Annotated in this window: 55 protein-coding genes, 2 pseudogenes and 1 CRISPR repeat array (1 of these 58 cut by a window edge); of the genes and pseudogenes, 38 read left to right on the plus strand and 19 right to left on the minus strand. The window is 37.1% G+C overall.

Annotated features, from left to right (window positions below):
* From ACSQ6I_RS16710 to ACSQ6I_RS16730, 5 genes and pseudogenes are all read left to right on the plus strand, one after another.
* Nucleotides 1-1,091, plus strand: partial view of a YifB family Mg chelatase-like AAA ATPase gene (locus ACSQ6I_RS16710; RefSeq protein WP_438891416.1) — the 3' portion only. Its footprint begins 439 nt before the window's first position; 1,091 of the gene's 1,530 nt are visible here — the last part of the coding sequence; its start codon lies off the left edge, out of view; its stop codon occupies nucleotides 1,089-1,091.
* A gap of 135 nt (nucleotides 1,092-1,226) precedes the next feature.
* Nucleotides 1,227-1,555 (plus strand): annotated as a pseudogene (locus ACSQ6I_RS16715) (HAD family hydrolase); the annotation flags it as partial.
* On the plus strand, nucleotides 1,552-2,190 hold the full coding sequence (ruvA, locus tag ACSQ6I_RS16720; RefSeq protein WP_015216408.1) for a Holliday junction branch migration protein RuvA: 639 nt from the start codon (nucleotides 1,552-1,554) through the stop codon (nucleotides 2,188-2,190). The pseudogene ACSQ6I_RS16715 and the gene ruvA, both read left to right, overlap by 4 nt.
* A gap of 122 nt (nucleotides 2,191-2,312) precedes the next feature.
* Nucleotides 2,313-3,482 (plus strand): 8-amino-7-oxononanoate synthase, encoded by a 1,170-nt coding sequence (gene bioF, locus ACSQ6I_RS16725; RefSeq protein WP_438891417.1) that lies wholly within the window; start codon nucleotides 2,313-2,315, stop codon nucleotides 3,480-3,482.
* 316 nt (nucleotides 3,483-3,798) lie between these two features.
* Nucleotides 3,799-3,990, plus strand: a complete 192-nt coding sequence (locus ACSQ6I_RS16730) for a hypothetical protein (protein WP_438891418.1) — start codon at nucleotides 3,799-3,801, stop codon at nucleotides 3,988-3,990.
* Between the two features lie 2 nt (nucleotides 3,991-3,992).
* On the opposite strand, the gene ACSQ6I_RS16735 is transcribed toward ACSQ6I_RS16730, so the two are convergent.
* Nucleotides 3,993-4,856 (minus strand): isocitrate lyase/PEP mutase family protein, encoded by an 864-nt coding sequence (locus tag ACSQ6I_RS16735; RefSeq protein ID WP_438891419.1) that lies wholly within the window; start codon nucleotides 4,854-4,856, stop codon nucleotides 3,993-3,995.
* A 282-nt stretch (nucleotides 4,857-5,138) separates the two neighbouring features.
* Here ACSQ6I_RS16735 and ACSQ6I_RS16740 point away from each other — a divergent pair, with 282 nt between their 5' ends.
* The 4 genes from ACSQ6I_RS16740 (at nucleotide 5,139) to hisS (ending at nucleotide 9,602) form a co-directional block, all read left to right on the plus strand.
* On the plus strand, nucleotides 5,139-6,191 hold the full coding sequence (locus tag ACSQ6I_RS16740; RefSeq protein WP_438891420.1) for a nitrilase-related carbon-nitrogen hydrolase: 1,053 nt from the start codon (nucleotides 5,139-5,141) through the stop codon (nucleotides 6,189-6,191).
* A gap of 36 nt (nucleotides 6,192-6,227) precedes the next feature.
* The gene (locus ACSQ6I_RS16745) at nucleotides 6,228-7,649 is read left to right on the plus strand and encodes an aldehyde dehydrogenase family protein (RefSeq protein WP_438891421.1); all 1,422 of its coding nucleotides are present in this window, start codon (nucleotides 6,228-6,230) and stop codon (nucleotides 7,647-7,649) included.
* A gap of 81 nt (nucleotides 7,650-7,730) precedes the next feature.
* Complete coding sequence (locus ACSQ6I_RS16750) at nucleotides 7,731-8,177, plus strand: DUF3598 family protein (protein WP_438891422.1); 447 nt, start codon at nucleotides 7,731-7,733, stop codon at nucleotides 8,175-8,177.
* Between the two features lie 39 nt (nucleotides 8,178-8,216).
* On the plus strand, nucleotides 8,217-9,602 hold the full coding sequence (gene hisS, locus ACSQ6I_RS16755) for a histidine--tRNA ligase (RefSeq protein ID WP_438891423.1): 1,386 nt from the start codon (nucleotides 8,217-8,219) through the stop codon (nucleotides 9,600-9,602).
* A 49-nt stretch (nucleotides 9,603-9,651) separates the two neighbouring features.
* On the opposite strand, the gene ACSQ6I_RS16760 is transcribed toward hisS, so the two are convergent.
* A complete protein-coding gene (locus ACSQ6I_RS16760; RefSeq protein WP_438891424.1) occupies nucleotides 9,652-10,431 on the minus strand; it encodes an SDR family NAD(P)-dependent oxidoreductase in 780 nt (259 codons plus the stop codon).
* 545 nt (nucleotides 10,432-10,976) lie between these two features.
* On the opposite strand from ACSQ6I_RS16760, the gene ACSQ6I_RS16765 reads away from it, so the two are divergent.
* Entirely contained in the window at nucleotides 10,977-11,375 is a 399-nt protein-coding gene (locus tag ACSQ6I_RS16765) for a nuclear transport factor 2 family protein (RefSeq protein WP_438891425.1), read from the plus strand.
* A 127-nt stretch (nucleotides 11,376-11,502) separates the two neighbouring features.
* Here ACSQ6I_RS16765 and ACSQ6I_RS16770 read toward each other — a convergent pair whose 3' ends face one another.
* The gene (locus ACSQ6I_RS16770; RefSeq protein ID WP_438891426.1) at nucleotides 11,503-11,967 is read right to left on the minus strand and encodes a hypothetical protein; all 465 of its coding nucleotides are present in this window, start codon (nucleotides 11,965-11,967) and stop codon (nucleotides 11,503-11,505) included.
* Nucleotides 11,968-12,285: 318 nt separating this feature from the next.
* A CRISPR array of direct repeats spans nucleotides 12,286-14,912; the repeat unit is 37 nt; unit sequence GTTTCAATCCCTAATAGGGATTAATAAAAATTGCAAT.
* A gap of 250 nt (nucleotides 14,913-15,162) precedes the next feature.
* Nucleotides 15,163-15,270: pseudogene (locus tag ACSQ6I_RS16775) on the minus strand (cytochrome d ubiquinol oxidase subunit II); the annotation flags it as partial.
* Nucleotides 15,271-15,476: 206 nt separating this feature from the next.
* Between ACSQ6I_RS16775 and ACSQ6I_RS16780 the strand changes: the two are divergent.
* The 5 genes from ACSQ6I_RS16780 (at nucleotide 15,477) to ACSQ6I_RS16800 (ending at nucleotide 20,633) form a co-directional block, all read left to right on the plus strand.
* Nucleotides 15,477-17,552 carry a YfbK domain-containing protein gene (locus ACSQ6I_RS16780; RefSeq protein ID WP_438891427.1) on the plus strand — a complete coding sequence of 692 codons (2,076 nt, stop codon included), beginning with the start codon at nucleotides 15,477-15,479 and terminating at the stop codon, nucleotides 17,550-17,552.
* Nucleotides 17,553-17,744: 192 nt separating this feature from the next.
* A complete protein-coding gene (locus ACSQ6I_RS16785) occupies nucleotides 17,745-18,383 on the plus strand; it encodes a histidine phosphatase family protein (protein ID WP_438891428.1) in 639 nt (212 codons plus the stop codon).
* Nucleotides 18,384-18,491: 108 nt separating this feature from the next.
* On the plus strand, nucleotides 18,492-18,620 hold the full coding sequence (locus tag ACSQ6I_RS16790; protein WP_438891429.1) for a hypothetical protein: 129 nt from the start codon (nucleotides 18,492-18,494) through the stop codon (nucleotides 18,618-18,620).
* A gap of 179 nt (nucleotides 18,621-18,799) precedes the next feature.
* On the plus strand, nucleotides 18,800-19,609 hold the full coding sequence (locus ACSQ6I_RS16795) for a prohibitin family protein (RefSeq protein ID WP_438891430.1): 810 nt from the start codon (nucleotides 18,800-18,802) through the stop codon (nucleotides 19,607-19,609).
* A 70-nt stretch (nucleotides 19,610-19,679) separates the two neighbouring features.
* The gene (locus ACSQ6I_RS16800) at nucleotides 19,680-20,633 is read left to right on the plus strand and encodes an MDR/zinc-dependent alcohol dehydrogenase-like family protein (protein ID WP_438891431.1); all 954 of its coding nucleotides are present in this window, start codon (nucleotides 19,680-19,682) and stop codon (nucleotides 20,631-20,633) included.
* Between the two features lie 17 nt (nucleotides 20,634-20,650).
* Here ACSQ6I_RS16800 and ACSQ6I_RS16805 read toward each other — a convergent pair whose 3' ends face one another.
* The 6 genes from ACSQ6I_RS16805 to petP form a co-directional block, all read right to left on the minus strand.
* Nucleotides 20,651-21,199 (minus strand): protoglobin domain-containing protein, encoded by a 549-nt coding sequence (locus ACSQ6I_RS16805; RefSeq protein ID WP_438891432.1) that lies wholly within the window; start codon nucleotides 21,197-21,199, stop codon nucleotides 20,651-20,653.
* A 431-nt stretch (nucleotides 21,200-21,630) separates the two neighbouring features.
* On the minus strand, nucleotides 21,631-22,128 hold the full coding sequence (locus ACSQ6I_RS16810; protein ID WP_438891433.1) for a GUN4 domain-containing protein: 498 nt from the start codon (nucleotides 22,126-22,128) through the stop codon (nucleotides 21,631-21,633).
* A 91-nt stretch (nucleotides 22,129-22,219) separates the two neighbouring features.
* Nucleotides 22,220-22,489, minus strand: a complete 270-nt coding sequence (locus tag ACSQ6I_RS16815; RefSeq protein ID WP_438891434.1) for a hypothetical protein — start codon at nucleotides 22,487-22,489, stop codon at nucleotides 22,220-22,222.
* Nucleotides 22,490-22,574: 85 nt separating this feature from the next.
* Entirely contained in the window at nucleotides 22,575-23,618 is a 1,044-nt protein-coding gene (chlG, locus tag ACSQ6I_RS16820) for a chlorophyll synthase ChlG (RefSeq protein ID WP_438891435.1), read from the minus strand.
* An 86-nt stretch (nucleotides 23,619-23,704) separates the two neighbouring features.
* Nucleotides 23,705-24,805 carry a Get3/ArsA fold putative tail anchor-mediating ATPase NosAFP gene (locus ACSQ6I_RS16825; protein WP_438891436.1) on the minus strand — a complete coding sequence of 367 codons (1,101 nt, stop codon included), beginning with the start codon at nucleotides 24,803-24,805 and terminating at the stop codon, nucleotides 23,705-23,707.
* Nucleotides 24,806-24,892: 87 nt separating this feature from the next.
* On the minus strand, nucleotides 24,893-25,084 hold the full coding sequence (gene petP, locus ACSQ6I_RS16830) for a cytochrome b6f subunit PetP (protein ID WP_438891437.1): 192 nt from the start codon (nucleotides 25,082-25,084) through the stop codon (nucleotides 24,893-24,895).
* Nucleotides 25,085-25,370: 286 nt separating this feature from the next.
* Between petP and ACSQ6I_RS16835 the strand changes: the two genes are divergently transcribed.
* The 18 genes from ACSQ6I_RS16835 (at nucleotide 25,371) to ACSQ6I_RS16920 (ending at nucleotide 44,740) form a co-directional block, all read left to right on the plus strand.
* Nucleotides 25,371-26,105, plus strand: coding sequence for a Uma2 family endonuclease (locus ACSQ6I_RS16835; protein ID WP_438891438.1), 735 nt, complete (start codon nucleotides 25,371-25,373; stop codon nucleotides 26,103-26,105).
* 65 nt (nucleotides 26,106-26,170) lie between these two features.
* Entirely contained in the window at nucleotides 26,171-26,977 is an 807-nt protein-coding gene (locus ACSQ6I_RS16840) for an ABC transporter permease (protein ID WP_438891439.1), read from the plus strand.
* A complete protein-coding gene (locus tag ACSQ6I_RS16845) occupies nucleotides 26,978-27,721 on the plus strand; it encodes an ABC transporter ATP-binding protein (protein WP_438891440.1) in 744 nt (247 codons plus the stop codon).
* An 890-nt stretch (nucleotides 27,722-28,611) separates the two neighbouring features.
* The gene (locus tag ACSQ6I_RS16850; protein ID WP_438891441.1) at nucleotides 28,612-30,471 is read left to right on the plus strand and encodes a glycosyltransferase; all 1,860 of its coding nucleotides are present in this window, start codon (nucleotides 28,612-28,614) and stop codon (nucleotides 30,469-30,471) included.
* Between the two features lie 13 nt (nucleotides 30,472-30,484).
* Nucleotides 30,485-31,594, plus strand: coding sequence for a UDP-galactopyranose mutase (gene glf / locus ACSQ6I_RS16855; protein WP_438891442.1), 1,110 nt, complete (start codon nucleotides 30,485-30,487; stop codon nucleotides 31,592-31,594).
* A gap of 43 nt (nucleotides 31,595-31,637) precedes the next feature.
* Nucleotides 31,638-32,543, plus strand: coding sequence for a class I SAM-dependent methyltransferase (locus ACSQ6I_RS16860; protein ID WP_438891443.1), 906 nt, complete (start codon nucleotides 31,638-31,640; stop codon nucleotides 32,541-32,543).
* A gap of 3 nt (nucleotides 32,544-32,546) precedes the next feature.
* A complete protein-coding gene (locus tag ACSQ6I_RS16865) occupies nucleotides 32,547-33,857 on the plus strand; it encodes a glycosyltransferase family 2 protein (RefSeq protein WP_438891444.1) in 1,311 nt (436 codons plus the stop codon).
* Between the two features lie 36 nt (nucleotides 33,858-33,893).
* The gene (locus ACSQ6I_RS16870; protein ID WP_438891445.1) at nucleotides 33,894-34,892 is read left to right on the plus strand and encodes a glycosyltransferase family 2 protein; all 999 of its coding nucleotides are present in this window, start codon (nucleotides 33,894-33,896) and stop codon (nucleotides 34,890-34,892) included.
* A 386-nt stretch (nucleotides 34,893-35,278) separates the two neighbouring features.
* Nucleotides 35,279-36,085, plus strand: coding sequence for an ABC transporter permease (locus ACSQ6I_RS16875; RefSeq protein WP_438891446.1), 807 nt, complete (start codon nucleotides 35,279-35,281; stop codon nucleotides 36,083-36,085).
* Nucleotides 36,086-36,835 (plus strand): ABC transporter ATP-binding protein, encoded by a 750-nt coding sequence (locus ACSQ6I_RS16880; protein WP_438891447.1) that lies wholly within the window; start codon nucleotides 36,086-36,088, stop codon nucleotides 36,833-36,835.
* 3 nt (nucleotides 36,836-36,838) lie between these two features.
* Nucleotides 36,839-37,513, plus strand: a complete 675-nt coding sequence (locus tag ACSQ6I_RS16885) for a hypothetical protein (protein WP_438891448.1) — start codon at nucleotides 36,839-36,841, stop codon at nucleotides 37,511-37,513.
* A complete protein-coding gene (locus ACSQ6I_RS16890; RefSeq protein ID WP_438891449.1) occupies nucleotides 37,514-38,860 on the plus strand; it encodes an HAD-IA family hydrolase in 1,347 nt (448 codons plus the stop codon). It begins immediately after the preceding gene.
* 167 nt (nucleotides 38,861-39,027) lie between these two features.
* Nucleotides 39,028-40,860 carry a hypothetical protein gene (locus tag ACSQ6I_RS16895; protein WP_438891450.1) on the plus strand — a complete coding sequence of 611 codons (1,833 nt, stop codon included), beginning with the start codon at nucleotides 39,028-39,030 and terminating at the stop codon, nucleotides 40,858-40,860.
* 26 nt (nucleotides 40,861-40,886) lie between these two features.
* Entirely contained in the window at nucleotides 40,887-42,629 is a 1,743-nt protein-coding gene (locus ACSQ6I_RS16900; RefSeq protein WP_438891451.1) for a hypothetical protein, read from the plus strand.
* Nucleotides 42,630-42,631: 2 nt separating this feature from the next.
* On the plus strand, nucleotides 42,632-43,723 hold the full coding sequence (locus ACSQ6I_RS16905) for a glycosyltransferase family 4 protein (protein ID WP_438891452.1): 1,092 nt from the start codon (nucleotides 42,632-42,634) through the stop codon (nucleotides 43,721-43,723).
* Between the two features lie 115 nt (nucleotides 43,724-43,838).
* Nucleotides 43,839-44,069 (plus strand): AbrB/MazE/SpoVT family DNA-binding domain-containing protein, encoded by a 231-nt coding sequence (locus ACSQ6I_RS16910; protein ID WP_438891453.1) that lies wholly within the window; start codon nucleotides 43,839-43,841, stop codon nucleotides 44,067-44,069.
* Nucleotides 44,066-44,479, plus strand: coding sequence for a type II toxin-antitoxin system VapC family toxin (locus ACSQ6I_RS16915; protein ID WP_438891454.1), 414 nt, complete (start codon nucleotides 44,066-44,068; stop codon nucleotides 44,477-44,479). Before ACSQ6I_RS16910 ends, ACSQ6I_RS16915 begins: the two co-directional genes overlap by 4 nt.
* A 156-nt stretch (nucleotides 44,480-44,635) precedes the next feature.
* Nucleotides 44,636-44,740 (plus strand): hypothetical protein, encoded by a 105-nt coding sequence (locus tag ACSQ6I_RS16920; RefSeq protein WP_438891484.1) that lies wholly within the window; start codon nucleotides 44,636-44,638, stop codon nucleotides 44,738-44,740.
* A 274-nt stretch (nucleotides 44,741-45,014) separates the two neighbouring features.
* On the opposite strand, the gene pyk is transcribed toward ACSQ6I_RS16920, so the two are convergent.
* Nucleotides 45,015-46,784: a pyruvate kinase gene (pyk, locus tag ACSQ6I_RS16925; RefSeq protein WP_438891455.1), complete on the minus strand. Its 1,770-nt coding sequence runs from the start codon at nucleotides 46,782-46,784 to the stop codon at nucleotides 45,015-45,017.
* A 360-nt stretch (nucleotides 46,785-47,144) separates the two neighbouring features.
* Between pyk and crtR the strand changes: the two genes are divergently transcribed.
* Entirely contained in the window at nucleotides 47,145-48,035 is an 891-nt protein-coding gene (crtR, locus tag ACSQ6I_RS16930; RefSeq protein ID WP_438891456.1) for a beta-carotene hydroxylase, read from the plus strand.
* 107 nt (nucleotides 48,036-48,142) lie between these two features.
* Here the strand turns inward: crtR and ACSQ6I_RS16935 are convergent, their stop codons facing one another.
* From ACSQ6I_RS16935 to ACSQ6I_RS16970, 8 genes are all read right to left on the minus strand, one after another.
* Nucleotides 48,143-48,466 carry a type II toxin-antitoxin system RelE/ParE family toxin gene (locus ACSQ6I_RS16935; RefSeq protein ID WP_438891457.1) on the minus strand — a complete coding sequence of 108 codons (324 nt, stop codon included), beginning with the start codon at nucleotides 48,464-48,466 and terminating at the stop codon, nucleotides 48,143-48,145.
* A complete protein-coding gene (locus tag ACSQ6I_RS16940) occupies nucleotides 48,463-48,693 on the minus strand; it encodes an addiction module protein (RefSeq protein WP_438891458.1) in 231 nt (76 codons plus the stop codon). Before ACSQ6I_RS16940 ends, ACSQ6I_RS16935 begins: the two co-directional genes overlap by 4 nt.
* A gap of 519 nt (nucleotides 48,694-49,212) precedes the next feature.
* Entirely contained in the window at nucleotides 49,213-49,374 is a 162-nt protein-coding gene (locus ACSQ6I_RS16945; protein WP_438891459.1) for a hypothetical protein, read from the minus strand.
* Between the two features lie 270 nt (nucleotides 49,375-49,644).
* Nucleotides 49,645-50,703, minus strand: coding sequence for a hypothetical protein (locus tag ACSQ6I_RS16950; protein WP_438891460.1), 1,059 nt, complete (start codon nucleotides 50,701-50,703; stop codon nucleotides 49,645-49,647).
* 433 nt (nucleotides 50,704-51,136) lie between these two features.
* Nucleotides 51,137-51,424 (minus strand): hypothetical protein, encoded by a 288-nt coding sequence (locus tag ACSQ6I_RS16955; protein WP_438891461.1) that lies wholly within the window; start codon nucleotides 51,422-51,424, stop codon nucleotides 51,137-51,139.
* Nucleotides 51,425-51,464: 40 nt separating this feature from the next.
* A complete protein-coding gene (gene aroH, locus ACSQ6I_RS16960; protein ID WP_438891462.1) occupies nucleotides 51,465-51,878 on the minus strand; it encodes a chorismate mutase in 414 nt (137 codons plus the stop codon).
* A gap of 194 nt (nucleotides 51,879-52,072) precedes the next feature.
* On the minus strand, nucleotides 52,073-52,894 hold the full coding sequence (gene sppA, locus ACSQ6I_RS16965) for a signal peptide peptidase SppA (protein WP_015216880.1): 822 nt from the start codon (nucleotides 52,892-52,894) through the stop codon (nucleotides 52,073-52,075).
* A 440-nt stretch (nucleotides 52,895-53,334) separates the two neighbouring features.
* Nucleotides 53,335-53,631 (minus strand): hypothetical protein, encoded by a 297-nt coding sequence (locus tag ACSQ6I_RS16970; RefSeq protein WP_438891463.1) that lies wholly within the window; start codon nucleotides 53,629-53,631, stop codon nucleotides 53,335-53,337.
* Nucleotides 53,632-54,011: 380 nt separating this feature from the next.
* Here ACSQ6I_RS16970 and ACSQ6I_RS16975 point away from each other — a divergent pair, with 380 nt between their 5' ends.
* The 4 genes from ACSQ6I_RS16975 (at nucleotide 54,012) to plsY (ending at nucleotide 57,599) form a co-directional block, all read left to right on the plus strand.
* Nucleotides 54,012-54,809 carry an MlaE family lipid ABC transporter permease subunit gene (locus tag ACSQ6I_RS16975; protein ID WP_438891464.1) on the plus strand — a complete coding sequence of 266 codons (798 nt, stop codon included), beginning with the start codon at nucleotides 54,012-54,014 and terminating at the stop codon, nucleotides 54,807-54,809.
* Nucleotides 54,810-54,974: 165 nt separating this feature from the next.
* Complete coding sequence (locus tag ACSQ6I_RS16980; RefSeq protein WP_438891485.1) at nucleotides 54,975-55,391, plus strand: DUF3119 family protein; 417 nt, start codon at nucleotides 54,975-54,977, stop codon at nucleotides 55,389-55,391.
* Nucleotides 55,392-55,454: 63 nt separating this feature from the next.
* Nucleotides 55,455-56,741 (plus strand): DUF3086 domain-containing protein, encoded by a 1,287-nt coding sequence (locus ACSQ6I_RS16985; RefSeq protein ID WP_438891465.1) that lies wholly within the window; start codon nucleotides 55,455-55,457, stop codon nucleotides 56,739-56,741.
* 177 nt (nucleotides 56,742-56,918) lie between these two features.
* Nucleotides 56,919-57,599: a glycerol-3-phosphate 1-O-acyltransferase PlsY gene (gene plsY, locus ACSQ6I_RS16990; RefSeq protein WP_438891466.1), complete on the plus strand. Its 681-nt coding sequence runs from the start codon at nucleotides 56,919-56,921 to the stop codon at nucleotides 57,597-57,599.
* Nucleotides 57,600-57,671: the final 72 nt, after the last annotated feature.

A 57,671-nucleotide genomic window follows, 5' to 3' on the forward strand; every position in this document is an offset into this window, starting at 1 on the left:
CTGTGGTGGCAGGATTAGCTGTTTATAGTTGCCAACATATTTCTGATGTGGTGGATTTGTTAAATAATCCAGAACGTTACAAACCTGTAAAATTGGCTGCCAGGGAAGAAGGGCTACAGGCGGTATACACTGGGGCAGATTTGCATGATGTGAAGGGTCAGGCTCATGCGCGTCGGGCTTTGGAAATCGCTGCGGCGGGAGGACACAATTTGATTTTTGTGGGGCCGCCTGGTAGTGGCAAGACGATGTTAGCACGTCGCTTACCGGGTATTTTACCACCGTTGGAGTTTTCTGAGTCTTTAGAAGTGACTCGGATTCATTCTGTGGCTGGGTTGTTGAAAAATCGTGGTTCTTTGGTGCGCGATCGCCCTTTTCGTAGTCCTCACCATTCGGCATCTGGTCCATCTCTAGTTGGTGGTGGCACTTTTCCCCGTCCTGGAGAGATATCTTTATCGCACCGAGGGATATTGTTTTTGGACGAATTAACAGAATTTAAAAGAGATGTATTAGAGTTTCTGCGTCAACCTTTGGAAGATGGTTTTGTGACGATTTCCCGCGCTAAACAATCGGTAACATTTCCGGCACAATTTACTTTGGTGGCAAGTACTAATCCCTGTCCTTGCGGTTACTATGGTGATACGATTCAACAATGCACTTGTTCACCTAGACAACGGGAGCAATATTGGGCAAAGTTATCTGGGCCTTTGATGGATAGAATAGATTTGCAAGTGGCTGTAAATCGTTTGAAACCGGAGGAAATTACCCAACAACCAACGGGAGAAGAATCGAAATCTGTAGCATTAAGAGTACAGAAGGCACGAGAACAGGCAATCATGCGGTTTCAATCTGAAGCAAATCTGCGTTGTAATGCCCAAATGCAAAGTCGTCATTTACAAACATGGTGCAAGTTAGATGATGCTAGTCGCAATTTACTGGAAGCAGCTATTAGAAAATTGGGTTTATCGGCTAGGGCAAGCGATCGCATTCTCAAAGTAGCACGCACGATTGCAGATTTGGCAGGAGATGATGATCTCAAACCGCAACACGTAGCAGAAGCAATTCAATATCGGACAATTGATAGGATGCAGTAATTTTGATCCAAGCAAATGCTCTTGTTTTTTACAGCACTTCCTGCTGTTATGAGGTACGATTTTTCATCGCCAACCCTGTAGGGGCGGGGAAACCCCGCCCTCAAGTGTATTGCATTCAACAGAGAACCGGTGTAACTTCAGACAGATTTGCAGAAAAGTAAATTAAATATAAAGTTAATTAATAGTGGCATTATAGACCTTGACATTTTACCCCTGACCAGCGATAAAGGTCAAGCAATGCAATTTTTACGACAAAGGTGGAAATTTGCAGCCAAGCAAACTGTTGTTTGTAGCGATTTAGGTAATGATATTGCTTTATTCGCTGTAAGTAACGAACGGGGAATCTTGTCGGGAATGCTCACAAAGAGTTACTCCCATGACACAATCAACACCGTTACTTCGCACAAAGCTGTTGTGCTGGGGGGATTATGGAAGGCTTTAAATATTTTGGGTTTCTAGAATGATTAGCTATCTTAAAGGTATCGTCGCTGGTGTCCAAACAATTAGCGCTAATCGCGTCATTTTGACGTTAGAGGTAAATGGGTTGGGTTACGATTTGCAAATTCCGCAGCGTCTAGCCAACCAATTAACAAGTACTGGAGATGTGGTACAAATATTTACCCATTACCAGATTCGGGAAGAAGTTCCTTTACTCTATGGTTTTTCTTCGCCATCGGAACGGGATTTATTTCGGCACTTGCTATCTGTGAGCGGTATTGGTGCAGCTTTAGCGATCGCACTTTTGGACACTTTGGAATTACCAGAGTTAGTCCAAGCGATTATTGCTGCTAACACTCAAATACTAATTCAAACTCCTGGAGTGGGTAAGAAAACCGCTGAAAGGTTATGTTTAGAACTCAAAAGCAAGTTGATTGAATGGCGCAAATCAGCAGGCTTCTTCGTGGCTACAGGTGGTCCTGCACCAGGAATCCTCGAAGAAGTGCAAATGACTCTCTTCGCTTTGGGATATACTGCCCATGAAGTCAGTCACGCTCTGCACGTAGTCAGCGAAAATATTGGTTTACCCAAAGATGCCTATGTGGAAGATTGGATCAAACAAGCGATCGCCCATCTTAGCAGTACTGAAGCTGGGGTGTAGGAGTCAGAAGAGTACCGAGTACTGAGTACCGAGTATCGAGTAGTTTTAGCTTTGAATTAGATTCTGGACTTCGTTTATTTTTAATCTGCTGTAATGGTGTAATGTACATCAAGTTCTGAGTAATGAATCAAAATCCTTACGCTTGGATAGAGGAATCTCTAGCAACAATTCATCGGGCTGACTGGTATCGTTCAGTACAAACAATTAACAGTCGTCCCGGTGCAGAAGTGCTATTATCTGGGCAAGAGGTGATTAATTTTGCCAGTAACGACTACTTGGGACTAGCAGCAGATCAACGCTTACAAAAAGCTGCAATTACTGCTATTCAAAAATTGGGAACTGGCAGCACAGGTTCTCGCTTACTCAGCGGACATCGAGAATTACACAGAGATTTAGAACAAGAAATAGCATCTACCAAACAAACACAAGATGCAGTAGTATTTAGTTCTGGATATTTAGCTAATATAGGTGCAATTACTGCATTAGTCGGTAAACGAGATTTAATCTTATCAGATGAATATAATCACTCCAGTTTAAAAAATGGAGCAATTCTCAGCGGTGCAACTATTCTTGAATACCCACATAATGGTAATGCAGTACTAATAGAGAAATTACAGCAACAACGTCAAAACCATCGCCGCTGCTTACTGATTACAGATAGCGTCTTCAGCATGGATGGTGATTTATGTCCTTTACCAGAATTATTAGATATAGCTGAAGAATTTAATTGTATGCTGTTATTAGATGAAGCCCACGCTACCGGAGTCATGGGTAAAACCGGGGCTGGTTGTGTGGAACATTTCGGTTGTACAGGTAGAGAATTAATTCAAATTGGGACTTTAAGTAAAGCCTTGGGTAGTTTAGGCGGATATGTAGCTGGAAGTAACACCCTCATAGACTTTTTGCGGAATCGCGCCCCCAGTTGGATTTATACCACAGCCCTGTCACCCGCAGACACAGCCGCAGCATTAGCAGCATTCAAAATAGTCCAACAAGAACCCCAACGCCGTGAGCAATTATGGCAAAATATAAATTATTTGAAACAACTAATTTCTGATAATTTACCTAATTTAAAAATATTACCTTCCGAATCACCAATATTATGTTTTCAATTATCTGATGCAGCCACAGCAATAAAAGCGGGAAAGCATCTGAAAGAAGCTGGTATTTTTGCTCCGGCAATTCGTCCTCCTACAGTCCCCACCAGCCGGATTAGAATAACCATGATGGCGACACATAAAAAACAGCATATTGAAAAATTGGTGGAAGTTTTACAGGGGATGCAACTATAGGACTAATCCCTGAAGTTCATAAGAACCATCACAGAAAATTATTATAAGAACACTTTTTGAGTATACAGGTATAATACCAGAAAAAATGTGTATGTCAATATCAATTGCTCAAAAGACCAAAATTCGTCAAATTATTGACAATATTCTCAATAACATTGATAATCAACCAGACTTATTGCGAAGAAAGGGGTAAATTACTTTTTTCGCAAACTCCAGATTTAAAAAACTTATATTTGCTAAAACAATTAAATCCTCGACTTCTTCACGAATAATTGAGGATTGCTATACTTGTTAAAAGATAAAAGTAATGTAGGCAATGAGTGAAACTCAAACCCAGTTACCAACAGATACGTGGATTTATGCTTCTTGGCAAGAGTATGAACAAAGATTCACTAACTTATTCAACGAGAAAGCAAAAAGCTACTATTACAAAGGACACATGAGGCTGGAGATGTCACCAGTTAGCTTTGATCATGGTCAAGACCATGTGATAATTATATTTCAGTAGCCTTATTCTTTATACTGTTTTTCAATTTGCAGATATTTAGGAACACCCATGAGTTCTTGAAAATCTTGAAAATTCATCAAACCGGGAAAATTAACAGTAGTTTCTTGTGCTTTGAGATGACGAAAACAAGTACTCATGACTTCAGTTACAGCCATAAGTGCAGTGAGAGGGAAAAAGATAATTTTAAAACCTAATTTTTGTAATTCTGCTGGAGAAATTTCCGGTGTTTTTCCACCTTCTACAATATTAGCAACTAACGGCACATCAGGGAAAGCTGCGGCTATGGTTTGTAATTCTGCCACAGATTGGGGTGCTTCCACAAACAAGACATCTGCACCGGCATTGATGTATGATTTTCCTCGTTGAATAGCTTCCTCTAAGCCCAAAGGTGCGCGGGCATCAGTTCTAGCTATAATTACCAAACCGCTATCACCACGCGCTTCCACAGCAGCACGAATTTTACCCGCGTGTTCAGTCATGGGTATGACCTGTTTACCTTCAAAATGACCACACTTTTTCGGCCATTCTTGATCTTCCAAAATTACCCCAGCTAAACCTAACTGTACGGCATCTTTTACAGTCCGCATCACATTTAAGGCGTTACCATAACCCGTATCACAATCGGCAATTAAAGGTATATTAATTGACTGACAAATCCGCCCGACACTGTAAAGCATTTCCGTAGCGGTGAGAAACCCATAGTCAGGTAAACCCAATGTAGAAGCAGCAATACCAAAACCACTTGTAGCAGCAACTTCAAAACCGGCTTTTTCTACAAGTTTTGCACTCAAACAGTCATAAACACCAGGAATAATGATAATTTCAGGTTGTGCTAGTAATTCCCGCAGTTTTTCGGCAGCAGACATATAAGTAACAATAAGTGTACTCTTTTGAGAATACAACCAGTTTGATACAATGAGGAAATTTTCAAACTATAGATTATTTTTTTCGGTTATATCTAGGAATAAAGCTGGGTGTGACAATCAATGGCTTTTGTAGAGTGTGTCAGATATTGAAAATCTGTTGATTATTTAATGAATAATCGGGTCTGTCTCACTCTACTAATATAACAGTTACGTAAGTCCTGATATCGTGCAATTGCAGCAGTTAAATTCAAACTAAATTTGTTTAAATTCACATTTAAGTATATGACAAATAATATAAATGATCTGGAATCATTCCGTGCATTAGCATTGCAAGTTACCTGTCATGCAGTCAATCAGGCAAGCGATCGCACTGAAGCCTGTTCTATGATCCAAAATACCATTAAACGCTTAGAACAACAAATCGCTGCCAGTATTGCTTTTATCGGTTTTGACTGTCGTTTAATTGTCCTTCCTGAATATTTCCTTACAGGCTTTCCCTTGGGAGAATCTCTAGAAGCATGGGCAGAAAAAGCTTGTTTAGAAATGGCAGGGGCTGAATATGAAGCACTTGGTAAAATTGCCCAAAAACATAAAATCTTTTTAGCTGGTAATGCTTATGAACTAGATCCCAATTTTCCAGGTTTATACTTTCAAACCTGCTTTGTAATTGATCCTTCCGGCTCAATTATTTTACGCTATCGACGGCTAAATTCTATGTTTGCACCCACACCTCATGATGTTTGGGATAAATATCTTGATTGCTATGGATTAGAGGGAGTTTTCCCCGTTGCAAAAACCGAAATTGGCAATTTAGCAGCTTTAGCATCTGAAGAAATATTATATCCAGAAGTTGCCCGTTGTTTAACAATGCGTGGTGCAGAAATATTACTACATTCCACATCAGAAGTTTATAGCAAAAACCTGACACCAAAAGATGCAGCTAAAATCACTCGTGCTGTCGAAAATATGGTTTACGTCGTCTCAGCCAATACAGCAGGTATAATTAATAGTCCCATTCCTGCGGCTTCTGTCGATGGTGGGTCTAAAATTATTGATCATCGAGGCATCGTATTAGCAGAAACAGGTGCAGGGGAAAGCATGGCAGCCTTTGCTGAGATTAATATAGCAGCATTGAGGAGCGATCGCACTAGGCCAGGTTTAAATAATCTCCTCTCCCGTCAGCGATTTGAACTTTATGCTCAAACTTATCATCAGTCACACTTCTACCCACCTAATACCATGCTAGATGGCAAAATAGACCGCAAACATTTCATTCAAACACAAAAAGATACCATTGAACGCCTCACTAAATTAGGGATAATTCGTAATTCGTAATTCGTAATTAAGATAATACCTTTTGACAAATGAAAAATGACAAAACCAATTGAAGTCCGCAACCCTCGCACAGGGAAATTTGATTACGTCATTATCCCACCACCACCCAAACTGCTATCCCAGCAATGTCACCGACTCCGCAGAGGGCAAATTCATTGGCAGGAACTCGGTATTGAAGGTAGAATTGATGCACTCAAGCAATGGAAACAAGCCATATTATCTGAGCGCAAACAGTTAACAGATGCCTTGGTAAATGATACAGGTAGATTATCAACAACCGTACTAGAAATAGACTCTTTTCTCTCAAGTATTGATAGGTGGTGTAATTTAGCTCCCCAGTTACTACAAGAAACCTCCAAAAATACAGCTATTCCCTTTATTGCTTTACAACAAACAGCTGTTCCTTATCCTCTGGTAGCTGTAATTAGTCCCTGGAATTTTCCCTTATTGTTATCTACAATTGATACAATTCCAGCTTTACTAGCAGGTTGTGCTGTCATAGTTAAACCCAGCGAAATTGCTCCCCGTTTCGTTGCACCATTGATGACTGCACTAAATACAGTTCCTAAATTACGCGATGTTTTAAACTTTGTAGAAGGAGCAGGACAAACAGGAGCAGCTTTAATTGAAGAAGTAGATTTAGTATGCTTTACAGGCAGTGTTGAAACAGGGCGTTTAATCGCACAAGCCGCAGCGAGAAACTTTATTCCAGCTTTCTTAGAATTAGGAGGAAAAGATCCAGCTATAGTTTTAGAATCAGCCAATCTAGACTTAGCAACTTCAGCAATTTTATGGGGTTCTGTCATCAATTCAGGACAGTCATGTTTATCAATTGAAAGAATTTATGTTGCTGAATCTATCTTTGAAAAATTTTATCATCAATTAGTAACTAAAGCCTCACGTCTACAACTAGCCTATCCAACAGTTGAAAGCGGTGAAATCGGTCCCATCATTTCCGAAAACCAAGCTGCAATTATTAATGAACATCTACAAGATGCCCTATTACAAGGAGCAGTAATTCACTGTGGTGGTAAAGTAGAAGAATTAGGTGGTGGTTGGTGGTGTCGTCCCACAGTTATGACCGAAGTTGATCATGCCATGAAAGTGATGACTGAAGAAACATTCGGTCCCATTATGCCAGTCATGCCTTTTTCCACAGTAGAAGAAGCAGTAGATTTAGCAAACGACTCTATTTATGGACTTAGTGCGGCTGTATTTGCTCAATCAGAAGAATTAGCAATTGAAGTTGCCCAAAAAATAGACGCAGGTGCTATTAGTATTAATGATGCAGGTTTAACATCTATGATGCACGAAGGAGAGAAAAACGCCTTTAAATTTTCTGGTTTAGGAGGTTCTCGCATGGGTGCAGCAGCATTAAAACGCTTCATGAGAAAAAAAGCCTTTCTAATTAAAACCAACACCAATAAAGACCCGTGGTGGTTTAATGAAGGAGAATAGGGAAATGGGAAATGGGTAAAAGTTGTTCCCAATTACCAATTACCAATTACCAATTACCAATCACCAATTACCAAACCAATTATGTCTAATATTCGTTTAGAAATGCCAGTTTTAGCCCGTCATGAAGGTGAATGGGTGGGAACTTATACCTTGGTTGATACAACAGGAAAAATTCTGGACAGTCATCAATCTCATTTAAGTTGCCAATTTCCTGAAAATAGCGATTATTCTTACTATCAAATTAATCGTTATACCTGGGAAGATGGTAAACAAGAAGAGCATAAATTTCCAGGGACATATCAAGATAAAAAACTCTGGTTTGATACCGAACGTATTCAAGGTAAAGCTTGGGAAGTTGATGATTCAACCGTTATTTTGTGGTTTGGTTATAAACAGTTTCCAGATATGTACCTATATGAAATGATTCAAATCAGTCCTGATAACAACTATCGCGCTCGTACTTGGCAATGGTTTAAAAAAAATCAAATTTACCAACGCACTCTTATTCAAGAAGAAAGGTTAAAATAATAATTCTGTGATTAAATTCCCACTTGACAAGGTATAGGCATGGCAAAAAGCGACAAAATCAACTTTTCTACCCCTAGCGGTTTTCCCGAATTTCTACCCAGCGAAAAGCGTTTAGAAGTATATTTATTAGATATAATACGTCGTGTATTTGAAAGCTATGGCTTTACACCCATTGAAACCCCAGCAGTTGAAAGGTTAGAAGTGCTGCAAGCCAAGGGAAATCAAGGTGATAATATAATATATGGTATTGAACCTATTTTACCACCAAATCGCCAAGCAGAAAAGGATAAATCTGGTGAAACTGGTTCGGAAGCAAGAGCTTTAAAATTTGATCAAACTGTTCCCTTTGCTGCTTATATTGCCCGTCACTTAAATGAATTAACCTTTCCCTTTGCACGTTATCAAATGGATATGGTTTTTCGAGGAGAACGGGCAAAAGATGGACGTTTTCGGCAGTTTCGGCAATGTGATATTGATGTCGTTGCTCGTGGTACACTCAGTTTGCTATATGATGCCCAAATGCCAGCAATTATCACCGAAATATTTGAGGCAATTAATATTGGTGATTTTGTAATTCGCATTAATAACCGGAAAATTCTTACAGGTTTCTTTCAATCTGTAGGAGTTGCAGAAAACCAAATTAAAGCTTGTATTGGTATTATTGATAATTTGGAAAAGATTGGAGAAGCCAAAGTTGAATTAGAGTTAGAAAAAGAAGGTATTTCTACAGAACAAACAGAGAAAATTATTGAGTTTATTAAAATTGATAATAGCGTTGTTGGTACTTTAGATCAACTCAAATACCTAGCTAGAAGATCAGAATCAGAGCAATTCAATTTAGGAGTTAGTGAATTAGAAACGGTAATTAATGGAGTTAGAGATTTAGGAGTTGCTGACAAACGTTTCTGTATTGATTTATCTATTGCTCGTGGTTTAAATTATTATACGGGAACTGTTTACGAAACTACTTTAATAGGACATGAAGCATTAGGTAGTATTTGTTCTGGAGGCAGATATGAGGAATTAGTGGGGATGTTTTTAGGCGAAAAAATGCCTGGAGTGGGGATTTCCATTGGTTTAACTCGGTTAATTAGTCGGTTGTTAAAAGCGGGTATTCTCAATACTTTATCTGCAACACCTACCCAGGTAGTGGTAGTGAATATGCAAGAAGATTTAATGCCTGTTTATTTAAAGGTATCACAGCAATTAAGACAAGCAGGAATTAATGTTGTGACTAATTTTGAAAAACGTCCTTTGAGTAAACAATTTCAAGCCGCAGATAAACAGGGTATTCAATTTTGTGTAATTATTGGTTCCAATGAGGCCGCAGCCGAAAAAGTATCATTGAAGGATTTGAAAAGCGGTGAACAAGTAGAGGTGGCTTTGGCAGATTTAGCTGAAGAAGTTAAACGTAGACTGGGATAATTTTTCGTTTCTAAACTCTGTGGAGGAATTCCTAATTTGATTTGATATTTTAGCTGCTACGATGAATGTTCCAAAACAAAGAAAGCCCCAGTCCACCATCTATATAAATGTGTTGACCTGTGATAAATCGGCTTTGCTCTGAACAAAGAAAAGCTACTAATGGTGCCACATCTTCTGGTTGACCCCATCTTCCCATTGGGGTGGCATTTGGTGGTAGTTGGTCGATGTAGGGAAGTGTCTCTAAAACCTCATCCCATACCTGAGTTTTTATGTAGCCGGGTGCAACAATGTTAACAGTAATTCCTTTTGGAGCTAGTGCTAAAGCGTAGTGTTTGGCAAGTACTTCTAAAGCTGCTTTTGCTGGAGCTAACATAGCATATACTTTGCCAGGATCATGAACACCATGTCCAGACATGACTACTACCCGACCTTCACCATCATTCATGTAACTCAATGCCTTTTCCATACACCTAAGAAAAACTTTTGGGTAAAGTTCCTGTGCCTCATTATACTGTTCAAAAGTAAATTCCCCAGGAAGTTTAGCCCCAATCAGATATCCAGCCAAGTGGACAAAGGCAGTCAATTGGCTGTTAAATTGTTCTTCTACTACTCTAAAAAAGGTATCAACTGTTTCGGTTTTTTTGATGTCACCAGCTACGGTGACAACTTTGATGTTATGTTTTTCTAACTCTTTCTTTGCTAAGTCTGCGGCATGATGGTTGGAACTATATCCAAGAATGAGATTAAAGCCTTCTCTGGCTAGTTGACGGGAAATAGCTAAACCTATGCCACGAGTACCTCCAGCCACCAATGCAACTTTCATTAGCATGACCTAAATTTTGTTATTTAAGGATTTACAAAAATTTTATCAGTTAACAAGGTATGGCTATCCTATTTGAGTTGAGAATCGCTCTCGCTATCCCAATCAAATTCTGTTTTACTAACTTTTTAAATACCTGGTAGAAAAATTCTGCCATGCGGGGTGAGACACCTGATGGGGATAACACTGCACTCAATATTAGCAATATGAGAACTATAATCGTTAGTGAATTGATTCCTTTGGCTAGGTATCAATTAATTAGGGCGATCGCATAACTACAACGGAACTGCGATCGCTTCTTTTAACTCTCCAACACCTGATCTACCTCTCTACAAGCCTTGTACCAGCGTTGTTCCCAGTCGCCATTAATGATAATATAGAGTCTATCGCGTGATTCTAAAGCTTGAATACAGCGCATACGGTCTACGATTACCTTCCTCCTCAATCCACCGGGGACATTTCCCAAACAGGACATCGCATACCAACCATATATTTGTAAAAAAATGTAAATTACCTGGAGAATTGCATCTGAATTTAAAAGGGATAATTAATAGATGACTACTAAATCAGAAAACACTTTAAAAATAGCTCAACAAGCATTTGAGCATTTTATAAATGGTCTAGAAACAGGTAATTGGCAGAATTTTCTAGATATGCTCACAGACGATTTTAGTTTTTGGTTCCCAATGGGGAAATTTCACGGATTAAATGTAGGTAAAGAACGAGCAAAAGAGTTTTTTGAATATGTTTCTGAAGCTTTTAAACCTGGATTAAAGCTTACGTCTGTAGATAACATTACTAGCAACGAAAAAACTGTTATTTTTGAATTTAGAGATGAAGGCAAATTGCTAGGAGAACCTTATAAAAATCGCGTTGCAGTTGCTTTTGATGTCAGAGAAAACAAAATTTGTGGTTATAGAGAATATTTTGGTAGTGATGGAAAATCCTATTAGTTTTTAATACACAATTAAATTTATAGCTATTTTAAAAAAATCTTTTTCCCCTCCACGAAACAATGAAGAGGGTTTAGGGGCGGGGTAAAAATAAGATAAATTCTATATTAGAGTAATTTATTTAAAATTAATTGCCCTCAGTATTTAAACTATTAATTTCTCTACATTTGACTTCAGCCGCTTGATAAGCTGTCAAATATTCTTGATCACCTAACATTAAATCACCATAATATTCATAAGGTGATTGACCATAAACTGGCAGAGGATCATCCTCTGGATAATCTTCTTTTGATTCGTCAATTATGGCTTTTAGTTTTTTGAGAGTTAGACTCTGTGCGGGAAAATACCAAAGGGTTTTATGGTTTTTTTGTAAATAAGGAAAAGTGGGATCGATAATCACTTCATCTAATTCAATCCAACCATGTTCAACAGGTTTATAAGGTTGACCAGTAAACACTAAAAAACCTTGAACATATTTTGATCCTTCAGTTGCCAAAGCAGCTTTATAAGCATTTTCAAAAGGTTTTTTAGCTTTACTTTTGATGCTTTCAGCAACTTGCAGAGATAGTGATTCATCTAATAATTTATTCATGGGTGAAATTAGCCTCCTCTAATTACTGTCAATTCTATCATCTCTTAATGTCTGCACTTGTAAACCGATTTTCACAATTTTTTAAGTAGGATAGAAAGATAAAAAAATCTTATCAGTATGATATAAGTTCAGGTTTTACCCTTTTGCAGTATATGTAAGGCTGCAAAGAATGATGATATCAATTGAATGGTTAAGTCTTTATCTGTGTTTATCTGCGTTTATCTGCGGTCAATTATTCTTGATATTTTATTCCATGCGACTTCATATCAATTTGGGATCAGAATCATTTTATTTTCTAAATCATTAGTAAATGTGAGAGTTTCAATCCCTAATAGGGATTAATGAAAATTGCAATCCTCCTAGGTCAAAACAGAGAGACATTACTTGGTTTCAATCCCTAATAGGGATTAATGAAAATTGCAATATTAGCCAAGTTAAAGCGATCGCACAATATACAGCGTTTCAATCCCTAATAGGGATTAATAAAAATTGCAATTGGATGATCCTAAACAGATCCTATTATGTTGGTCACTAGCTGTTTCAATCCCTAATAGGGATTAATAAAAATTGCAATACTTCTACAACAGGGTCGTAATCAATCCGAAGTGGTTTCAATCCCTAATAGGGATTAATAAAAATTGCAATTTGTAGGCTATGCAGGGTGTAGTTTTCATTGTTCTATTCCATGGTTTCAATCCCTAATAGGGATTAATAAAAATTGCAATTTCAATACGTTCACTTACTCCACAAACTGATTCATGTTTCAATCCCTAATAGGGATTAATAAAAATTGCAATGCTAACCAACAAGAGGAATCACTATTGATTATTGTTTCAATCCCTAATAGGGATTAATAAAAATTGCAATATGCGGCTCTTACAAGATTAGAATTACTGGAAGATGTTTCAATCCCTAATAGGGATTAATAAAAATTGCAATTTGGCTTGATGCCCAGTGCTTTGGCGATTTGCTTACAGTGTTTCAATCCCTAATAGGGATTAATAAAAATTGCAATCAAAAGAAAAATTTATTGGTTGCACAAATGGCCTCTTTTTTGTTTCAATCCCTAATAGGGATTAATAAAAATTGCAATATGTAACAGCAGAGAAAACCGCTTATGTTCAAGTTTCAATCCCTAATAGGGATTAATAAAAATTGCAATAAGCAAGCCAGAAAGTTTTACGAACTTGCATTAGGTGTTTCAATCCCTAATAGGGATTAATAAAAATTGCAATTTCTGTAGGTGAGATGATGAGCATGATTACTCTTTGTTTCAATCCCTAATAGGGATTAATAAAAATTGCAATAGTTGATATTAGGTTTGTTAATATGTCGCCAATAACAAAAGTTTCAATCCCTAATAGGGATTAATAAAAATTGCAATCAAATTCAACAGCTAATTACCCCTGTAATTTCTAGTTTCAATCCCTAATAGGGATTAATAAAAATTGCAATTGTTGCTACTGGCCCATTACCTTCTGATAAAGCGTTTCAATCCCTAATAGGGATTAATAAAAATTGCAATGTACAAGTACCCGATGCCAAGATTAGGTTCTCTGCTTCAATCCCTAATAGGGATTAATAAAAATTGCAATATTACTTAAGAACTACTTTAAAGAATTGGAGCAAGGTTTCAATCCCTAATAGGGATTAATAAAAATTGCAATATAGCCTAAGAATTTTTCTTTGCCCGGAACGCCTTACGTTTCAATCCCTAATAGGGATTAATAAAAATTGCAATTAATATCACCCTCAAGATTTTCCGGAATTGTAGCAATTTGAGGTTTCAATCCCTAATAGGGATTAATAAAAATTGCAATAATATCACCCTCAAGATTTTCCGGAATTGTAGCAATTTGAGGTTTCAATCCCTAATAGGGATTAATAAAAATTGCAATATAACTTCAGAATTGAGCCAATAAGTTCCATTCCAAAATGTTTCAATCCCTAATAGGGATTAATAAAAATTGCAATTTGCAGCCCAACCACTAATATTTTTACCAATATTCTGCGTAATAGAGTTTCAATCCCTAATAGGGATTAATAAAAATTGCAATATCAGGATAAGAAAGACCATCTACCCTATGTGCGCGGTTTCAATCCCTAATAGGGATTAATAAAAATTGCAATAACTTCGTACCATTAGGCGCAAAAGGGACAACGGTGTTTCAATCCCTAATAGGGATTAATAAAAATTGCAATTTCTCCAGTGATTCTCACTCTAAAGTACCTGTAAAAGTTTCAATCCCTAATAGGGATTAATAAAAATTGCAATTGCAGATATATTTTTATTCAATCAACAGCCCTTTTATGTTTCAATCCCTAATAGGGATTAATAAAAATTGCAATCAGCGATGGAGTAAAAAACTTTTCTTCTCGCCTGCCATTTGTTTCAATCCCTAATAGGGATTAATAAAAATTGCAATTGGGCGACTATTTTGGGGTCAATGTCGCTCAATGTTGCGTTGGTTTCAATCCCTAATAGGGATTAATAAAAATTGCAATTTGGAGGGATTAAACCATGTCCTGACGGCTAATGGTAACGTTTTGTTTCAATCCCTAATAGGGATTAATAAAAATTGCAATTATCGAGTAAGGGCTGGTTTATTCTTGCAGGGATATGTTTCAATCCCTAATAGGGATTAATAAAAATTGCAATTGGTAGACAACCTTGTGATTGCACTGGACAAGATGTTTCAATCCCTAATAGGGATTAATAAAAATTGCAATTGGCAAATATGAATCCTGATCAACGCCAAGTGCTTGGTTTCAATCCCTAATAGGGATTAATAAAAATTGCAATTCGCCGTAATTTATTCAGGTAAAACGATTTCATTGTTTCAATCCCTAATAGGGATTAATAAAAATTGCAATGGCAGGCTATGTGGGAGGCACTACTGCCATTGATGTTTCAATCCCTAATAGGGATTAATAAAAATTGCAATAGCGGCATCCTGGAAGCCTGTCTGTATTTGGTTTTCAAGGTACGGTTGCGCGATTGGTCTCATCATAGTCCATTTCAGAAATTGTGTCAAGAATGAAAATCGCTGAAACCCAGTCTGGGTAAGGTGCGCGGATGGTTGACTAACATGAATAGCCGCAAAACCAAGCCTATCAAGAGATACAGACATTTTTTCAGTTTCTTGATTTTTTACACCTACCCAGCCGCGCTAAAAGGCTGGTTGTCAACTATTCTTAATACTCTCCACCAGTCACCTTACTCCGGAAGACAATGTACTGATACAGATTGTAAAACAACATTACCGGAATCAGGAAACCGATAAAAATAATCATGATTACCAAGAAGAAGATTAAAAATGAATTGGGTTTTGCATGAACCCTGACATTCCCCCAGTAGTAAAGTGGAGATATTGTTAGGAATGCTGTGTATGTGAAGTATTGTATCCCCTACAGTTACCAAAACTGTAACGGTGATCAAATCTCACCCTGCTCAGGACTATTCTAGGTAAGTACAACAGGGCAACTATCTTGAGTGTGAGGATTTAGCAATGTCTTACCCGATTCCGTCCAAAATGTGGCAGCGCGTCAGTATTTTAACATTCTTATTATTACTACCAACAGTAGGAATTGCCGTTTTAAATCAGTCTCTGACAAAAGCAATTCCCACCAATCAGACCACCTCAGCCAACTCCATTCTACCCAGTCACCTAGACTATCAAGCACTCCAGGCATTAGTCAACAATTATAGTTGTGTCGTTTCCGTTTCCAACTTTGGCACTCTTCCCGTCACCCGCACAGAATTTGCTACAGTCTTGAATACTTGTTCAGAGCGAATCAATGAACTAATAGCAAATAACCCCACCACAGTTGCCCAAACAGACCTGCAAACTCTACAACGCTTGCAAAAAGAATTTGCACCAGAGTTAGCAACCCTCAACAATCCCAAAGAAGAAGATAAATTAGAAGCTCGTAGCAATATCGCTCCCACTCAACCTACCAGAGAACGCACTGAAGCTCAATCTATTGGTAAGACTAAACCATCAGGCGTAGTCATGGCACCACCCCTTAACGATAGTAGATTTAGTTCACCTGTCATTAATGAGTCCCTTGACCGTCCAATTAGCCCTAAACGTACAGTTGGGGGCAGTATTAATGGTATGATTGCCCCCGAACCTGAAATCAATTGGCAATTCAATACAGAGAACTATAACCGAATTGATGATAATCCCTTTCATCGGGTTAGTAATGATCCCCTTTCTACGTTTTCCATAGATGTAGATACGGCATCCTACAGTAATATGCGACGGTTTATTACCCAAGGACAATTACCACCGAAGGATGCAGTAAGAATAGAAGAATTGATTAATTATTTTACTTATAATTATCCTCAACCCACAGGAAATAGACCTTTTTCCGTCACGACTGAAGTGACTGCTGCTCCCTGGAATCCCCAACACAAGCTGGTACAAGTAGGTTTACAAGGTAAACGTTTAGAGAGTGAAACTTTACCACCTAGCAATCTAGTATTTCTAATTGATGTCTCCGGTTCTATGGGTGAACCCAACAAATTACCCTTGGTAAAACAGTCCCTGAAATTATTGGTGAATAAACTCAGTCCTGAAGACAGGGTAAGTTTAGTAGTTTATGCAGGAAATGCGGGTGTAGTCTTACCTGCTACCCCTGGAAGTCAAAAAACAAAAATTCTGGCAGCCATTGACCGCTTAGAAGCTGGAGGCTCTACTGCTGGTGGTCAGGGTATTGAATTAGCTTACAAAATCGCCAAACAAAACTTCCTCAAATCTGGTAATAACAGAGTAATTTTAGCCACTGATGGAGATTTTAACGTCGGGGTTTCCAGTGATGCCGAATTAACCAGATTAATTGAACAGAAGCGAGACCAGGGAATTTTTCTCACAGTTATAGGATTTGGTACTGGTAACTATAAAGATGGAAAAATGGAACAATTAGCTGATAAGGGTAATGGCAACTATGCCTATATTGATACCTTATTAGAAGCCAAGAAAGTCCTAGTTAATGACATTCGGGGAACACTATTTACCATTGCCAAGGATGTGAAAATTCAGGTGGAATTTAATCCTGCCAAAGTCCAAGCATACCGCTTAATTGGCTATGAAAACCGCCTGTTGCAAAACCAAGATTTCAATGATGATAAGAAAGATGCGGGGGAAATTGGCGCTGGTCATTCTGTGACAGCACTGTATGAAATTATTCCTACTGGCACGAAGAGTGATGTGAAACTGCCAGAGGTAGATCCTTTGCGGTATCAGCGTTCTGGTGTAACTGCGACCGATACTGCTGATAATGAGATGATGTTGGTGAAACTCCGCTATAAATTACCCCAGGACAGCACCAGTCAATTGATTACTCAGACTATCAAAGATAGTGAATTCAACGCTAACCTAACACCATCAACTAATTTGAGATTTGCTGCTGGGGTAGCCACTTTTGGCATGATACTACGTGATTCTGAGTATAAGGGAAATGCTAACTATGATTTGGTGATGAAATTGGCAACTCAAAGTAAAGGGGAAGATACGGAGGGCTATCGCGGTGAGTTTATTCGCTTGGTAGAGCAATCTAGGGAGTTAATGACTAGGAAGTAATGCAAGACAAGGAATACGCCGAAGGCATCGCTTTGGTTCAATGCTCTCATCCGCTACTTTTGAAATCGCAGACAAAAGTTTTGTGAGGTAATTGACTTTTTTGGTGAATTACTTTGTCCTGGTGTCACATACTCGATTGCGAGATTGAGATATGTTATTTTTGCACAATCTCTTTTATCCCCATCACAAGCTATGACACTCAATTTATATTTACTGCGACATGGCGAAACTACTTTTAGTCAAAGTGGTAATTTCTGCGGTAAAACTGATGCGGAGTTGACCTCAGAAGGGATGCAGATGGCGGAGAGTTTTGCCGATGTTTATCAAAACTTGAAGTGGTCAGCGGTTTATGCTAGTCCGATGAAGCGCACCATTGCCACTGCCAAGCCATTTTGTGATGCTATTGGTATGGAGATGCAGGTGCGGGAAGGACTCAAAGAAGGTAGTTACGGCGAATGGGAAACCAAGAGTAAATCGTTTGTTCAAGAAAATTACCCAGAAAACTATGTAAAATGGTTGACAGAACCCGCTTGGAATGCACCCATTGGTGGAGAAACTGCGGTAGATATTGCTAACCGTTCTATGCCTGTAATTGCGGAAATTCAAGAAAAACATCCCCAAGGTAATATTTTAGTGGTTTCCCATAAAGCCACGATTCGGATTATGCTTTGCAGTTTACTGGGAATTGATTTGGGACGCTATCGCTATCGGGTAAATATTTTGGTCGCTTCGGTAAGTATGGTTAAATTTGACGTTAATGGTCCTTTGTTAGAAATATTAGGCGATCGCTATCATATACCTGATCATATTCGCTCTCGTCCAGGAACATAATAGTGCCTCAAAAAAATTTAGCACTTTTCAACCCCCGACATATCAAACAGTAGACTTGTCCAACGGAGACATTACCCTTACCAACGCGATGGTAACTAAAATGACACCTTGGATATAAATCCACTAGATTTTCCTTCTTTATACACACTCAACTTTGCTTTAACTTCGGGAATTTTTTTAGCCATCATTCCACCGTTATATGGCAAGCCGAGCGATCGCAGATTCTTGGCAGGATAATTGTAAAGCGACTTATGATCCCAGCCAAAGTCATCAGCTATTGTGACTAGATTGGCATTTGGCTGTAAAATACCTTCATGCTACTAGGATTCAAGACCGAGAACCGCTATATATTCAGGAGTATTCTTGGAAGAAGGTGCTAAAAAAGCCTATTTCAGAGATTAGATAATGCCATAGGGATGAGAAAACACAACACTCTAAACAATGCTGGTAAACTGACTGCTTTACTCTGTTTACTCACCCTCTTACTCACACCTTTTGTGATCGTTAATGCTGGTGAACGCGGTGTATTAATGAAATTCGGTCAAGTCCAAGAACAAATATTAGGAGAGGGAATTCACTTAATTATCCCTATCGTTAATACAGTTAAAAAAATCAGTATCAGAATTCAAAATCAGGAAATATCGGCTGAGGCTGCTTCTAAAGATTTACAGAACGTTTTTACTGATGTAGCTCTCAATTGGCATATTCTCCCAGATCAAGCTAATACGATTTTTCAACAAGTTGGTGATATAAATAATGTTGTTGAATGCATTATTAATCCAGCCATTGAAGAAGTGTTAAAATCAGTTATTGCCCAATATACTGCTGAAGAAGTAATTACAAAACGCGGAAATGTCAAAACGGAATTAGATCAGGCCTTAACCGCAAAATTAGGAAGCTATAATATAGTATTTGATGATATTTTTTTAGTTCATATTCATTTCTCTGACAAATTTAGAGAAGCTGTAGAATCAAAACAAATTGCGGCTCAAGAAGCAAAACAGGCTGAATTTATCGCTTTAAAAGCAGTGAAAGAAGCAGAGACAAAAGTTAATTTAGCTAAGGGTGAAGCAGAAGCTCAAAGCTTACTCAGAAATATTTTAACACCCGAATTACTTCAAAGACAAGCTATAGAAAAATGGAATGGGAAACTGCCATTAATTATGGGTAAGGATAATCTGAAGCTTGGGAATATTCAGGAGTTAATTACAGCTAGTGAAAATTAAACTTCAAGCTATCCATAAGCATTTTTAATCTAAAATCAAAAAGTTGGTAATTTTTCCCCATCAATAAATTATGCAAGGAATCTGGCTCGAAAATAATCAATTACAACTCCGCACAGATATTCCCATCCCCGAACCACCAGCAGGAGAAGCTTTAATAAGGGTTTTGCGTGCAGGTATCTGTAACACAGACTTAGAATTACTTAGAGGTTATTACCCCTATACTGGCATTATCGGCCATGAATTTGTCGGTGTTGTAGAACAAGGTGCAGACGACTTAATTAATAAAAGAGTTGTCGGTGAAATCAATGCTGTTTGTGGTTATTGTCGGTTTTGTCGTCGGGGACAACCCACACATTGTGAAAATCGCACGGTTTTAGGTATTGTCAACCGTAATGGTGCTTTTGCTGAGTACCTTTGTTTACCTGTTGAAAACTTGCATCCAGTCCCGGAAAACGTCTCAACTGAAGCTGCAACTTTCACCGAACCTATAGCAGCAGCATTGGAAATTCAACAGCAAGTGCAATTATGTAGAGATGATCGAGTTTTAGTAGTGGGAGATGGTAAATTAGGGCAATTGGTAGCCCAGACACTAGCGTTAACGGGTTGCGATTTATTAGTGGTGGGACGACACAGAGAGAAATTGGTTAATTTAGAAGCACGAGGGATAAAAACTGGGTTAGCTGATACCGTTATCGATAGATATTTTGATATCTCTGTTGATTGTACAGGAAATTCAGAAGGATTTGCGATCGCTCGTCGGGCTTTACGTCCTCGTGGCACACTAGTACTAAAAAGTACCTATGCAGGCAATCTCAGCCTAGATGCTTCCTCATTAGTAGTAGATGAAATTACCCTAATAGGTTCTCGTTGTGGACCCTTTACCCCAGCATTAGAGTTATTAGCAACAAAACAGGTGGATGTAGAACCACTAATTAATGCTTATTATCCCCTGAGTGAAGGTTTAGCTGCTATTGAAAAAGCGCAAACTAAAGGAGTTTTAAAGGTGCTGTTAGAAATAAATTAGCAAATCAAAAAACCAAATTACATAGATTCGGCACCATGAGTAACTAGACGTTTAAATAAAACTGCTGACCAACCAGTTTCTCTGAGAACAGCAGATGTAGAAACTTCCACATAAGACTGTTCAATAAAAGCTAAATCAATCATACAAATTTTTCCTAAAGCCTCGTTTAATTCCTCTGATTTTCCTTCTAGTTTGAGTTTTTTACCTACTTCATGAACTACAGTAGCCATAGCTGGAACTAGATGCTGGGGTTGAATTCCTATCTTGACATGAACAATACCAATTTGCCAACGACTTTTAGAATAGCCAATACCCCAATTATCTATGCCTGTAAACATTTCATGAAACCAATGAATAAATGTTTCTCGGAGACGATGAATTCTTCCCTCGGTTGCATTTAAAATAGCATTCATTTCTTCATCACGTCCTAGATAACTATAGAAATGATCTGCCATTTCTGATGCAATTTCTAGCCCCCAATCTTCATTTGATTTGAGAATAAATTTATCTTCAGGGGTGAACCCAAAACGATTTTCCAGCTTGTTCATAAAAGCGAGAGTATCCATAGCCGCAAGTAATCCCTATTTTTTAAATAAATTCCAGGTTAAGACTAACTGTGTGCGCTGACAAACTTTAGTAGATGTCTCCACAGTTAAGATTAAAATTGGCTTTTGAGAACCAAATTCAATCTTCCTTGAATTTAGTAGTAAAAGTTGAGGAACTTGTGAGGATGGCAATATTTGCTACAGCCACCTGTAACCAAGCTACTTAAGTTCAAATCCTTACTATATCTCGTTCCCAGTCTTTGACTGGGAATGCTATCAAGAGAGGCTCTGCCTGCCATGAAAGCAGAGGCAGAGCCTTATAGAATTCATTCCCATACAGAGTATGAGAACGAGACAAATCCTCACATCCAAAAAATAATACCTCAAATTAACATCTTGAGAACCCTCAAAATCCTGATTCAAACTTAATAAGTTCTTGCAACCCTTAGATGTTAAACTTTACAAGTTTTGACGCGAGAGAAGAGCCATTTACACATTATTCCAACCGCCATTCCCCCAACCTTTGGGAGATGGCCTTCTGGTGCTGTTTTATCTAAAATCATATCTTCGTACAATAAGTGTTTGCCTTCTTTTCGCCATCCTACTTTGTCTTCAAAGGCTGTCCAAATTTTTGGTTCGTAGTTTCTCGTTCCACCTAAACCTTGATAAATATTTTTCTGCACAGAAAAACCAAATTTACCATTACTGTATCTTATCCATAACTTATCTATAATACATAAATCTTCACAAGGAAAATTATCAATGTGTTCAACATCTAACCAACCTTCTTGTCCCCGTTTCATAACCGCTAACATTACTCGTGCTGTTTCTTTATCTGCTTCTTTCCATTTCTCTGCTGCGAGTAAGTCATGCAGTCTTGTATAATCCTGTTCGACGGCTGATTTTAAATTTGCTTGATCGTATTTTCCCGGTTCTTGTGGATTATTCATGATTGATCAACAGTTGGGTTTAATTTTAAATACAGCGGTTTCCGCTCTTATGAGGTACATCAGCAGAAATTAACAAACCAATAGATAATAATTAATTTGATTGATAATCTTTACAACCAATTGCTTCTTCAGTATTCGCAATATAAGGATTTACCGTACATTTGAGGCGGTAATTATTAGTAAAAAATTGGCAATTATGACAGGGAATTTTGTGCATTTTTTGAGCAGTTTTTACAGTGTCTTGTGTTGCTGTCCATAAATTCAGAATCACCAGGATAATTATCGTCCAAGCAATGAAAAAGCAAATCGGAATCAATAATGGTTGTATCCCATGAATGAGGAAAAATATAAAATTTAACACGGCAATTGCTAATACAAGTGAGGAGTTAGAAATTAATATAACTCCTAACTCCTAATTGATCACTTCTAGCTAAAGATATATTAAATTAAACGCCGACATGACCTAAAGCAATACCTGTCACCAGCATTCCCAGTACCAAGAAGGGTTGAGCGCTGGCTTGATATTTGACATCATTGGCTATGGGATCACGGAGGAAATACATATCCTGTAAAGTGATTTGGGGAATGATTAACAACACGAGAATAGCTGCATACAAGTTCTCATGGATACTGACGAGATAGGCAGCAACTAAACCTTGGAATAAGTCAATCATGACTACACAAATCAAGGCAGCATTTTGAATACCAAACATGACTGGTAGTGATTGTAATCCCAATTGGCGATCGCCCTCTACACTCTTGAAGTCGTTGACAATAGCGATTCCTAAGCCAGCCAAGCTGTAAAATAGGGTCAGAACTACAATTCGCCAATTGAGTTCACCGAACAACGCATGACCAGCCCACCAAGGTAAAGCAATGTAACTTGCACCCAAAGCATAATTCCCTAACCAGCCATTTTGCTTCAATTTCAATGGTGGTGCAGAATAGATGTAGGCAATAAATGTCCCAAAAATCGACAACAATAGGACATTAGGAACTGGATGACCTGCCCATAAATCTAAGGTGTAGGCTACCCCATATCCTAGTAAGAGTAAAACAATGATTTGGCTAATTACTTGCTTTTCTGAAATTGCCCCGGAAGGAATAGGCCGATAAGGTTCATTAATAGCGTCAATTTCCCGGTCATAGTAATCATTGATGGTTTGGGTGTAGCCTGTCAACAAAGGCCCAGATAGCAACATACAAAGTGCGGATTTCAAGACATTTTCTAGAGTCCAGGTGTAGTTACCAGAAGAAGCCGCACCGCAGACTACACCCCAAATGAGGGGAATCCAGGTAATAGGCTTCATCAATTGCAAGCGGATCTTCCAAATGGAAGTTTCCCCAGGTGATGCACCTTTCATTCCTAGCAGTTGCCGAGTTTTGGCACTGCGATCGCTCGTTGCTGTTTGCTCACTGGAATTAGTCGATACTGAGTCTAATGCCTCAGATGGGTTCGTATTGGGGTTAATAGGTTTAGATTCGGTCATAAGATGTAGTGGTAATAGATGGTTGGGAATGGGTGATTGGTAATAGGTTTCAGGGTAATTATTTCCCAATCCCCAGTTCCCAGCCTCTAAAAAGAAATTATCAAATAATTATTCTGAAACTTAGCGCCAGTAATGGGTCTACCACTTAAAGCAGGAGGTAGGAAGATATTGCGCCGTTGATCTCCGGCTTCTACCGTGACTTCTGGCCCGTACTGGGTGAGTTTGACTTGCTTTTTGTCAAACCCAGGCAAAAATAAGCGTACTTGACGATTATGAACGTCGATTTCAATTGGTTTGGGAGCTTGTAATGCTTGCGCCACAAAGTTGGGTAAAGCATCTATCAAAGGTTGCCATTCACCGTTAGAGACATCGGGAACGATGCTCACAGGGAGGGGTGTAAATTCTTCTGATAGGTTGGTGTTTTCCTCCGCAGACACTAAAATAACGCCACCAATAGTTAGACCAACTTGTTGAGCAGTACCCCAAAGAAAGCGGGAATTTGCGACATCAATTGGGTCTGGGGTTGTCACCAAAAAGGCGGCAACGCGATGGGGATCTGCGATCGCATCTTTACCTTGTTCGAGAAAATTATTAACTTGGTTAGTGGGTTGGGCAAAGTTATCTGCCGTCCAGTTAACATTGAAAAAGCTGGTAATTAGCGGTTGAATCAAGGGTGATTCTGTAATTGTTTTGCCCAAGTCAGAATTGACAAACAATTGCCGAAATCGCCGGACATACCAACTCATGGATTCTGGCATTCCCAACATCCGCAAGGTGGAAGAATCGCCTGTGCCATCGTAGATAATCGCGTCATATTTGCCACTGGCATCATATTCACGAATAGCATTGAGAGCCAAGGCGTTATCCATGCCCGGTAATACTACCAGTTCTTGACCATAAACCTCTTTAAAAATAGGCGTGCGGAGGTATTGCGCCTCAAGTTTTTTTGCTTCTTCCCAGTTACGTTCTAGCAGTACAGATGATTGAAACTGTACTGCTTGCAAGTTGGGAGCGATTTCCTGGGGGTCAGGAGTGAGAGAAGTACCTAAGAGAATTGGCAATGTTGGCTCTGCAAGTCCTGCTAGGAGTACTCGTTTGCCTTGGTTTGCCAATAGCTTGGCCGCTGCGATCGCTATTTTGCTACGAGCGATGCCGCTTTTGCCTAAAAATGTCAGTATCAAGGCCATTACTTGATTTCCAATTACCGCCTGTCTTGTCAACTCCAACTTAGCACTGAACCAATACTCTCAGCCGAGATGAACGGCCTTTCACCCCTATACTAGTTTGATTTCATCTTCAAAAAACCAAGTAGAGGAGTTATCGTCAAACTTGACTACTACGCCGATTCCCGCACCATCAGTGACTTTGTAGCCTTCGATGATGCCTATTTTTCCTAGTTTTTGAGCAATTACAGCAGATACGCGATCGCGCAACCGAAACACCTTCACCTTTTGTCCAATTTCCATGATCTAGTTACAATCCAATAAACCAAATCTCAGTGTAGCGGAATCTGTGACTCAGTTTTCATTGGTCATGGCTTAAAATTAAATCAGTAAGCAGGTATACTCGTATGTTTGTTACAGCCCAACAGCTAGAACAACAAATGCCCGATGCGACTCGTTTGTTTGGAAGCTGAAAGACAAGCTCGTGAGTCAGAACATCTGTTAGCAAGTGAAAGAGAGAAAGTACAAATTTTGGCAGAAAAATTGCGATTCCTTCGGAGTAGATCCTGACAGTTTGAGGTAAGCGAATATGTATCAAAATAACCCGCCTTTGTCACCAAAAGAAACCATGCCGACAATGTATGATTTACCTAGTGAGTTAGTGGGAGAATCAGGATTGCCGGACGAATTTCATTGTATACAAGCAGATTTACTGAGTGAAACTTGCCAATCTGCAAATTATACACCAGCAGAAATGTTACTTGCCAGTGATTTAAACCTTTATTATGACCCCCGTCATCCTGGTTGGTATAAGCGTCCTGATTGGTATATGGTGTTAGGGGTTGCTAATGCCAACCAGCAGGAAAATTTACGTTTAAGTTATGTAGTATGGCAAGAAGGTATTGCTCCATACTTAGTAGTTGAATTACTGTCACCAGGAACAGAACAAGAAGACTTAGGACAAACTTTGAGGGAAGTCAACAAACCCCCAACTAAGTGGGAAGTATATGAACACATTCTGCGTGTTCCCTACTATGTCGTTTATGACCGCTATGAAAATAAGTTCCGTGTCTTTAAAATTAATGGTACTCGTTATGAATCCGTATTTTTGCCAGAAAACCGTTTTTGGTTAGAAGAAATAGAAATGGGTTTAGGTTTATGGCAGGGAAGTTATCAAAATACAGAGGGTTTATGGCTGCGTTGGTATAATGCTGATGGTTGGTTGCCAACTTTGGCAGAAAAGGCTGACAGTGAGCGTCAACGGGCAGATAAATTAGCAGAAAAATTGCGATCGCTTGGAATAGATCCTGACAGTTTGGCTTAAATTAATGCTGACAACCATATAAAATACGCGAATAACTTGGCTGTGGTGTGCAATGGTACTTGAGGATGACCCTATCTATCAAAGACAATTTCACTAAGTTGCAAGTAGAGCGTTATTGGGAACTGCTGCAAGTTTTGGTAGCGCGGACTCTCAAAGTGCGTTATCGGGGTTCCTTCTTGGGTGTTTATTGGTCGCTACTGAACCCATTAATAATGACAGGGTTATACACCGCAATCTTCGGAACCACCTTCTCATCCTATTATGGTAACTCAATCCTGAATTACGTATTAGCAGCCTTCACAGGGCTGGTAGTCATCAATTTTTTCTCAGCTTCCACATCTCAAGCTTTAACAAGTGTCGTAGGTAATGGCGCATTATTGAACAAAATTCGTCTACCAGTTAGCGTTTTTCCTGTATCAATGATTACGGCGAACGTGTTTCAGTTTTCAGTAGGAGCATTTCCATTGCTGTCAATCATGACTTTAATCAATTCCAAAAGTCTAGTTAATGTCCTGGCCTTGGTATTTCCATTTCTGGCATTAGTATTAGTTTCCACAGGAATTGGGTTTTTAGTCAGTGCCTTGTATGTATTTTTTAGGGATTTACCTTACTTTTATGAGTTAGTTACCTTTGTGATTTGGATTAGTAGTCCTGTATTTTATCCAGCAGCGATCGTCCCAAAGCAAGTACAGCCATTTTTAGGCTTAAATCCCTTATCACCAATTATTGAAAGTCTGCGTCAAATTACATTATCAGGATCTCCACCAGATATAGGTTTAATTTGGGGCGCTTTACTGAGTGGCATCATTATTTTGTCCCTGGGATGGACTTGTTTTCATGTTTGGCGACATCAGTTTATGGATTTACTGTAAATGGAAGTAATTCGCCTGGATAATGTTTCGCTGTGGCGACGGACGCAAGAAGAGTTTTCTTATGACCTTAAAAAAACTGTGCTTTCTATTGTAGAAGGTAAATATCGCCAACCCGCAAAAAAATTAGTGCTAGATCACGTTGCTTTAGCAGTTGACAAAGGTGAAAAAATAGGTATTATTGGTGCCAATGGTTCTGGTAAATCCACACTTTTAAAGGTCATTTGTGGGATTTTACAACCAAGTATCGGCACAGTGCGCGTCAAGGGTAAAATTGCTCCTTTAATTGAACTAGGAGCAGGCTTTGATCCAGAAATATCTGTAATAGACAACATCCTACTTTATGGTGTACTACTGGGTTTTTCCAGGATAGAAATGCGAGAAAGAGTGCATTCAATTTTAGAGTTTGCAGAATTACAGGATTATGCTTTAGTTCCGGTAAAAAGTTTATCTTCCGGCATGGTAGCACGGTTGGGTTTTGCGATCGCTACAGACGTACAACCTGATATTTTGATTCTGGATGAAGTTTTATCAGTAGGTGATGAGAGTTTCAAAAATAAATGTAAACAACGAATTGATAAATTTTGGAATGCAGAAGCAACAGTTTTGGTAGTATCCCATGATTTGGGTTTTATGAAACAGTCTTGCAAACAGATAATTTGGTTAGAGAAGGGAAAAATCAATTTTATAGGAACAGCAGAGCGTGCAGTCCAATCTTATCTTGCAGGTCAAGTCATCCCAGAATAAATACAAGTTGAGATAAAATAGTCCGTATATTTAGATCTGTAAAGTTTTGTTTCTAGATTCAATATCTATGCTGACACAGTATAAATCCTGAAGGATTTATAGCTATAAGGCGTAACGAGAATAGGTGGACTTGATACAAAGTTCCTTAATAAACTCCTACCTCTTTTATATCCCTTTAGTTGTATTAATAGAACTTACACACTCAGCAGATACTCCAACCCTCTGAAAAACTAGGCTTTAGGCATCTCCCACCTTGCTAAAGCAATAGAAATAATCTCGATTTTCAGAGTTAGTATGTAAGTCCTACTTAAACAAAAAACTTCATCCTAATTCGAGTTTCAGGTGCTACTAGGAAGAATTGTAATATGGTATTAGAAGCTTTCTTTTAAGCTAAAAATATGCTGTATCCTCAAAAAAATTTTAGGAGATTTCAGGTATTTATATACATCACCATGAACTCATTTTTTAGCATCGCTACTAAGTAACATGACATCATTACAAGGAAAGTAAATGTATAAAATTCCATTTGGAATCTCCAAAAAATTAAGAATCAAATAAAACATCAGATTCATTGATTTTCACTGTTAAATATTGAGCCAGTATATCTAGACATAAACAAAAAGTAATTTAGGTATAAAAAATGCCATAAAATATTTAATTTAAATTGGATATTTAAGGAAAATGGCTGCTTTATCAAAACAAAAAAAGCTAAATTATACATCTATTTTACAGAAATTATAATCTGTAATATAGCAGCAAAAAGTACTATTACTACAGAATAAGTAGTTCTGAATTAAGTGTTTATTCTGTTGGCATTTTAACTGATGGTTTGGCATAACAGTTACTGAAGAACATTTTAAAACAAAATAAAAATTGAGTAAAAACAAACTATGGTTAACCAACTAGAATTATCACCCATTTATCAAATTAATCAAAAAGAGAGATCGAATCATCTTCAAAATATTATTTTTCCTAAAACTGATATTTGCACTGTTGAAGAACTATTTTTTAGAAGTAATTCTCAAGTTTTATTTAACTATGAAAATAAGATACTAGAACTAGATAAAAGTGGAATTGTTAGTTTTGACACCTATTTTAATGCTTTTTCTGCGGATACGTGGAAAGAATATACCAAGGTTAAAAGCATAGGAGTTACTCTCAAATTAAAAGGATCATTCAAAATCAATATTTACAATATAGATAAATTAGATGAGACTAAAACTTTATTATCACAAAAAATTATTAATAACAAAAAACTCGAAGAAATAACAGTTTTAGATAACTTCGATATATCTGCATATACAGGAATGATATACCTGGAAATCGAAGCATTGGAAAATATGTGCCAAATTAGCGCAGGGTATTTTTCTACTTTTACAGAGTCAGATCCAAACATCAAACTAGCAGTTGTTATATGTACATATAAAAGGGAAAGCTATGTTTATAAAAACATGGAATTGTTAACAAGATATTTGTTAGAACAAAATGGATGCGAGGATAAAATCGAAGTATTTATTATTGATAACGGTAATACTTTAGAGCAATTTGATAGTCATATAATTCATTTAATACCTAATAAAAATGCAGGAGGAAGTGGTGGTTTTGCTAGAGGAATGCTGGAAGTTTTAAAGCAGCAACATGAATTTTCACACATTATTCTTATGGATGATGATATTCTCTTCGAGCCAGCAATATTGGAGAGAATCTGGAATTTTTTGAGCGTAGCTAATCAGAAAGACATCTGTCTTGGTAGCAGTATGTTGAGATTAGATAAAAAATATATACAGCATGAAAGAGGAGCTTATTGGAATAGGGACAAAGGTTTTGTTGCTGTCAAACCCAATATAGATTTGAGAAAATTAACAGCTACTTTATTCAATGAAATAGATGAACATATTGATTACAGCGCTTGGTGGTTGTTTTGCTTTCCAGTCAATGCTATCAAAGATCATGGCTTGCCATATCCTTTCTTTATTAGAATGGACGATGTGGAATTTTGCAAAAGAATAGATCATAAAATTATAATCTTGAATGGTATATGTGTTTGGCATGAACCATTTGAGAATAAAAAAAGCCCATTAATTGAATACTATTATTTTAGAAATAGTATGATTTTCAATTGCCTGTATTTTCATGAAAATTTCAGTAATCTTAAAGCTATTAAATGGTTTTTTAAGCCATTACTGAAAGAACTATTTTGTTATAGATATGAAACGGCTGAGAGCATTCTCAAAGCAACAATTGATTTTCTGCAAGGACCTGATGCTCTAGTTGCTAACAAACCAGAAGACAAACACAAAGAGGTTTCTAAAGTTACGGAAAAAACAGCTAAAAATTCAGAATTACCATTCATATATAGCAAATATATAACTAGTTTAGAAAAAGGTGAAAACAAGTTACATAGACTTGTCAGACTCATAACTCTTAATGGTCATCTTTTACCCAATGGATTTTTCTTTAAAGATGATACATTTACCGATAAGGGATATAGTATTGTTCCTGCTTGGAATGGTAGACCTTTAAACGTTTTTCGAGCCAAAAAAGTTTTATATTACAACTTGCAAACTCAAGAAGGATTCGTAGTTAAATTTTCCAGAGTTAGGTTCTTTCAGGTTTTAATACATGGCTTATGGTTAGCCTTGGTGATGCTAATCAAATTACCAGAATTAAAAAAGCTATATATCACATCATTACCTAAGCTTACCAGTCAATCTTTCTGGAAAAAGTATCTAGAAATAGAATCCAAATAACAAAAATACAAGTATGTACAATACAATGTTTGATTTTCTGATTGTTGGTGCTGGCTTTGCTGGCTGCACCTTAGCAAATTGTATAGCTACGCACTTAGATCGTAAAGTTTTAGTTATTGATACTCGCAATCATATTGGTGGTAATGCTTTTGACTTCTATGATAATGCTGGGGTATTGGTTCATAAATATGGAGCGCACATTTTCCATACTAATAGCAAAAAAATCATTGATTACCTTTCACAGTTTACTCAATGGCGAGTTTATCAGCATGAAGTTTTAGCTAAAGTAGATGGTGATTTGTACCCAATTCCCATCAACCTGAATACTATTAATAAACTGTATGGACTAAATCTTAATAGCCGACAACTTGAAGAATTTTATGAGCAAGTTAAAGAAAGATATGACAGAATTGAAAACTCAGAACAAGCTGTAATTGGTAAAGTAGGAACTGATTTATACGAGAAATTCTTTAAAAACTACACTTACAAACAGTGGAACCTCTGGCCGCATGAGCTAGATGCTTCAGTTTGCGCTCGTATTCCCGTGAGAACCAATAGAGATAACCGCTATTTTGCTGATAAATATCAAATTATGCCACTACATGGTTATACGAAAATGTTTGAAAAAATGTTGGCACATCCCAACATTAAAGTTATGCTAAATACCAGCTTTCAGGAAGTAGAAAAATGGCTGAAATTTGACCATTTAATTTATACTGGACCCATCGATCAATTTTTTGATTATAAATTTGGTAAACTTCCATATCGCTCATTGCGCTTTGAGTTTGAAACTCATGATATGGAATATTTTCAACCAGTTGCTGTTGTCAATTATCCCAACGATTATGATTTTACACGGGTAGTTGAATCTAAACATCTGACTGGACAAAAACATCCTAAAACTACTATTTACTACGAATACCCACAAGCGGAAGGAGATCCTTATTACCCCGTTCCGCGTCCAGAAAATCGTGAGTTATTTCAGCAGTACAAAAGTGAAGCAGATAAGCTGGAAACAGTAACATTTGTAGGTAGATTGGCGCAATACCAATATTACAACATGGATCAGGTTATTGCTGCCGCTCTCACGGTGTTTGAAAACAGGATTAGTCAAATTTATTAGTTTACTAATAATCATTAGAGGCAATTATTAGAGGAGAAATACTTTGTTTTATACATCATTTACACAAATAGTACCAAAATCTCTCCGTGCTTTTCTACGTGATCGAGATACAGCTTTTCAAAAATTAATCATTTCTTATGAGAATTTAAAGCTAGAACATGAAAATTTAAAACTTTTTTATCAAAAATTTGAGTCAGAAAATCAATATTTATCTTCTGAAAAGAAAGTCGAAAACATTCCAGATATCATGAATAAAAAAGCACTGGAATATGATTTAGAAAAGGGTAGAATTGTCATTGAATCAATTTTATCTTCTTCAAAAGAAGAATTAAAAAATAGAGAGTTTTTGTTAGAAAAAATCAAAGATTATGGCTGTCCTTATCAGGGATGGAGTCTTTATTCTCCTTATCAACAATATGTCAATGCTTCTGATTATGGATCAATTCAAATTCCTACAGAACTAGTAGATTTTTTAATTTATTGTATTCATAAAAAACCACTTTCATTTCTAGAAATTGGAGTGATGTACGGAGGATTTTCTGCTCTATGCTGTGCTGTTTTATCTAAATTCAACAACAATTTCAAGTATACCTGTGTTGATATAGAGGATAACTTTAGAGATTGGGAATATTTTTCATCTATTTTACCGCTGGAAAAAGCTATTCCTGCTACATCTGCTGATTTTATAGGCTCAGAATTTGATGTTGTCTATATTGATGCTGATCATTCATATCATGGGATGAAAAGGGATTTTTTAAATGTGGGACGTTATGGGAAAGTTTGCGCCTTCCATGATATTAATGCAGCCGAATATGATCATTTAGATGGTGGTACTAGAAGATGTTGGAATGAACTCAAATTATCCTACTGTCAGTCAGCCTCAATTTTAGAAATTAGTCATATTGCTGAAGAGTGGATGGGTATTGGTATTATTGATTTTAATAAATGATTTATGAAAATTGCCAAAGTCGCAGCTATCATTGTCACTTGGAATAAAATTAAAGATGTTTGTTTACTAATTGAAGATATTAACAAACTAGATTTGCATGGGATATATCTAGATATTTTTGTTGTTGATAATGCTTCAAATGATGGTACACAATCTTATATTCAAGAACATTATCCCCAAGTCAAAGTTCTCCAAACAGGTGCAAATATAGGTGGTTCTGGTGGCTTTTCTTATGGAATGGAGTTTTTAAATCAACTCAATTATGACTACATTTGGTTACTAGATAATGATGTACGCTTAGATCATGAATCTTTATTTCCTTTAGTAGAAACTTTGCAAAACTATTCTGAAGTAGGCTTAGTAGGTTCTCAAATTAGAAAATCAGAACAGCCAAAAATTATTCAAGAGATAGGCAGTTATCTTCATCACAAAAAAGCACATTTAAAAACCTATTTAGGTAACTCTCCTATCATATCTACAGAAGAAATATTAGCAGGAAAACCTTATCTGGTAGTAGATATTTGTGCTGCGGCATCATTATTATTTAGACGTGAAATAATTAAGCAAATAGGGGTATTTGAAAACTATTTTCTGCACTTTGATGATGTTGAATGGTGTTTAAGAGCAAAACAAGCTGGTTGGGTTATTGCTGCTCATCCCGCATCTATTGTTTGGCATTGTTCTCCTGATTTTAAACATCGTCCTTGGGTTAGTTATTATGATGAACGTAATTTATGCTATTGCTGGCAGAAATATCACCCAAAACTTTTATTAAAACGTCTGCAATTACTTTTACCAAAGTTAATTTATTATTCATTCACTGGACGATTTTTTTTGGTAGAAATTTATTTATGGGGATTGGAAGATTTTCTCAAGGGAGTTAAAGGTAAAATAGCAGATAAGCTTCCATATCGAGAATATACTCTACCTGAAATTATTACTGATAATTTAAAAGTTGTAGTTTCATCTACGATTTATTACAAAAATTCTCAAGTTGATGCTTGGCAGGAATTAGAACTAAATAAAAAAATTACTCTTTGGTATCCACCCAAGAATTTATTACATCGGATTTATATCTGGATCATATCTTATTTTTTTAAGCCTGTAGATTTGGCAATAGTTAGCTGCTATCAACCGGAACTGTTTTACTTAAATTTAGCGAAGAAAGTCTATTTTTTCACTGATGCAGGTTACATACAAGTAAATATAAGTTTCATGAATGTACTACTCAACAGTCTCCAAGTATTTTATCGGTTGATGAAAATATATTGGCAAATGAGTATTTTAGTAAGTAAATCAGCAGATGCAAGATAACTTTTATCATTAACAATATTGGAAATAATTGCTACTATGTCAAACACAAATATATTGATATCTATAGTTATTTGTACAGCAGATCGCTCGGCTTCCCTGCAAAAAACTATTCAATCTTTAAATCATATTAATTATGACCATTTTGAAGTCATTATTGTAGATTCTTCAGTCAATGAAAATACATTAAAAATGCTAAATATTTTAAAAAAAGAATTTAATTTTAGTATTAAAATATTTATATCAAGCTATAAAAATCTTAGCGTTTCTAGAAATATAGGTATACAAAAATCATCGGGGGAAATAATTGCTTTTATAGATGATGATGCGATTCCGCCCACTGACTGGTTAGATAAATTAATATCAACATATTCTTTGTATGGATATAAATGTGCTGGTGTTGGTGGCACTGTACGAGATATGACAACTCCGGGTTATCCTTTACAATATCATCGAGGTATTACGAATTGTATTAGTAATACAATTCCAATTCGTCCTGGGGATGCTATCAACTATAATCAAGAACAGGGTTTTTGGTACAATGGTTTGATGGGAACAAATTCATCTTACCGTAAAGAATTTCTGGAAGAGATTAATGGCTATGATGAATTTTTTGAATATTTTTTAGATGAAACGGATGTATGTCTGCGTTTAATTCAAGCAGGTTATGAAATCCACTATTGTGATACTGTGGTGGATCACTATCCTCAACCTAGTCATAATCGTTATGATCAAAAGCATCTTACTTGTTGGTATTCTCTAGCTAAAAATACCACATACTTTGCTTTAAAGCACGCTTACAAAAGACTTCCTTTGGCAATTTTGCTCATACGTCTAACTCTACTTTTGATTTACCGATGTTTACTGAGGATAATTCGGCTTAAATTTACTCATCGTCTTGCCAATCAAATTTTATGGCAATATATTCAAGAAGCTATTGAGGGCATTTATGCTGGTTGGAACGCTGGTATTGCTTGGCATCAAAGTAATCATCAGAATTCTAGTAAAGTACCTAGCTCTAGTTATAAAGCTGATTGAGGCAGAACGGGAGTTAGCAGCAGAAAGGGAGAAAGCGCAAATTTTATCAGAAAAATTGCGCTCCATATATGTTATCTATTCTCAATAAAGGTAGAATGAGCAATGCTTACACTACCAAATAATTAAATAATTAGCTTTCTAAACCTTTATTTTGGCAATTTAAAGATAATGGTGCAAGATATGAAGATTGCTTATCTTGTCTATGTTCACAGAGCGTGTCGTAGATAGAGGCTACACTAACGAGATGCTACACGGCAAGCGCAGCAATGCCTACAGGGTTTTAAACTCTCCCCAGGCATTGAGCCTGATAGTTCAGGTTAAATTAATACTGAAAATAGTATAAAATGCCGTAATAACTTGGCTATGGCCTGCGGTGGTGCTTAAGGATGACCATTTCTATCAAAGACAATTTAACTGGGTTGCAAGTGCAGCGTTACTGGGAACTGTTGCACGTCTTGGTAGTGCGGACTCTCAAAGTACGTTATCGGGGATCATTCCTGGGGGTTTATTGGTCGTTGTTGAACCCATTAATAATGACAGGGCTGTACACCGCCATTTTTGGAGCTACTTTCGCATCCTATTATGGCAACTCAATCCTAAATTACGTATTAGCAGCCTTCACAGGGCTGGTAGTCATCAATTTTTTCTCAGCTTCCACATCTCAAGCTTTAACAAGTGTCGTAGGTAATGGCGCATTATTGAACAAAATTCGTCTACCAGTTAGCGTTTTTCCTGTATCAATGATTACGGCGAACGTGTTTCAGTTTTCAGTAGGAGCATTTCCATTGCTGTCAATCATGACTTTAATCAATTCCAAAAGTCTAGTTAATGTCCTGGCCTTGGTATTTCCATTTCTGGCATTAGTATTAGTTTCCACAGGAATTGGGTTTTTAGTCAGTGCCTTGTATGTATTTTTTAGGGATTTACCTTACTTTTATGAGTTAGTTACCTTTGTGATTTGGATTAGTAGTCCTGTATTTTATCCAGCAGCGATCGTCCCAAAGCAGGTACAGCCCTTTCTCAGCTTAAATCCCCTATCCCCAATTATTGAAAGTCTGCGTCAAATTACATTATCGGGTTCTCCACCAGATTTAGGTTTAATTTGGGGCGCTTTGCTTAGTGGCATCATTATTTTGTCCTTGGGATGGACTTGTTTTCATGTTTGGCGACATCAGTTTATGGATTTACTGTAAATGGAAGTAATTCGCCTGGATAATGTTTCGCTGTGGCGACGGACGCAAGAAGAGTTTTCTTATGACCTGAAGAAAACACTACTTTCTATATTAGAGGGTAAATATCATCAACCTGCCAAGAAATTAGTTTTGGACAATATTGACTTAGTGGTTGAAAAGGGAGAAAAAATAGGTATAATTGGTGCGAATGGTTCTGGTAAATCCACGCTGTTAAAGATAATTTCTGGGATTCTTCAGCCTACTACCGGAACAGTTAGAGTCAGGGGTCAAATTGCACCTTTAATTGAACTAGGAGCAGGTTTTGATGCAGAAATTTCTGTGATGGACAATATACTCCTTTATGGTGTATTGTTGGGCTTCTCTAGGGCTGAGATGAAAGAACGAGCGCATTCAATTTTGGAGTTTGCAGAATTGGAGGATTATGCTTTAGTTCCAGTTAAGGGTTTATCTTCCGGTATGGTGGCACGGTTAGGGTTTTCTATTGCTACTGATGTGCAGCCGGATATTCTGATTTTGGATGAGGTATTGTCAGTGGGGGATGAGAGTTTTAAGAACAAGTGTAAGCAAAGGATAAATCAGTTTTGGAATGGAGAAACAACGGTTTTAGTAGTGTCTCATGATTTAGATTTTATACAACAATCATGTGATCAGTCCATTTGGTTGCATAAAGGTAAGCTATTCTTTGAAGGAAAACCCTGTGATGCTATAGAAGCCTATCTCAATGAAAACATAAAATTATTTAAAAATTAATTTATGGTCGAAATACTGGCACATCGTGGAAACATCAACGGACTAGATCATTCTAGAGAAAATACAGCTAATGCTTGTAAGGAATGTCTAGATTTAGGGTTCGGTTTAGAGTTAGATGTGCGAAACTATGAAGGTAATCTTTACGCCAAACACGATCCAGTAATATCAAATAAAGAACAGTCATGGGCAGAAATTGTTGAACTTATTCATGATTATCCAAAAATACCAATTGCAATTAATATTAAGGATAATGGTCATGAAAATTATTTGGTTGAAAGTATTTATCATTTAAAGAAGTTGAAAGTGTTTTTATTTGATTTAGAATTGGTAGTTGGAATAGAAAAATATGAATTATTATCGTCTATTTACAAGAATCTAGATTCAACAATAGAAATAGCTATCAGAGTTAGTGATAGAGGTGAAACATTAGAGCGTGCTATTGCATCCAAATCACAGGTGGTTTGGTTAGATGAGTTTGATAGTTTTTGGGTTTCAGAGGAAATTATTCAAAAACTAAATATGGCTGGGAAAAAGGTATATGCTGTTGCGCCAGACCTACATAAACATTCCGCCAAGACTTCTATAAATAGGTGTCAGGAATTTGTCGCATGGAATGTTGTAGGAATCTGCACTGATTATCCTATAATGTTGAGAGATTTTTTAAAAGAGATAAAGTAAATGAAAAAAGTAGCAGCAGTCTTATTTGATCTTGATGGAGTCCTTGTTGATGCAGATGAATGGCATTTTGAAGCTTTAAACCATGCTTTACAACCTTATGGTTTATCTATTACAAGAGAACAGCATATATACTTTTTTAAAGCACTACCAACAAGAACTAAGCTGGAAATACTCTCTATTCGATATGCTCTACCCAGAGAAGTTCATCAAGAAATTAACGATAAGAAGCAAAAATATACTTTTGAAATAATCAACGAAAAATGTCAACCCCAGCCTGATAAACTAGCCATGATGGAATATCTTCACAAAAGATATCGAGTAGCTGTTTGCTCTAATTCAAGACTAGAAACTGTCAAATTAATGTTGGAGAAGTCAGACTTAATAGACTATTTTGAATTTTTATTAAGTAATGAAGATGTACAAAATGGCAAACCATCACCCGAAATGTATTTTTCAGCAATGACAAAGATGGGTTTAGATGCTGAAGAATGTTTAATTGTAGAGGACTCAGAGGCTGGTTTAAGAGCTGCTCAAGGTTGTGGCGCACATATTTGTAAAGTTAGTGAACCATCAGAAGTAAATTTAGAGAGACTTATGAACAGTTTAAAAAATGTTGGTAAAATTAAAGTAGTTATTCCTATGGCGGGTGAGGGAAGTAGATTTGCTAGAGCCGGGTATATTGATCCTAAACCAATGATTCGTGTTTTTGGTAAACCAATGATCCAGTGGGTTGTGGAAAATATTAATCTGACTAATAGCTATTTTATATTTCTATGTCGTAAGCAACATTTAGATAATTATAAGCTTAGTACCTATCTAAAATCTTTAAGACCTGATTCTTCAATTGTCTGTGTAGATCAACTAACTGAAGGTGCTGCTTGTACGGTTTTGTTAGCTGAAGACTATTTAACAGATAATGAAGAACTGATAGTAGCTAATTCTGATCAATATGTTGATGCTTCTGTGGCTGATTTCGTTCAAAAAATGAGAGAACTTAATGCAGATGCAGGAATGTTAACGTTTCAAGCTTCTGAAAGTAAGTGGAGTTATGCTGATGCAGATGAAAATGGCTTAGTAAGAAAAGTAGCCGAAAAAGACGCAATCAGCAATCATGCTACAGTTGGAATATATTATTACAGACGAGCTTGGGAATTTGTAAAATTTGCAAATTCAATGATTACCAAGAATATTAGAACCAACAATGAATTTTATGTTTGTCCTATATTCAATGAATATGTTGAAGCTGGTAAATCAGTATATATTCATGATATTGATAGAAGTGCGATGCATGGTTTAGGGACACCAGAAGACCTAGATGAGTTTATGAGAATAAAAAGTTCTCATTAACTTTTCCAAAAAATCGGTATTTATAAAATCAGTTATAACTATAGTGATACGCTTTTAAATATTAGCTTACGTAACGCTATAGTAAGTATCTGAAATTAATTTCGTCTAAGGGTAGATGAATTTTATCTTGCATAGATATAGATTTACCACAAAAATTTAACTGTAAAATGAATATAAATTTGCCTGAATTAAATTCGCTTTTGAATAAATTAGAGTTACCTTTAACTTTTGAACAAGAAGGCTCAATTGTTATATCTAAATCACCAGAAGCTCACATATATCTTAAAGATAATACTAATAATTCATCATATATTCTTGATGAAAAAATAATCAACCAAAATTATAGGTTATCTAAAGAAAGTAGTGATAAAAATGTTCGCTTAATTGTAAGTATAGATAGATTATTTTGGACTAAATTTGACAAAATCATCATTAATGAATTCTTCTATTCTTTACAAGAAGATGCTTATTTAGTCTTTATTAATTCTCCTGAATTTAGAGAGACAGAAAAACATTTAAAAAGGCAGTTATTTGAAGACTATAAGGGTAGTTTTAAGTTTATTAGTGCAATAGAAAATTCTGGTTGTGAAATAGTAGCTTTCCAAAAAACTTCTGTACCTAGAGTAGAAGAAAGCGACATAAGAAAATGGACGTTTGGTTTTATAGGTAATGGTAAGAAAGATAAATTTATTGCGGAACAGATAGAAAGAATTAAAAAACTCCCTCTAAAGGAATGGGAAGTAATAATTTGTGGTACATACAACTTATTTATAGATGATCAAAATGTTAAATATATCCATTTTACTGAAAATGATGATAAAGGCTGGATAACAAAGAAGAAAAATTTAATAGCTCAAGCAGCTAGCTACGAGAACTTAATAATATTGCATGATCGTTATATTATCCCAGAAGATTTTGTAGAAAAAATGGATGAATGGGGTAATGACTTTGAAATACTAGGAGTCAAGCAAGTTCTGTATCGCAGTCCATTACGTATTTACCCAGCTAGAATTCAAGATTGGATGATGTCACCTTACGGTGTGCAACTTGATAAGGATGTTAGATGGAAATTTAGCTATTTCTTTTTAGAATATGATGATTGGGATATTCTTGCTTATATTGCAGGTGGAATATTTATAGTTAAAAAGTCACTTATGTTAAAAGTTCCTCAAGATGAGGATATGTTTTGGTATAGTCCTGAAGATATTAAATTTTGCCAGGATTTTACTACGAACGGTTATTGCTTGAGAATCAATACTGAACTACAATTTGAAACAGTTTCCTTTGCCCACGCTGTTGAAGAAATTCCACACAGAATTATTAACACAAATAGGTATTTAGATGGGACAAATGGCTACTTTTCATCATTATACATTTACGAAGGATTTATAGAAAAATTAATGCCTGGTTATATGGAAATGAAGTATGAAATAGAAACTACAAGTGCCTTAAAAGTCATATTTAGTAATAACATACCCTGTTATATTCTCCATGCTCATCCGATAGAAAATATAAAATCCATCAATGATATATTTGTTTGGTATTACAAACTGATGACGATAGATAGTATAAGAATGATGTTTTGTCAGATGAGTGTTGAAGATAAGATTAAGACTATGCACAAGCTAGTTTTACGCCGTCCTATAGCAGATGAAAATTTACTTGCTGCTATTGTTAAAAATTTTAAAACAGTGCATTATTTTGACGAAAGAGCATTTTTGCAAAGTCTTTTAGAAACAGGACAAGTACAAATGAGATTGAAAAATTTATCTGTTCCCGATTACCCATTTGAAAAAGTCAAAGATATGTTACATATCAAAATTGCTTTAATGCTAAAACCTGTTGCTGTTAGGCTAATTAAAACATTGTATCATCGACCTAAATTATATAATTTTTTGGCTGATGCTGCTAAGTTATTTTTCAAGATAATTGCTGAGTTATCATCATCAAAGTCGCAATTAGAAGAATCAAGTGATAAGCAGAGCTTCAGGTATTTTTAAGTTAATTGACAAAGAAGAATAAATAAATGTTTAATAAAGAACTTATAGAGCAATTGATGGAAAAATTTTGTTTATCTCATATCGATAAGCAAAATACATTAATTACTTCTACTCTTAGAGATGAGAAAACTGACTTTGAAGATTCTTGCTTTCTATTTGATAATTCATTAATCAACCAGTGCTATCGCATATCAATGAGTTTTAAAGAATCTGATATTCACTTATTGATTAGTATTAATAGTTTATTTATGACGAAATATGATCCTTTAATTCTATATGAATACTATCATACTCTTAATTCGTCAGGATATTTATTAATAGTAACAGAGTGTGAACCTGATTTAACTTTCTTGGAAATCCATAAAAATCACTTTAGATTTATCAATCAATTGAAATTGTTTATAGATAAAAAATTATTTTGTTTATGCTTACAAAAAATTTCCACAACTAACTTATCTAACCAAAGTGATATAAAAAAATGGACTTTTAGTTATATTACCAATGGAACTAAGAATGACTTTATCAACACGCAAATTCAAAGAATTGAAACTTTAGGTTTATTAGAATGGGAAGTTATTATATGTGGTAAATATGAGCTTCCATTATTGGGGAAAAAACATATAAAATATATTCCATTTAGTGAAAATGATGATAAAGGCTGGATAACTAAAAAGAAGAATTTAATATGTGAAAAGGCTAAATACGAAAACTTAGTAATTCTCCATGACCGCTACATTATTCCATTAGATTTTGTAGAAAAAATGGAACAATGGGGTAATGACTTTGATTTGTTAGGGGCAAAACAAATATATTATCCATCTCATCTTGATCCTACACCAGTGCGCTGTCAAGACTGGATGACCTATGCTAGACCATTGGAAACTGAAAAAAAAGATCGTTCTTGTGACAGTGTTGGAATACTAGAGCCACAAGATTGGGATCAATGGTGTTACATTACTGGTGGAATTTACATCGTCAAACGTTCCTTGATGTTGAAAGTTCCCCAGGATGAAAGTTTATTTTGGAATGAAGTAGAAGATATCAAGTTTTGTCACGATTTTACAAAAGCTGGCTATCTAGTGAGATTCAATCCTTATTTAGAGTTTGAGTCAGTTTCTTACAGATGGCCTGCATTAGTTATCCAGTATAGTCAGAATCCTCATCAACTTGGTATAAAAACAACTTCTAAAGAAACTTTACTGTATTGGTACTTTTATTTATTAGACTATTTATTAGTCTATAAAGAAATAAAAACAGCTTTACATCAGTTGGGTAGTGATTTCTTGCAAAAAATTAAGTCCGTTGTAGTTAACGATGAAAATTTAGAGTTGCATCAAGTAAATTTATCTACTGTTAAAAATATTCGAGAATTAAATAATGGGTGTATAGATATTTTGAATACTCCTTCAGTATGTCAAGCAGTTAAAGATATAGATATAGTTACACAAACTCATTTAGCCTTCAACCTCGTCCTGGGTCGTCGGCCATCACCTTATGAAGAGTATATTTGGGGGAGTAAAAATTTATTATTTGTTAATATGGTGTCTGATTTGCTGTATGAAACAGAATTCCAGTATAGAATACGAACTTTAGCGAGGTCAATCCATATATCTAAAACAGGGGATATTTTAGTTATCAGATGCCTATCTGTAGTTAAACCTTTGATTTTGATAGTGATTATGACATCAATTAACTTAACTAGAAATAATTTAAAGAGATTTAACTTTATTAAGAAAATTATTAAAAAAATTATGTTTTATATGAGCTAGTTATGAATGGAATCAAGACATCTGCTCCTCAATTAATCATAAATTTATCTATTCTTTTCTCTCAACCAACAGGGATAAGTAACTATGCTTTAAATTTATTTCCTTATTTAAAATCTCTCCAACCTACTCTATTAACAGCAAAAAAATATCCTGAATTCACTTGCTACTCAGTCCCAAATAATCTTACTCCTGCTGACGGTATTAAAGGACATTTACGCCGGTTAATGTGGACACAATTTCAACTACCAAAAATATATAAAAACTTTAAATCTCAACTTTTATTCTCCCCAATACCAGAAGCACCCCTTTACAGTAACTGTCGTTTTATAGTCATGTCTCACGACATGATACCATTGCGCTTTCCCAAACCCTTCTCACCGTTGACACCATACCATCGTTACTACACTCCCCAAGTTTTTAAACAAGCACAACATATTATTTGTAACTCAGAAGCAACAGCTAAAGACATTACCGACTTTTACCAAATTCCTACTAGTAAAATAACACCTATTCCCCTAGCACACGATCGCACTCACTTCCGCTTGCTCAACTTACCCACCAGTAATTACTTCCTATATATCGGTCGTCAAGACCCTTACAAAAACTTGCAGAGACTCATCACTTCCTTTGCTGCGCTACCTAACGAGAGGGACTATGAACTATGGTTAGCAGGACCTACCGATAAACGCTACACCCCATTATTACAAGCGCAAGTTGAAGAACTGGGTATAACTCATCGCGTCAAATTCCTCAACTATGTACCTTATAGTGAACTACCAAAAATTATAAATCAAGCGATCGCACTCGTTTTTCCCAGTTTGTGGGAAGGCTTTGGTTTTCCTGTCCTGGAAGCAATGGCCTGTGGTACTCCCGTCATCACCTCTAATGTTTCCTCCCTTCCCGAAGTAGCTGGAGATGCTGCTATTCTCATTAATCCCCATCACGCAGGGGAAATCACAGAAGCAATGCAAGCAATAATCAACGATTCAGAAATGAGAAAAACACTTTCTCAAAAAGGTATCACCAGAGCAAATCAATTTAGTTGGGAAAAAACAGGACTTGCTACAGTTGAGGTTTTAAAACAATATCTTTAAGAGAATTTATGCTCCTAAACAGGAGGAAATTCGACAATGGATAAAAAAGAACTTTAATTCAATACTCAAATATGTAATACTAAAAGTAAGAAAGTTCTTACTTGAAAGCAATAACATGAGAATTACATCCAAAGGACAAGTAACTATTCCCGTAGAAATACGAGAGCAATTAGGACTTACACCCAACACAGAAGTAGAATTTGAAGTCATCGGAGACGCAGTTTACGTAAAAAAAACTAAAGCGAAACCCACCTCTGGTAAAACTCTGATAGAAAAGATGCGAGGTAAAGCTACAGTCAAAATGACAACTGATGAAATAATGGCACTAACTAGACAAGAGCAATGAAAGAAATATTGGTTGATAGCAATATAATCTTTGATATTGTTACAGAAGATCCAAATTGGTTTGATTGGTCGGCTAATAAGTTAACTGAATATGCTGAAAAAACAAAACTTAACATTAATCCCATTATCTATGCCGAAGTTTCAATTGGTTTTAAAAAGATAGAAGAACTAGAAGCCATTTTACCTATAAAATTTTTTCACCGTTTAGACCTACCTTGGGAAGCAGCATTTTTAGCAGGGAAATGTTTTACACAATATCGTCAACAAGGTGGAACTAAACAATCTCCTTTACCTGACTTCTACATAGGCGCTCATGCAGCCGTTACAAACATGATACTTTTAACTAGAGATGTCAATCGCTACCGAACTTATTTTCCTACTGTAGAACTAATAGTTCCAGAATCTTCATAAAAACCTTAAACGTCAGATGTAGATCCTAAAAAATTGTTTATATGAACACTAATACCCAATACCAGATCCCCTAAATCTTTAAGAACTTGGGTATCCATCTCTATTGTCTATGGATTCCGCGTTATTAATGAATATACATATCCTGATATTCTCATCATCAAAGATGAACCAGTATTTGAGGAAAGACGCACCGATACAGTAATCAATCCTAGAATTATATTTGAAGTTCTTTCTAAATCTACCAGTAGTCGAGATAGATGAGATAAATTTACCTTTTACCGTTCTCTTCCTGAATTTAAAGAATATAATATATAATTGACCAATATCAAAGTCATATTGAACAATATAGTAAAACCAAAGAAGGTAATTGGCTATTTAGTGAATCTGACGATGAAGAGGGAATTCTAACTTTAGTTTCTGCTAACTGTCAAATTCCCTATCGCCAGATTTATGAACGGGTTATATTTGAAAAACAAACAGTTTAGAAATTAAAAAAATTAAAAACCAAAAATTATTTGTTTTAATTTTTAATTATTTACGGTGTTCCCACAGCCCCAGAGTAAACTAAACCTCGTTGCATATCTAAAGTCAAAATTGCCCCATCTTTAATTACCTTGGTCGCTTCCTTCACACCAACAATTACTGGTACACCGAGACGTAAACCAATTACGGCTGCATGACTTGAGAGACTTTCTTCTTCAGTAATAATTCCCCCGGCTTTGCGAATCGCTTCCACAAAATCTACACCAGTGCGGGATGCGACCAAAATATCTCCAGGGTTAAAGTTACTTGCATCCATACCAGTATGAACTACCCTAGCGCGACCACTCACTGAACCTTGACCTAGACCAATTCCTTGACCTAGTACCGCAGTCACCACTTCCACTTTAATCAAGTCTGTTGACCCGGAAACCCCCTGAAGTGTACCAGCAGTCATCACTACCAAATCACCCTCAGTTAAGAGGTTTTTTTCTTGAGCAACGTTGATAGCTGCTTGGAATGTCTGACCTGTGGAAGGTAGTTCTAGTACTAACAGCGGTCTTACTCCCCAGACCATTTGCAACTGCCTTGCTACGTTGACATGGGGTGTGATGGCTAAAATTGGCGTTTTGGGACGGAATTTAGAAACGTTGCGGGCTGTAGCACCGGTTTGTGTCAAAGTCATAATTGCCGCTGCGCCCAAATTCTCAGCAATTTGACCAACAGCTTGGCTAATAGCATTGGGAATAGAACGCCTGTTATCTCTTGACTGACGGGAGTTAGCGTTTAGGGTTTCTTCCTGCTCAATGCGTTCTGCTATTCTGGCCATTGTCGCTACAGCTTCCACCGGGAAACTACCAACAGCGGTTTCATTGGAAAGCATTACCGCGTCTGTACCGTCTAAAATCGCGTTTGCGACATCGGAGACTTCCGCACGGGTGGGACGGGGGTTACTGACCATGCTATCTAGCATTTGGGTAGCAGTAATGATGGGGATACCCAAGCGGTTTGCTGTAGCAATTAGCCGTTTTTGCAGTATGGGTACATCTTCCGCTGGTAGTTCCACCCCTAAGTCACCTCTAGCAACCATTACACCGTCACACAAAGACAGAATCGCTTCCATTTGTTCAATGGCTTCGTGCTTTTCAATTTTGGCAACTACAGGCACATTTTTGCCGGTGCTGGAAATTAGCTCTTTAATTTCGATGATGTCCTGGGGGTTACGGACAAAGGAAAGTGCTACCCAATCAACACCTTGGTCTAGACCAAACATCAGATCCTCTCGGTCTTTGTCGGTCATAGCTTTAATTGATAAGTAAACTCCCGGAAAGTTTACGCCTTTGTTGTTAGAAAGTTTACCAGGAACGGTAATGCGACAATGCAAATCGCCTTTGTCCTGGTTAATGTCTTCTACGACCATTTCCACTCGTCCATCATCGAGGAGGATTTTGGCACCAACGGGGACTTCATCTGCTAAATAATCGTAGGTAACGCAACTAATTTCTTGGGTTCCTACAACTGGACGATTTGTTAAGGTGAAGCGATCGCCCTTCGCCAAAATTATAGAACCATTTTCAAACTTACCCAAGCGAATTTTTGGCCCTTGCAAATCTTGGAGAATTGCTACCGGTCTATTGAGTTCAAAAGCGGTTTGCCGAATTAGGCGAATACTACGTTGATGGTCAGCATGAGTTCCGTGGGAGAAATTTAACCGCAGGGTTGTTGCACCCGCTTCAATAATTGCCTTCAGCATTTCTGGACTGCTGGTAGCAGGACCAATAGTAGCAACAATTTTGGTTCGGCGCAGAGAATCTCTTAATTGCATAGGGACTGATTTCAAAATAATCTATCTGGGAAGTAATCGTATATTAAGCGGCATCTCCTTTTCAGTCACTGCTATATCAATGATGTCAGCAGTTAGAGAAGGAATTAGCGGGATAGACTAGATATAGTACACTAATCTTATCGGCATCCTCTTTAAGGTAGATTTTTGCCATGAAAGCATTAGCACTGGTTAAACTTTAGTCGTCAGTAAATACATAGGTCTAGTCTGGAATCATAGCGCCATTCATCTGCTAATCAGCAAAGACAGCAGATAAATCTTGTCATATAAAACTTTATATAACTTTACTCTTTACTAAGATTTGTCGTATATTCGTAATATTTGATGAAGAAGGAGTTAGTAATGCTCACGTCGGAGGCACAAAAGCCACTGACAATCCCAACCAAGGAACTTTTAGCACCTCCTGGTGATTTTAATCCCACACTACTGCTGTTTTTTGTAGTGGTGACAATGTTGGTGTTATCTAACTTTGGTTATTGGGTTTGGGAATGGCCACATTGGCTATGCTTTAGCATTAACACTCTGTCCTTGCATTGTTCGGGGACGGTGATTCATGATGCTTGTCACCAGTCAGCCCATCGTAACCGGGTGATTAATGCCATGTTAGGACATGGTAGCGCCTTAATTTTAGCTTTTGCATTCCCTGTGTTTACACGGGTACATTTGCAGCATCATGGTAATGTCAATCACCCTAAAGATGATCCTGATCATTATGTCTCTACAGGTGGTCCATTATGGTTGATTGCAGTTAGATTTTTATACCATGAGGTATTCTTCTTTCAACGGCAATTGTGGCGGAAATATGAGTTACTGGAATGGTTTATTAGCCGTTTAATTATCATTACTATTGTTTATATTTCTGTCCAATATCATTTTTTGGGCTATATTCTCAATTTTTGGTTTATTCCGGCGTTTTTGGTGGGAATTGCTTTGGGGTTATTTTTTGATTATTTACCTCATCGTCCATTTGTGGAAAGAAATCGCTGGAAAAATGCCCGCGTCTATCCTGGTAAGGTTCTCAATATCCTGATTTTGGGGCAGAATTACCACCTCATTCATCATCTATGGCCGTCGATTCCTTGGTATAATTACCAACCAGCCTATTATATGATGAAGCCGTTGCTAGATGAAAAGGGTAGTCCGCAAACTTCCGGGTTATTGCAGAAAAAGGATTTTTTTGAGTTCTTGTATGATGTTTTTCTGGGAATTCGATTTAATCAGCATCACGATTGATGTGATTTTCTGCATCTAATATTTGTAATGAGGGCGGGCAAGACTTCGACAGGTCTTACAGTGAGCTTGTCGAACTGCTCAGTCCGAGGATGCCCACCCCACAATATTTATTCAATCTGCCTATTTTTCCAATAATTTGGTCTTCGCTTTCTATGTGCGATGCCTGCGGCGAGCGAAGCTATCGCAATCACCCAAATAAAATCCTCTAATTCTACGTAGAAAATGAGATATGGAAACCGTTGGATGACGTAACGACGTACCTCTGCAATTGTGTGTTGCGCTCCCAAATTGGGATTTTGTTGTATTTTCCCTAGAACTTCTTCTACTTCAGATAGTAAATCCAGCCCTAATCCTATCTTTTGATCTTCATAGTAAGCGATCGCACTATCAAACTCCCTGATAGCTTCGGTGTGGATAATGATTGGCTTCACGAATACTTCTCTCGCAACTTAGAAAATACTTGATTCGATGATTCACCAATAGCTTTTCCGCTCAGGATTTCGTCTAGTCTTCTAGTTAATTCTCTATCCCAAGCAACCTCAACATCACCATCTATACTTTCTTCTAGAGAATGAATTAAAAAGTAGGCAAGTTCCGCACGATCTTGTATAGAGAGTTGAGAGAGTTCAATTTTGAGTTTTTCGGCAATTTCAGTCATGTTTTTTACCATCTGCTCTATGCTCAATTATAAATTGATGATTCGTATCTGGTATTTATAATCGTTAGATTGTAATGAAAGGCGATTGCTTAAGGTTTATATCTTTGAGATTTATGCCTTATTGAGCTTGCTTATGCTGCTTGACAAACTGTTGGTTCTGGAAGTGCATCACCCGCAGCCTTGTAAGCAATAATAAGAGAGTCTAAGGCTTCAATTCCCTTTCTTTACCCACTATGATTATTTTTACTAATTTTGATTCGGACAGTTGATCAAAAAGGTTAACTTACATCTGACACCAATAAGTACCTCGGCAAAATTAATTAGACATTTTTCCAAAAAATAGAAATCCCTGGAATCTGGTTCTGTTGCCTGTTCCCGTTTTCTGTTCCCTCTCCTAAATGTACAATTTATTTTGCACGACTACTTATCAGCGGTTGTTGGGACTGATGTGAGATGGAAGTTAAAATGTATTAATAATGCAATACCAAAATTTAAACGAGGATTAAGCAAAAATATTTCTCAGTTGAGATTTCGCTGTGGTGGCTCTGATATTTTGATGTCTGGTAGTGGTGCTGGTAGTTCTGGAAGAAGTTTTTCCTTGGGGCTTTTTATGCCATTTGCACCTTTAAACTTTGGAAAGCTAAAATCATCACCTAAATTTTTCTTTTTCTTTTTACTCATTAATTAGTTCCTTAACTACAAGTAGTACAAATAGACTAGCAAATTTTCCTTGATTTGAGTAGTATATTGAAATACATATTTTTTGTATCTTTAGATATTGCTAAATTAAACAATTTGTGATGTTCAATAGAACAAGATTGGGGATTCTGTACCAAACGATTTTTTGTACGCTAGGGAACAACCCAGAGCTTGCAACTAGTATCAAGTTAAGTTAGGGTGTAATATTACTGAATGATTTATCTGTACAATTTACCTGATGTTATAATTTCCTTAAAAATCGAATTCCTGTTCTTCTGAAGATGTTATTTCTCTAAAAATACCTGTATTAATATCAAATTCCATATTTGTTTCAGAATCGCCATAATTAACGTTAACTAGTAAAAGATATTGAGGTAATGGTGCTTCTCTTAAATTATATGATAGCGGAAATTCTTCATTTTCATAACCTTTCATACTTCTTATCAAGTTTTGATTAAAATCTAAATCTAGACCTCGAAAGTATCTAAATAGTATTTGATAAGCTAAGGGAACAGTAAATTTATATATACTCTTACCATCTATAGAAATTTTGTGATTTTTATCTTTCTCAGGATAATAAGGATCTATTTCTCTAATAATTGATTCTACTATATCAACAGGTACAACTACTGCATGATTTCGTTTTGTCGTCGAAGGAAAAAATGAATAATCATGAAACTTTTCGATGGGTTGATAATCATACATCAATAACATAGGATATTTGACATTACTACTAATTATATTTAGTTGCTTACCTTTAATTTCTGCAAATTTTCTTGTTGTTTTATGTCTTATTTTTGCTTCAAGAGAAGTGACACCCTCAAAAGGATGGCTACCAGGATATATAATCTTTACAATAAACCCTATGTCGCCAAATTGCCTTTCAGGATTACCAGTAAATTTATATGCTGCTGAATTAATCTTGATTGGTAGTGAAGATAAACCATCAATTTGAATATTACGAAATAGTTTTCTATATTCAAAAAATATTTTTCTAGTAATGAAATCTTCGTTCCAATCTGATGGATAACTATCTAATATTTGTTGACGGAAAATATTTTCTAATTCACTATACAATGTCATGAGAGACATATTTTCAGGGCGAGGGCTTAACCTAGCACCTTTAACCTCCCATTCTCCTCTACGTACCATTTCATCAAAACAGGAGCGACATACATTAACCTGTTTACGTCCTGGGGAATACCAAACAGCAGTAATGGCTGCCGATGAATATTCTGCAACACACTTTTCTGTTTGAATTTCACAAATATCTTTTAGTATGACACCGCTGGGTTCTACTCTTGTAATCATAGTCATTCTCCTAACTTAGATTCACTAGCCAACCACTCAGTTGGCCTATCTCTATCACCGCATAAGACTTGCCAAGCCTCAATACAATATTCTATTTGTCTATCGGTTAACCCGTTACGATTTCTGGCTCTTGCGTTGTTTTTATGGTGGCTGAGGATTGTTTATAAAAAAACCCTTGCCACGTAAGGGTTATAAGGGATTATGATCCTTTTTGAATGAAATGCCTACAGGATAAGGCTTTCAATGATTTTGAACCAGGTTTTCCATAAAAAAACCGAAGAACCCGATTTCTTTGTTCTCAAAAAAGTGACATATATGATGAAACTCCTGCCAGATAAAGAAGCAGAAGCTTTAATGATCTTTTAAACGCAATGTCGAATATAACTCCTCACCAGCGAGGAATTGATACCTATCCGCCATCTGATTGATTTTATCAAATATCCGTTCCTAAACTCTGGGCATAAATTACTTCAATATTGCTACCAAATTGCAATTTATCTAAGGATTCTGTGAAAAACACAAAACCCTTATACGCAGTCACATATTTATATATTTTCGTAAAAAAACCTTCACTGGTGACAATGACAAGCGGCTCTTCACCTTTGGAGAGAATATTCAAAAAATCTTCTAACTTCACACAAATACCAGTTCCTCGATGAGTGAAAATACTACCACCAATAGCAGCAGGTTGAGTAGCCGCGTCACCACTGTAATAGCTCATTTGGCGCTAACTTTTACATAATATTATTGACCTGCTGATTTTAAGCTTTTGTTTTAATTACTGGCTGTGAGGTTTGTAACGTTTGCGATAAACCCCAGTCTGGGCGCAATTTAGCCGCTTGACGTAAATAAATGTGGTGAATGGGGGCGGAAGTTGGTAAATAAGCGTGGATTAAAAACCGAATGCAACGCTGTAAACTGCCTTCAACGTGCATTTGCTGGACATCCAACATAGCTACACTATCCCATAAAGGACGACTGCGAGCGATCGCGGCTGGAAAAATAGCATCTAAATCTCGTGTGACAGAAAAAGTAACGCTAATCATTTCTGTTGGTTGGAGTTCATTCCGTTGTTCCAGTTCATCAAGCAGTTCTGTCACCGCTTCTCGGATTGCTTCCACGCTATTATCTGCAACGGTTGTTGCACCACGAATCGCTCGCATTTGCCATTCCACTTCCAAAATCCTCCTAATATTTTAGTCATTGGTCATTAGTCATTAGTCATTAGTCATTAGTCATTAGCGCAAAGACTATTACAGCAGATTGCAGGTTGCAGGAGGTACGAAATTTAAGCACAAAGCCATATACAACAAAACTTTCAATCCTATTCCCTGTTCCCTGCTGTAACTAGTGACTATTGACAATTAATTTACGGTCTATACAACCACAAGGGTAAACCACTTGTAGACATTTCAAATTCGAGCCAATCAATTCCAGCCCCAATTCCTGATTTCTTCAGACGACTCCCAGGTAGAACTCGACTCAGCAATGGTTTACGTTCTTCCAGCGTATAGCAAGGAGTTTTTTCTGGATCAAGTCCGACTAATTCGGCTGTCCAGCGACGTGCATCTTCTTCTGTTCCCAAGCGGTCTACAACACCTAACTCTAAGGCTTGCTCTCCGGTGAAGATGCGGCCATCAGCAAAAGTTTTTACGGTGTCTACCGCTAAAGAACGTCCTTCGGCTACGGTTTGCACAAACTGCTGATAACTGACATCAATCAATTGTTGCAGAATGTTTTCCTCTGGTTCTGTCAATTCCCGATCAAAAGACAAAATGTCTTTGTATGGTCCAGACTTAATCACCTTAAAGGAAACACCAACTTTTTCTAGGAGGCGTTCTAAGTTATTTCCCCGCAGAATCACACCTATACTGCCTGTAATCGTGCCGGGGTTAGCCACAATGTGTTCGGCTCCCATACCAATGTAAACGCCGCCAGAAGCCGAAATATTGCCAAAGCTGGCGACAATTTTAGTTTTTTTCTGCAACCGCCTCAGAGCGCTGTAGATTTCTTGGGAATCTCCTACTGTACCGCCAGGACTATCTATGCGTAACAGTAAAGCTGGAAATTTCTTTTCTTCTACAGTTTTCAGAGCTTCTAATACCCGTTTGCGGGTAGCACTGGCGATCGCACCAGTAATTTCAATCCGAGCAATTTGTTTACGAAATCTGGGCTTAAAAGGCCAAACCATGAGCAATCCAATCACCTATTAATAGACTTAATATAAGATGTCCAGCGGTCAGACGACCTCCCTAACTCTGTTAAGAAAGGTGAGCAGGCATAAGACTATTTAAAATCTTAAGGAAAATTTTAGATTTTGTGTATAGTTTTATTGGCTATATTTTTGCTATATTTCTTCATAAAGGAATATGTATTCAAACACCTATTTCTCTACTAAATGTTTGCAGTGGTTGGACACAATCACACATTAAAGCTGTAGTCAAAGATAATTACAGTTTAATAGCAAAGCCTGGTCATTAGCCACAAGTTGCTAACGACTAAATTTGGGCATGAATATAAATACTTGGTCGTACTAGAGATAACTGGAGTTACAAACAGCTAGGAAGATATTTTAGTGAAGATTAACTGGGCTGTAAGTTATCTAAAGACATCAGCAAGAGTGATCAATATTCAGGAATCAATGCGGAGAATTTGACAGCGGTAATAAGCATAGATATCAAACAGCCCGCCAACAAAAGCGCAAGTCAGACTAATGACAAATAGACCATTGAGGGGACTACCAGTACCAAAGGTGGCGAGAAAATGCAGAATCTGATTGGGAATATTCTCAGTTATGCCTTGTAAGCCTGGGATGTAACCAGAAAGGCATAAAAAGACCAGTGTACCGCCGACGAAGAAAATAGGCGCGATAAAACTGAAAACAGTGGTGAGTACGAGAGATCGGAGAAAGTTAGCAAATATGCTCATGATCAGGCAAGCTCCGGGATTAATGTAGACGATGGCTGAACAACTGCACGTCATCTTCTACAATAAGTGCGATCGCTCCTGAACATTCAATATGTCAAAAATCTTAAGTTTTCATTAAAAGAGAACCCAATCAGTTTCATAAAATGCCGCCGCTAATTAAAGAGCTTATAAACTCCAAAACCCTTGATTTATCGAACTTTTATCTTCAAAAATCGAATCTAAATATATTGCATCACGCTTAATAATAGCTTAATTATATGAGAAAGTATTTAAAGTAAGTTAACGTTTGACCCGAAAAGAAGAGAGACAAAAAAAATTCATGAAAAATGAGTGATGACTTTCGCTATTCTTAAAGCAGTTACCGAGTTAGCTAAAGAACATTGAGCCAGACTATATCCAAATTCAGTTTAGGAGCATGGAGTCAGCGATTGCTGGCAGCGATTTTTTTGGGTGGACAAATAATAATTCACCTCCTCAAGGGCAAAATCCATCGGCGCAACACCCTAGAGCAATTAGCCGCAGTTGGTCCAGATTCCCTATTTATCGCCTTAATCACAGCCATTTTCGTGGGTGCAGTATTTACCATTCAAGTAGCGCGGGAATTTATCAACTTTGGTGCAGGAAACCTAGTTGGCGGAGTTTTGGCCGTAGCCTTGACAAGGGAACTCACCCCAGTGCTAACAGCAGTGATTTTGGCAGGACGGGTTGGTTCTGCCTTTGCAGCGGAAATTGGGACAATGCGAGTCACAGAACAAATTGATGCTCTGTTAATGTTAAAAACAGACCCCATTGATTACCTCGTTATTCCCAGACTCCTAGCTTGTTTATTAATGTTGCCCATCTTAACCCTGCTATCCTTAGTCACTGGGATGTTTGGGGGATTAATCATTGCCACCAACATTTACAATCTCTCAGATACAGTATTTTTAGACTCAGCCCGTAACTTTCTGGGTATCTGGGATATTTGTAGTGCGATGATTAAAGCCGGTTGCTTTGGCGTTTTAATAGCCATCATCGGCTGTAGTTGGGGTTTAACCACAACAGGAGGAGCTAAAGGTGTGGGACAATCAACCACAACAGCTGTTGTTACAGCCTTGCTGATTATTTTTGTTAGCAACTTCTTTCTTTCTTGGTTAATGTTTCAGGGGCCTGGTAGTGGATTATCACAAGGGATGTAAAGGAGAAAGGAAGAAGGAAGCAGGCTTGCCCTGAGCGTTCACGTAGTGTGTCGAAGACAAGTCGAAGGGGAGCAGGGAGCAGGGAGAAAATTATTTATAATCTCTTCCCAATAACCAATAACCAATGACCAATGACCAATGACTAATGACTAAAATAAAAGATTAATATCTACTGACAAAACAGGAGAAAAGATTGTGACCAGTTCATTAGCGCCTAATTCTACCTCGACTGTGGAACTCAAGCCAAGTTACAATATCCCTGTCATCTTAGTGCTTGCAGCCATTCCCCTACTGCTAGTACAACCTTGGGTAGGAGGAGTGTTTACAGTGATGGGTTTGTTTTTGATGTTGCAGGCTGTAACACTGCGTTGTCAATTTACAACCACCGATTTTGATATTTACCGAGGGGAAAAATTAATTCGGCGTTTTCCTTACCAAGAATGGCAAAACTGGCGAATTTTCTGGAATAGAGTTCCCATTTTGTTTTACTTTAAAGAAATTAATAGCATTCACTTTCTGCCGATTTTATTTGACCCCAACGCCTTAAAATCTTGCTTAGAACAGCGTTGTCCACGTATTTAGTGCTTTAAGATTGTATATTTCTCAAAGCTATTTATTCGCATCATTAGGAATTTACTATTGTTTATGAACCCAGAGGAATCTCAAACCCCAAAACCAATTGATGAATGGTGGGAAGAAACGCCAGCACAAAGTCCTACAGGTGAAAACCCAGAAATTATATCTTCTGAGTCAGTACAGGCAACAGAAGTACCAACTTTAGCAGATGAACCACAAACAAATGATGCCTCTTTTGCATCATCCATCGCTAATACAGAACCCGAAGATTTCACAGTAGAACCTCAAGAAGAATCTAAAAGCGAGGTAGTGACACAATTAGCAGTAGAAACTGGGGTGCTGGAGTCAGAAGCAGAGCTTAATTCACTATATGCACAAATAGGGCAACGAGTAGCCGATTTACAAGCAACTGAAGCAGTACTAAAAGCGGAAATATCCCAATTACAAACTACTTACAAAACCCTTCAAGGACAAGTAAGTGAAACCCAAACGGCACTCTCGAAAATGGTGCAAGAGTCCTTAGTGCTGTTAGAACAACGTAAACAAGCGTTGCAAATTTCTGTAGAACAACTAGAACGCCGTCAAGAACGTATTCGTAATGAAATGCGAACTACCTTTGCGGGAACATCTCAAGATTTGGCAATTCGGGTACAGGGTTTTAAAGACTATCTCACAGGTAGTTTACAAGATTTAGCATCAGCAGCAGAGCAATTGCAACTGGTTCCGGCTGTGAGGGAAAGAGAAAAACCAGCGGTGAAAGAGGCTAAACCTGTTGAACAACAGCCACCTACATTGCAATTGGCCCAACAACAGTTTCAAGATACAACCAAACAAATTCGCCGTTTAATTGACCAATACCGCAACCAACCCGATTATTATGGCGCTGTGTGGCAGTTGCGACGAACTTTTGAACCAATTCATGCAGAACGAGTTTCTAATTGGTTTTTCACCTTGGGGGGACGGGGTGCTTTACGGACAATGGGTAGCCGTTTGCAGAATATCTTGATTGCATCGGCAGCAATTTCCATATTACACAAGTTACATGGCGATCGCACACGCACTCTAATTTTAGCCAATACACCAGAACGTTTGGGTGAATGGCGACGCGGTTTACAAGATTGTTTGGGAATTGGCCGTCCAGATTTTGGCCCTGATAGAGGTGTGGTTTTGTTTGAAGCACCTACAGCTTTAGCCCAAAAAGCAGACCGATTGGTTAAAGCCAATCAATTGCCTTTAATTATCATTGATGATTCAGAGGAGCAAATTAGCTTAGGATTGTTACAATTCCCTTTGTGGTTAGCTTTTGCACCTGACCCCAAAACCATGAGAGATCGTGATTTTGATGATGAATTTTAATTTAGTCATTGGTCATTAGTCATTGGTCATTAGTCATTGGTCATTAGTAACAATATTTCACTCTAGACTAGTGACCAAATAATTACTAATTCTTAATTGAAGAGGGTACAAGCTCTAACTGATTGAAATTAAGTTGGTGTAGTCTTCTGGAAGCACTATTACGAATTACGAATTATTATGGCTATTTGGTTAACTTTGTGTGGGGCTGTTGTTTTATTAGCTTACCTGTTGGGTTCTTTCCCTACTGGGTATATTACCGGAAAGCTGTTAAAAGGTATTGATATTCGGGAAGTTGGGTCTGGTTCAACGGGTGCAACAAATGTACTGAGAACTTTAGGGAAAGTTCCAGGGGCTTTTGTGTTATTAATTGATTGCTTAAAGGGAGTTTTAGCAATAAATATCGTTTATGTTTTATTCAATCTTGCTCCCAGTCAAAATTTAACTCCATCAACATTAAATGTAGAACTATGGCAACCTTGGTTAGGAACTTTAGCAGGATTAGCTGCCATTTTAGGTCATAGTAAATCAGTCTTTTTAGGTTTTACTGGTGGTAAATCTGTAGCTACTGGTGTGGGGATTTTGTTAGCCTTAAGTTGGCAGGTTGGATTATCCACAATAGGGGTTTTTGCTGTTGTTGTAGCGATATCCAGAATTGTGTCTTTGAGTTCTATTGCTGGTGCTGTTGCTGTTTCTATTCTGATGGTAATTTTCCATCAACCTTTACCCTATATTTTACTTGGTATCGCTGGGGGTTTATATGTAATTGTCCGTCACCGCAGTAATATTGAAAGATTGCTGGCAGGTACTGAACCAAAAATTGGACAGAAGGTAGAGACAGAAACGGAACAGACAGCATAATTGTTGGGAAGGGAAAATTTTTAATTAAGAATAAAGCCTTTTTGCCACGACCATTTGGGTTTAAGTCAAGAG

The sequence above is a fragment of the Anabaena sp. WFMT genome, assembly GCF_051781005.1.
Classification (GTDB): domain Bacteria; phylum Cyanobacteriota; class Cyanobacteriia; order Cyanobacteriales; family Nostocaceae; genus Anabaena.

Excerpts from the sequence above, each read along its gene's own strand:
- chlG (WP_438891435.1), bottom strand. The coding sequence starts at position 23,618 with ATGACCGAATCTAAACCTATTAACCCCAATACGAACCCATCTGAGGCA.
- ACSQ6I_RS16805 (WP_438891432.1), bottom strand. The coding sequence starts at position 21,199 with ATGGATACTCTCGCTTTTATGAACAAGCTGGAAAATCGTTTTGGGTTC.
- sppA (WP_015216880.1), bottom strand. The coding sequence starts at position 52,894 with ATGGTTTGGCCTTTTAAGCCCAGATTTCGTAAACAAATTGCTCGGATT.
- ACSQ6I_RS16905 (WP_438891452.1), top strand. The coding sequence starts at position 42,632 with ATGAATGGAATCAAGACATCTGCTCCTCAATTAATCATAAATTTATCT.
- glf (WP_438891442.1), top strand. The coding sequence starts at position 30,485 with ATGTACAATACAATGTTTGATTTTCTGATTGTTGGTGCTGGCTTTGCT.
- ACSQ6I_RS16955 (WP_438891461.1), bottom strand. The coding sequence starts at position 51,424 with ATGAGCTATTACAGTGGTGACGCGGCTACTCAACCTGCTGCTATTGGT.
- ACSQ6I_RS16890 (WP_438891449.1), top strand. The coding sequence starts at position 37,514 with ATGAAAAAAGTAGCAGCAGTCTTATTTGATCTTGATGGAGTCCTTGTT.
- ACSQ6I_RS16950 (WP_438891460.1), bottom strand. The coding sequence starts at position 50,703 with ATGATTACAAGAGTAGAACCCAGCGGTGTCATACTAAAAGATATTTGT.
- ACSQ6I_RS16945 (WP_438891459.1), bottom strand. The coding sequence starts at position 49,374 with ATGAGTAAAAAGAAAAAGAAAAATTTAGGTGATGATTTTAGCTTTCCA.
- ACSQ6I_RS16745 (WP_438891421.1), top strand. The coding sequence starts at position 6,228 with ATGACAAAACCAATTGAAGTCCGCAACCCTCGCACAGGGAAATTTGAT.
- ACSQ6I_RS16870 (WP_438891445.1), top strand. The coding sequence starts at position 33,894 with ATGTCAAACACAAATATATTGATATCTATAGTTATTTGTACAGCAGAT.
- pyk (WP_438891455.1), bottom strand. The coding sequence starts at position 46,784 with ATGCAATTAAGAGATTCTCTGCGCCGAACCAAAATTGTTGCTACTATT.
- crtR (WP_438891456.1), top strand. The coding sequence starts at position 47,145 with ATGCTCACGTCGGAGGCACAAAAGCCACTGACAATCCCAACCAAGGAA.
- ACSQ6I_RS16825 (WP_438891436.1), bottom strand. The coding sequence starts at position 24,805 with ATGGCCTTGATACTGACATTTTTAGGCAAAAGCGGCATCGCTCGTAGC.
- ACSQ6I_RS16910 (WP_438891453.1), top strand. The coding sequence starts at position 43,839 with ATGAGAATTACATCCAAAGGACAAGTAACTATTCCCGTAGAAATACGA.
- petP (WP_438891437.1), bottom strand. The coding sequence starts at position 25,084 with ATGGAAATTGGACAAAAGGTGAAGGTGTTTCGGTTGCGCGATCGCGTA.
- ACSQ6I_RS16795 (WP_438891430.1), top strand. The coding sequence starts at position 18,800 with ATGAGAAAACACAACACTCTAAACAATGCTGGTAAACTGACTGCTTTA.
- ACSQ6I_RS16850 (WP_438891441.1), top strand. The coding sequence starts at position 28,612 with ATGGTTAACCAACTAGAATTATCACCCATTTATCAAATTAATCAAAAA.
- ACSQ6I_RS16900 (WP_438891451.1), top strand. The coding sequence starts at position 40,887 with ATGTTTAATAAAGAACTTATAGAGCAATTGATGGAAAAATTTTGTTTA.
- bioF (WP_438891417.1), top strand. The coding sequence starts at position 2,313 with ATGAATCAAAATCCTTACGCTTGGATAGAGGAATCTCTAGCAACAATT.
- ACSQ6I_RS16785 (WP_438891428.1), top strand. The coding sequence starts at position 17,745 with ATGACACTCAATTTATATTTACTGCGACATGGCGAAACTACTTTTAGT.
- ACSQ6I_RS16810 (WP_438891433.1), bottom strand. The coding sequence starts at position 22,128 with ATGAATAATCCACAAGAACCGGGAAAATACGATCAAGCAAATTTAAAA.
- ACSQ6I_RS16885 (WP_438891448.1), top strand. The coding sequence starts at position 36,839 with ATGGTCGAAATACTGGCACATCGTGGAAACATCAACGGACTAGATCAT.
- ACSQ6I_RS16865 (WP_438891444.1), top strand. The coding sequence starts at position 32,547 with ATGAAAATTGCCAAAGTCGCAGCTATCATTGTCACTTGGAATAAAATT.
- plsY (WP_438891466.1), top strand. The coding sequence starts at position 56,919 with ATGGCTATTTGGTTAACTTTGTGTGGGGCTGTTGTTTTATTAGCTTAC.
- ACSQ6I_RS16765 (WP_438891425.1), top strand. The coding sequence starts at position 10,977 with ATGACTACTAAATCAGAAAACACTTTAAAAATAGCTCAACAAGCATTT.
- ACSQ6I_RS16985 (WP_438891465.1), top strand. The coding sequence starts at position 55,455 with ATGAACCCAGAGGAATCTCAAACCCCAAAACCAATTGATGAATGGTGG.
- ACSQ6I_RS16970 (WP_438891463.1), bottom strand. The coding sequence starts at position 53,631 with ATGAGCATATTTGCTAACTTTCTCCGATCTCTCGTACTCACCACTGTT.
- ACSQ6I_RS16880 (WP_438891447.1), top strand. The coding sequence starts at position 36,086 with ATGGAAGTAATTCGCCTGGATAATGTTTCGCTGTGGCGACGGACGCAA.
- ACSQ6I_RS16730 (WP_438891418.1), top strand. The coding sequence starts at position 3,799 with ATGAGTGAAACTCAAACCCAGTTACCAACAGATACGTGGATTTATGCT.
- hisS (WP_438891423.1), top strand. The coding sequence starts at position 8,217 with ATGGCAAAAAGCGACAAAATCAACTTTTCTACCCCTAGCGGTTTTCCC.
- ACSQ6I_RS16750 (WP_438891422.1), top strand. The coding sequence starts at position 7,731 with ATGTCTAATATTCGTTTAGAAATGCCAGTTTTAGCCCGTCATGAAGGT.
- ACSQ6I_RS16835 (WP_438891438.1), top strand. The coding sequence starts at position 25,371 with ATGTATCAAAATAACCCGCCTTTGTCACCAAAAGAAACCATGCCGACA.
- ACSQ6I_RS16875 (WP_438891446.1), top strand. The coding sequence starts at position 35,279 with ATGACCATTTCTATCAAAGACAATTTAACTGGGTTGCAAGTGCAGCGT.
- ACSQ6I_RS16770 (WP_438891426.1), bottom strand. The coding sequence starts at position 11,967 with ATGAATAAATTATTAGATGAATCACTATCTCTGCAAGTTGCTGAAAGC.
- ACSQ6I_RS16840 (WP_438891439.1), top strand. The coding sequence starts at position 26,171 with ATGACCCTATCTATCAAAGACAATTTCACTAAGTTGCAAGTAGAGCGT.
- ACSQ6I_RS16800 (WP_438891431.1), top strand. The coding sequence starts at position 19,680 with ATGCAAGGAATCTGGCTCGAAAATAATCAATTACAACTCCGCACAGAT.
- ACSQ6I_RS16895 (WP_438891450.1), top strand. The coding sequence starts at position 39,028 with ATGAATATAAATTTGCCTGAATTAAATTCGCTTTTGAATAAATTAGAG.
- ACSQ6I_RS16760 (WP_438891424.1), bottom strand. The coding sequence starts at position 10,431 with ATGCTAATGAAAGTTGCATTGGTGGCTGGAGGTACTCGTGGCATAGGT.
- ACSQ6I_RS16780 (WP_438891427.1), top strand. The coding sequence starts at position 15,477 with ATGTCTTACCCGATTCCGTCCAAAATGTGGCAGCGCGTCAGTATTTTA.
- ACSQ6I_RS16845 (WP_438891440.1), top strand. The coding sequence starts at position 26,978 with ATGGAAGTAATTCGCCTGGATAATGTTTCGCTGTGGCGACGGACGCAA.
- ruvA (WP_015216408.1), top strand. The coding sequence starts at position 1,552 with ATGATTAGCTATCTTAAAGGTATCGTCGCTGGTGTCCAAACAATTAGC.
- ACSQ6I_RS16740 (WP_438891420.1), top strand. The coding sequence starts at position 5,139 with ATGACAAATAATATAAATGATCTGGAATCATTCCGTGCATTAGCATTG.
- ACSQ6I_RS16915 (WP_438891454.1), top strand. The coding sequence starts at position 44,066 with ATGAAAGAAATATTGGTTGATAGCAATATAATCTTTGATATTGTTACA.
- ACSQ6I_RS16735 (WP_438891419.1), bottom strand. The coding sequence starts at position 4,856 with ATGTCTGCTGCCGAAAAACTGCGGGAATTACTAGCACAACCTGAAATT.
- ACSQ6I_RS16940 (WP_438891458.1), bottom strand. The coding sequence starts at position 48,693 with ATGACTGAAATTGCCGAAAAACTCAAAATTGAACTCTCTCAACTCTCT.